The organism is Duganella caerulea (assembly GCF_040362985.1).
Taxonomy (GTDB): Bacteria; Pseudomonadota; Gammaproteobacteria; order Burkholderiales; family Burkholderiaceae_D; genus Rugamonas; species Rugamonas vulcania.
Genome location: NZ_BPWJ01000007.1, coordinates 1 through 53,408 on the forward strand (window position 1 = coordinate 1; position 53,408 = coordinate 53,408).

General features: G+C 63.6%; 62 protein-coding genes and 1 pseudogene (1 of these 63 running past the window's edge). 23 read left to right on the plus strand and 40 right to left on the minus strand.

What is annotated here, in order from left to right:
- The 6 genes from ACUJB0_RS20615 to ftrA all read right to left on the minus strand — a co-directional run.
- A partial coding sequence (locus tag ACUJB0_RS20615) for a two-partner secretion domain-containing protein (RefSeq protein ID WP_444846856.1) occupies positions 1-1,063 on the minus strand: 1,063 nt, incomplete at its 3' end.
- A 40-nt stretch (positions 1,064-1,103) separates the two neighbouring features.
- The gene (locus ACUJB0_RS20620; protein WP_444846857.1) at positions 1,104-1,538 is read right to left on the minus strand and encodes a DUF6916 family protein; all 435 of its coding nucleotides are present in this window, start codon (positions 1,536-1,538) and stop codon (positions 1,104-1,106) included.
- A 46-nt stretch (positions 1,539-1,584) separates the two neighbouring features.
- Complete coding sequence (locus tag ACUJB0_RS20625; RefSeq protein ID WP_444846858.1) at positions 1,585-2,109, minus strand: phage tail protein; 525 nt, start codon at positions 2,107-2,109, stop codon at positions 1,585-1,587.
- A 12-nt stretch (positions 2,110-2,121) separates the two neighbouring features.
- Positions 2,122-2,652 carry a phage tail protein gene (locus ACUJB0_RS20630; RefSeq protein ID WP_444846859.1) on the minus strand — a complete coding sequence of 177 codons (531 nt, stop codon included), beginning with the start codon at positions 2,650-2,652 and terminating at the stop codon, positions 2,122-2,124.
- Positions 2,653-2,660: 8 nt separating this feature from the next.
- Positions 2,661-3,164, minus strand: a complete 504-nt coding sequence (locus tag ACUJB0_RS20635; RefSeq protein WP_444846860.1) for a phage tail protein — start codon at positions 3,162-3,164, stop codon at positions 2,661-2,663.
- Between the two features lie 144 nt (positions 3,165-3,308).
- A complete protein-coding gene (gene ftrA, locus ACUJB0_RS20640; RefSeq protein WP_444846861.1) occupies positions 3,309-4,265 on the minus strand; it encodes a transcriptional regulator FtrA in 957 nt (318 codons plus the stop codon).
- Between the two features lie 97 nt (positions 4,266-4,362).
- Here ftrA and ACUJB0_RS20645 point away from each other — a divergent pair, with 97 nt between their 5' ends.
- On the plus strand, positions 4,363-4,764 hold the full coding sequence (locus ACUJB0_RS20645) for a rhodanese-like domain-containing protein (protein WP_444846862.1): 402 nt from the start codon (positions 4,363-4,365) through the stop codon (positions 4,762-4,764).
- A gap of 2 nt (positions 4,765-4,766) precedes the next feature.
- Here ACUJB0_RS20645 and ACUJB0_RS20650 read toward each other — a convergent pair whose 3' ends face one another.
- Complete coding sequence (locus ACUJB0_RS20650; RefSeq protein WP_444846863.1) at positions 4,767-5,060, minus strand: hypothetical protein; 294 nt, start codon at positions 5,058-5,060, stop codon at positions 4,767-4,769.
- Between the two features lie 145 nt (positions 5,061-5,205).
- Between ACUJB0_RS20650 and ACUJB0_RS20655 the strand changes: the two genes are divergently transcribed.
- Positions 5,206-5,979 (plus strand): substrate-binding periplasmic protein, encoded by a 774-nt coding sequence (locus ACUJB0_RS20655; protein ID WP_444846864.1) that lies wholly within the window; start codon positions 5,206-5,208, stop codon positions 5,977-5,979.
- Between the two features lie 10 nt (positions 5,980-5,989).
- Here ACUJB0_RS20655 and ACUJB0_RS20660 read toward each other — a convergent pair whose 3' ends face one another.
- On the minus strand, positions 5,990-6,592 hold the full coding sequence (locus ACUJB0_RS20660; RefSeq protein ID WP_444846865.1) for a glutathione peroxidase: 603 nt from the start codon (positions 6,590-6,592) through the stop codon (positions 5,990-5,992).
- A gap of 99 nt (positions 6,593-6,691) precedes the next feature.
- Positions 6,692-7,033, minus strand: coding sequence for a hypothetical protein (locus ACUJB0_RS20665; protein ID WP_444846866.1), 342 nt, complete (start codon positions 7,031-7,033; stop codon positions 6,692-6,694).
- 124 nt (positions 7,034-7,157) lie between these two features.
- Between ACUJB0_RS20665 and ACUJB0_RS20670 the strand changes: the two genes are divergently transcribed.
- Entirely contained in the window at positions 7,158-8,204 is a 1,047-nt protein-coding gene (locus tag ACUJB0_RS20670) for an extracellular catalytic domain type 2 short-chain-length polyhydroxyalkanoate depolymerase (protein WP_444846867.1), read from the plus strand.
- Here the strand turns inward: ACUJB0_RS20670 and ACUJB0_RS20675 are convergent.
- The 4 genes from ACUJB0_RS20675 to ACUJB0_RS20690 are packed head-to-tail and all read right to left on the minus strand — an operon-like array spanning position 8,201 to position 13,644.
- Positions 8,201-9,655, minus strand: coding sequence for an NAD-dependent succinate-semialdehyde dehydrogenase (locus ACUJB0_RS20675; protein WP_444846868.1), 1,455 nt, complete (start codon positions 9,653-9,655; stop codon positions 8,201-8,203). The two genes, ACUJB0_RS20670 and ACUJB0_RS20675, sit on opposite strands and share 4 nt — an antisense overlap.
- Before the next feature lie 12 nt (positions 9,656-9,667).
- Positions 9,668-10,510 (minus strand): polyphosphate kinase 2 family protein, encoded by an 843-nt coding sequence (locus tag ACUJB0_RS20680; RefSeq protein WP_444846869.1) that lies wholly within the window; start codon positions 10,508-10,510, stop codon positions 9,668-9,670.
- A gap of 12 nt (positions 10,511-10,522) precedes the next feature.
- Positions 10,523-12,133, minus strand: a complete 1,611-nt coding sequence (locus ACUJB0_RS20685) for an NAD(P)-binding protein (RefSeq protein ID WP_444846870.1) — start codon at positions 12,131-12,133, stop codon at positions 10,523-10,525.
- Complete coding sequence (locus ACUJB0_RS20690) at positions 12,133-13,644, minus strand: polyamine aminopropyltransferase (protein ID WP_444846871.1); 1,512 nt, start codon at positions 13,642-13,644, stop codon at positions 12,133-12,135. The genes ACUJB0_RS20685 and ACUJB0_RS20690 overlap by 1 nt, the downstream gene beginning before the upstream one ends.
- 65 nt (positions 13,645-13,709) lie before the next feature.
- Here ACUJB0_RS20690 and ACUJB0_RS20695 point away from each other — a divergent pair, with 65 nt between their 5' ends.
- Genes ACUJB0_RS20695 through speD form a run of 5 tightly spaced genes read left to right on the plus strand, consistent with a single transcriptional unit; the run spans position 13,710 to position 17,208 of the window.
- Entirely contained in the window at positions 13,710-14,096 is a 387-nt protein-coding gene (locus ACUJB0_RS20695) for a DUF350 domain-containing protein (protein WP_444846872.1), read from the plus strand.
- A gap of 15 nt (positions 14,097-14,111) precedes the next feature.
- Positions 14,112-15,143 (plus strand): SPFH domain-containing protein, encoded by a 1,032-nt coding sequence (locus ACUJB0_RS20700; RefSeq protein ID WP_444846873.1) that lies wholly within the window; start codon positions 14,112-14,114, stop codon positions 15,141-15,143.
- A gap of 9 nt (positions 15,144-15,152) precedes the next feature.
- Positions 15,153-16,631, plus strand: coding sequence for a DUF4178 domain-containing protein (locus tag ACUJB0_RS20705; RefSeq protein WP_444846874.1), 1,479 nt, complete (start codon positions 15,153-15,155; stop codon positions 16,629-16,631).
- Positions 16,628-16,810, plus strand: a complete 183-nt coding sequence (locus tag ACUJB0_RS20710) for a hypothetical protein (protein ID WP_161084255.1) — start codon at positions 16,628-16,630, stop codon at positions 16,808-16,810. Before ACUJB0_RS20705 ends, ACUJB0_RS20710 begins: the two co-directional genes overlap by 4 nt.
- The gene (gene speD / locus ACUJB0_RS20715; RefSeq protein WP_444846875.1) at positions 16,807-17,208 is read left to right on the plus strand and encodes an adenosylmethionine decarboxylase; all 402 of its coding nucleotides are present in this window, start codon (positions 16,807-16,809) and stop codon (positions 17,206-17,208) included. Before ACUJB0_RS20710 ends, speD begins: the two co-directional genes overlap by 4 nt.
- On the opposite strand, the gene ACUJB0_RS20720 is transcribed toward speD, so the two are convergent.
- Together ACUJB0_RS20720 and ACUJB0_RS20725 are read right to left on the minus strand one after the other, a co-directional pair.
- Positions 17,201-17,392 carry a hypothetical protein gene (locus tag ACUJB0_RS20720; RefSeq protein WP_444846876.1) on the minus strand — a complete coding sequence of 64 codons (192 nt, stop codon included), beginning with the start codon at positions 17,390-17,392 and terminating at the stop codon, positions 17,201-17,203. The two genes, speD and ACUJB0_RS20720, sit on opposite strands and share 8 nt — an antisense overlap.
- A 107-nt stretch (positions 17,393-17,499) precedes the next feature.
- A complete protein-coding gene (locus ACUJB0_RS20725; protein WP_444846877.1) occupies positions 17,500-18,126 on the minus strand; it encodes a glutathione S-transferase family protein in 627 nt (208 codons plus the stop codon).
- 81 nt (positions 18,127-18,207) lie between these two features.
- Between ACUJB0_RS20725 and ACUJB0_RS20730 the strand changes: the two genes are divergently transcribed.
- Both ACUJB0_RS20730 and ACUJB0_RS20735 read left to right on the plus strand, forming a co-directional pair.
- Positions 18,208-19,017 (plus strand): AraC family transcriptional regulator, encoded by an 810-nt coding sequence (locus ACUJB0_RS20730; protein WP_444846878.1) that lies wholly within the window; start codon positions 18,208-18,210, stop codon positions 19,015-19,017.
- The gene (locus tag ACUJB0_RS20735; protein ID WP_444846879.1) at positions 19,014-19,859 is read left to right on the plus strand and encodes a PhzF family phenazine biosynthesis protein; all 846 of its coding nucleotides are present in this window, start codon (positions 19,014-19,016) and stop codon (positions 19,857-19,859) included. The genes ACUJB0_RS20730 and ACUJB0_RS20735 overlap by 4 nt, the downstream gene beginning before the upstream one ends.
- 7 nt (positions 19,860-19,866) lie before the next feature.
- Here the strand turns inward: ACUJB0_RS20735 and ACUJB0_RS20740 are convergent, their stop codons facing one another.
- Positions 19,867-20,334, minus strand: coding sequence for a MarR family winged helix-turn-helix transcriptional regulator (locus ACUJB0_RS20740; RefSeq protein ID WP_444846880.1), 468 nt, complete (start codon positions 20,332-20,334; stop codon positions 19,867-19,869).
- Positions 20,335-20,471: 137 nt separating this feature from the next.
- Here ACUJB0_RS20740 and ACUJB0_RS20745 point away from each other — a divergent pair, with 137 nt between their 5' ends.
- The 8 genes from ACUJB0_RS20745 to ACUJB0_RS20780 all read left to right on the plus strand — a co-directional run bounded on the left by ACUJB0_RS20745 (position 20,472) and on the right by ACUJB0_RS20780 (position 26,904).
- Entirely contained in the window at positions 20,472-21,458 is a 987-nt protein-coding gene (locus ACUJB0_RS20745; protein ID WP_444846881.1) for an alpha/beta fold hydrolase, read from the plus strand.
- Positions 21,459-21,472: 14 nt separating this feature from the next.
- Positions 21,473-22,924: an aldehyde dehydrogenase family protein gene (locus ACUJB0_RS20750; RefSeq protein ID WP_444846882.1), complete on the plus strand. Its 1,452-nt coding sequence runs from the start codon at positions 21,473-21,475 to the stop codon at positions 22,922-22,924.
- 165 nt (positions 22,925-23,089) lie between these two features.
- The gene (locus tag ACUJB0_RS20755) at positions 23,090-23,305 is read left to right on the plus strand and encodes a type II toxin-antitoxin system RelE/ParE family toxin (RefSeq protein ID WP_308937306.1); all 216 of its coding nucleotides are present in this window, start codon (positions 23,090-23,092) and stop codon (positions 23,303-23,305) included.
- Positions 23,292-23,621, plus strand: a complete 330-nt coding sequence (locus ACUJB0_RS20760; protein WP_444846883.1) for a helix-turn-helix domain-containing protein — start codon at positions 23,292-23,294, stop codon at positions 23,619-23,621. Before ACUJB0_RS20755 ends, ACUJB0_RS20760 begins: the two co-directional genes overlap by 14 nt.
- Before the next feature lie 239 nt (positions 23,622-23,860).
- The gene (gene rsgA, locus ACUJB0_RS20765; protein ID WP_444846884.1) at positions 23,861-24,913 is read left to right on the plus strand and encodes a ribosome small subunit-dependent GTPase A; all 1,053 of its coding nucleotides are present in this window, start codon (positions 23,861-23,863) and stop codon (positions 24,911-24,913) included.
- A gap of 118 nt (positions 24,914-25,031) precedes the next feature.
- Positions 25,032-25,586: a hypothetical protein gene (locus ACUJB0_RS20770; protein ID WP_444846885.1), complete on the plus strand. Its 555-nt coding sequence runs from the start codon at positions 25,032-25,034 to the stop codon at positions 25,584-25,586.
- A 38-nt stretch (positions 25,587-25,624) separates the two neighbouring features.
- Positions 25,625-26,509 carry a helix-turn-helix transcriptional regulator gene (locus ACUJB0_RS20775; RefSeq protein WP_444846886.1) on the plus strand — a complete coding sequence of 295 codons (885 nt, stop codon included), beginning with the start codon at positions 25,625-25,627 and terminating at the stop codon, positions 26,507-26,509.
- A gap of 20 nt (positions 26,510-26,529) precedes the next feature.
- A complete protein-coding gene (locus ACUJB0_RS20780; RefSeq protein ID WP_444846887.1) occupies positions 26,530-26,904 on the plus strand; it encodes a GFA family protein in 375 nt (124 codons plus the stop codon).
- Positions 26,905-26,933: 29 nt separating this feature from the next.
- Here ACUJB0_RS20780 and tet read toward each other — a convergent pair whose 3' ends face one another.
- The 3 genes from tet to ACUJB0_RS20795 all read right to left on the minus strand — a co-directional run bounded on the left by tet (position 26,934) and on the right by ACUJB0_RS20795 (position 29,391).
- Positions 26,934-28,127, minus strand: a complete 1,194-nt coding sequence (gene tet / locus ACUJB0_RS20785) for a Tet(A)/Tet(B)/Tet(C) family tetracycline efflux MFS transporter (protein WP_444846888.1) — start codon at positions 28,125-28,127, stop codon at positions 26,934-26,936.
- 98 nt (positions 28,128-28,225) lie between these two features.
- Positions 28,226-28,696 (minus strand): cyanase, encoded by a 471-nt coding sequence (gene cynS / locus ACUJB0_RS20790; RefSeq protein ID WP_444846889.1) that lies wholly within the window; start codon positions 28,694-28,696, stop codon positions 28,226-28,228.
- A 32-nt stretch (positions 28,697-28,728) separates the two neighbouring features.
- Positions 28,729-29,391 carry a carbonic anhydrase gene (locus ACUJB0_RS20795; protein WP_444846890.1) on the minus strand — a complete coding sequence of 221 codons (663 nt, stop codon included), beginning with the start codon at positions 29,389-29,391 and terminating at the stop codon, positions 28,729-28,731.
- A 112-nt stretch (positions 29,392-29,503) separates the two neighbouring features.
- Between ACUJB0_RS20795 and cynR the strand changes: the two genes are divergently transcribed.
- The 4 genes and pseudogenes from cynR (at position 29,504) to ACUJB0_RS20815 (ending at position 31,991) form a co-directional block, all read left to right on the plus strand.
- Positions 29,504-30,385, plus strand: coding sequence for a transcriptional regulator CynR (cynR, locus tag ACUJB0_RS20800; RefSeq protein WP_444846891.1), 882 nt, complete (start codon positions 29,504-29,506; stop codon positions 30,383-30,385).
- Between the two features lie 153 nt (positions 30,386-30,538).
- Entirely contained in the window at positions 30,539-31,030 is a 492-nt protein-coding gene (locus ACUJB0_RS20805) for a DUF3304 domain-containing protein (protein ID WP_444846892.1), read from the plus strand.
- Between the two features lie 169 nt (positions 31,031-31,199).
- Positions 31,200-31,487, plus strand: a pseudogene (locus ACUJB0_RS20810) (DUF3304 domain-containing protein); the annotation flags it as partial.
- 27 nt (positions 31,488-31,514) lie between these two features.
- A complete protein-coding gene (locus ACUJB0_RS20815) occupies positions 31,515-31,991 on the plus strand; it encodes a DUF3304 domain-containing protein (protein ID WP_444846893.1) in 477 nt (158 codons plus the stop codon).
- A gap of 103 nt (positions 31,992-32,094) precedes the next feature.
- On the opposite strand, the gene ACUJB0_RS20820 is transcribed toward ACUJB0_RS20815, so the two are convergent.
- From ACUJB0_RS20820 to ACUJB0_RS20885, 14 genes are all read right to left on the minus strand, one after another.
- Positions 32,095-32,517 (minus strand): F0F1 ATP synthase subunit epsilon, encoded by a 423-nt coding sequence (locus ACUJB0_RS20820; protein WP_008443442.1) that lies wholly within the window; start codon positions 32,515-32,517, stop codon positions 32,095-32,097.
- Positions 32,518-32,577: 60 nt separating this feature from the next.
- A complete protein-coding gene (gene atpD, locus ACUJB0_RS20825; RefSeq protein ID WP_117012360.1) occupies positions 32,578-33,978 on the minus strand; it encodes a F0F1 ATP synthase subunit beta in 1,401 nt (466 codons plus the stop codon).
- 30 nt (positions 33,979-34,008) lie between these two features.
- The gene (gene atpG, locus ACUJB0_RS20830) at positions 34,009-34,884 is read right to left on the minus strand and encodes a F0F1 ATP synthase subunit gamma (RefSeq protein ID WP_117012359.1); all 876 of its coding nucleotides are present in this window, start codon (positions 34,882-34,884) and stop codon (positions 34,009-34,011) included.
- Positions 34,885-34,936: 52 nt separating this feature from the next.
- Complete coding sequence (atpA, locus tag ACUJB0_RS20835; protein WP_117012358.1) at positions 34,937-36,478, minus strand: F0F1 ATP synthase subunit alpha; 1,542 nt, start codon at positions 36,476-36,478, stop codon at positions 34,937-34,939.
- Between the two features lie 62 nt (positions 36,479-36,540).
- The gene (locus ACUJB0_RS20840) at positions 36,541-37,086 is read right to left on the minus strand and encodes a F0F1 ATP synthase subunit delta (RefSeq protein WP_161084274.1); all 546 of its coding nucleotides are present in this window, start codon (positions 37,084-37,086) and stop codon (positions 36,541-36,543) included.
- 2 nt (positions 37,087-37,088) lie between these two features.
- Entirely contained in the window at positions 37,089-37,559 is a 471-nt protein-coding gene (locus ACUJB0_RS20845) for a F0F1 ATP synthase subunit B (protein ID WP_117012356.1), read from the minus strand.
- A gap of 42 nt (positions 37,560-37,601) precedes the next feature.
- Positions 37,602-37,877, minus strand: a complete 276-nt coding sequence (gene atpE, locus ACUJB0_RS20850; RefSeq protein WP_008443432.1) for a F0F1 ATP synthase subunit C — start codon at positions 37,875-37,877, stop codon at positions 37,602-37,604.
- Positions 37,878-37,939: 62 nt separating this feature from the next.
- A complete protein-coding gene (gene atpB / locus ACUJB0_RS20855; RefSeq protein WP_444846894.1) occupies positions 37,940-38,740 on the minus strand; it encodes a F0F1 ATP synthase subunit A in 801 nt (266 codons plus the stop codon).
- Positions 38,741-38,761: 21 nt separating this feature from the next.
- Positions 38,762-39,127 (minus strand): ATP synthase subunit I, encoded by a 366-nt coding sequence (locus ACUJB0_RS20860; protein WP_161084276.1) that lies wholly within the window; start codon positions 39,125-39,127, stop codon positions 38,762-38,764.
- A 283-nt stretch (positions 39,128-39,410) separates the two neighbouring features.
- Positions 39,411-40,298 carry a ParB/RepB/Spo0J family partition protein gene (locus ACUJB0_RS20865; RefSeq protein WP_444846895.1) on the minus strand — a complete coding sequence of 296 codons (888 nt, stop codon included), beginning with the start codon at positions 40,296-40,298 and terminating at the stop codon, positions 39,411-39,413.
- Between the two features lie 9 nt (positions 40,299-40,307).
- Positions 40,308-41,078 (minus strand): ParA family protein, encoded by a 771-nt coding sequence (locus ACUJB0_RS20870; RefSeq protein ID WP_117012353.1) that lies wholly within the window; start codon positions 41,076-41,078, stop codon positions 40,308-40,310.
- Between the two features lie 111 nt (positions 41,079-41,189).
- Positions 41,190-41,840 carry a 16S rRNA (guanine(527)-N(7))-methyltransferase RsmG gene (rsmG, locus tag ACUJB0_RS20875; RefSeq protein ID WP_117012352.1) on the minus strand — a complete coding sequence of 217 codons (651 nt, stop codon included), beginning with the start codon at positions 41,838-41,840 and terminating at the stop codon, positions 41,190-41,192.
- Complete coding sequence (gene mnmG, locus ACUJB0_RS20880) at positions 41,837-43,768, minus strand: tRNA uridine-5-carboxymethylaminomethyl(34) synthesis enzyme MnmG (RefSeq protein WP_444846896.1); 1,932 nt, start codon at positions 43,766-43,768, stop codon at positions 41,837-41,839. The genes rsmG and mnmG overlap by 4 nt, the downstream gene beginning before the upstream one ends.
- Before the next feature lie 167 nt (positions 43,769-43,935).
- Positions 43,936-44,700 (minus strand): sulfite exporter TauE/SafE family protein, encoded by a 765-nt coding sequence (locus tag ACUJB0_RS20885; RefSeq protein ID WP_444847141.1) that lies wholly within the window; start codon positions 44,698-44,700, stop codon positions 43,936-43,938.
- Positions 44,701-44,834: 134 nt separating this feature from the next.
- Between ACUJB0_RS20885 and ACUJB0_RS20890 the strand changes: the two genes are divergently transcribed.
- On the plus strand, positions 44,835-46,001 hold the full coding sequence (locus tag ACUJB0_RS20890; protein ID WP_444846897.1) for an iron-containing alcohol dehydrogenase: 1,167 nt from the start codon (positions 44,835-44,837) through the stop codon (positions 45,999-46,001).
- Positions 46,002-46,004: 3 nt separating this feature from the next.
- Here the strand turns inward: ACUJB0_RS20890 and ACUJB0_RS20895 are convergent, their stop codons facing one another.
- From ACUJB0_RS20895 to ACUJB0_RS20925, 7 genes are all read right to left on the minus strand, one after another.
- Positions 46,005-48,065, minus strand: a complete 2,061-nt coding sequence (locus tag ACUJB0_RS20895; RefSeq protein WP_444846898.1) for a 3-hydroxybutyrate oligomer hydrolase family protein — start codon at positions 48,063-48,065, stop codon at positions 46,005-46,007.
- A gap of 121 nt (positions 48,066-48,186) precedes the next feature.
- Positions 48,187-49,170: a branched-chain amino acid ABC transporter permease gene (locus ACUJB0_RS20900; RefSeq protein ID WP_444846899.1), complete on the minus strand. Its 984-nt coding sequence runs from the start codon at positions 49,168-49,170 to the stop codon at positions 48,187-48,189.
- Between the two features lie 10 nt (positions 49,171-49,180).
- Positions 49,181-50,065, minus strand: coding sequence for a branched-chain amino acid ABC transporter permease (locus tag ACUJB0_RS20905; protein WP_444846900.1), 885 nt, complete (start codon positions 50,063-50,065; stop codon positions 49,181-49,183).
- 92 nt (positions 50,066-50,157) lie between these two features.
- A complete protein-coding gene (locus tag ACUJB0_RS20910; protein WP_444846901.1) occupies positions 50,158-51,366 on the minus strand; it encodes an ABC transporter substrate-binding protein in 1,209 nt (402 codons plus the stop codon).
- Positions 51,367-51,418: 52 nt separating this feature from the next.
- Entirely contained in the window at positions 51,419-52,126 is a 708-nt protein-coding gene (locus ACUJB0_RS20915; RefSeq protein ID WP_117012345.1) for an ABC transporter ATP-binding protein, read from the minus strand.
- Positions 52,126-52,896, minus strand: coding sequence for an ABC transporter ATP-binding protein (locus tag ACUJB0_RS20920; RefSeq protein WP_161095175.1), 771 nt, complete (start codon positions 52,894-52,896; stop codon positions 52,126-52,128). Before ACUJB0_RS20920 ends, ACUJB0_RS20915 begins: the two co-directional genes overlap by 1 nt.
- Positions 52,897-53,019: 123 nt before the next feature.
- Positions 53,020-53,408, minus strand: partial view of a GMC family oxidoreductase gene (locus tag ACUJB0_RS20925; protein ID WP_444846902.1) — the 3' end only. Its footprint extends 1,240 nt past the window's final position; only the last 389 of its 1,629 coding nucleotides appear in the window; its start codon lies off the right edge, out of view; the stop codon is at positions 53,020-53,022.

The following is a 53,408-nucleotide window of genomic DNA, read 5'->3' on the forward strand; positions in this document are numbered from 1 at the left end:
CGTCGATGCTGCCGCCGCGCGCGCCGTCGGCGTTGAGCGCGCCGTCGAGCGCGACGAACTGGCCATCGACCGCGATGGCGCCGCCGGCGCCGGCGCGGCTGGAGGCGTCGAGCGCGCCGGCATGCACGTCGCCGTCGCCGACCAGGCGGATGCTGCCGCCGTCGCCCACCAGGCCGCGCGCCTGCACGATGCCGGTGTTGTTGACGGTGGAGCGGGTCAGGGTGTCAGCCGCCGCCGCGCTGAGCACGACGCGGCCGGCGTCGGCGCTGATCACGCCGCTGTTTTCCGCCAGCGCCTTGAGCGCGCCGCGCGTGGTGCGCACGCCGATCAAGCCGTCGCCGCGCAGGTCAACGCTGATCTGCTCGCCGGCCGCCAGCGCCACGCCGCCCTGCGGCGCGCTGATGCTGCCGTGGTTGACCACAGACGGCCCGATCAGCGCCACGTAGCCGCCGGCGGCGGCGCGGATGCTGCCGTCGTTGCGCACGGCGCCGGCGCCGCTGGTGCCGGCAAAGTCGTAGCGGCCGCTCAGGAAGGCGCTGTCCGACAGGTTCAGCGACGAGGCGCTGAGCGCGCCGACGTCGACCTGTGCGCCGGCGCCGAACAGCACGCCCTGCGGGTTGATCAGGAACACGCTGCCGTTGGACGACAGCTTGCCGTAGATCTGCGACGGGTCGCCGCCGATCACGCGGTTCAGCGCCACCGCCGCCGCCGAGGGCTGGTCGAAGCGCACGCCGGCGTTGGCGCCGATGTCGAAGCGCTGCCAGTTGAGGATGGCCTGGTTGCTGCCCTGCGTCACCGTCATCTGGTTGCCGCTGGTGGCGATGGACGCCTGCCCGGCCACCAGCTGCGCGCCGGATGGCAGCGCGTTGACGGCGGGCGGCCCCGCCAGCGCCGCGCCGCCGGCCGTCCCCAGCGCCAGCAGCACGCCCAGGCGGCGCGCCGCGCGGCGGGTCGAGCCGCGCTTGCCCTGTCCGCGCGCGCCCTCGGCGACGGCGACCCAGCAGGCGTGCACATGACTCCAGACGAGTCGGTAGAAGCGGTTGGCTGAGGCGTGTTTATGCATGGGGTGTCCGTACGGGTTCGGGGTGCGGGGGAAGGAGTGCTCAGGCCAGCAGCAGGCTGAATTCGGCGCGGTAGAGGCGCGAGCCGGTGCGCTTTTCGCCGGGGATCAGGTACAGCGCGAAGCGGCCGATCTGGTCGTGGTCCATTTCGTAGTTGCCGGCGGCCAGCGCGCCGCCGGCCGGGCCGGCGAAGTACAGCGTAAATTGCGCGATGGCCGGTGCGGCGGCGGTGGCGCGTGCCGGCACCTCGCGCACAGTCTCCAGTGTCAGCGCGACCGCGCCCTGCGCCGGATCGTTGACCCAGAAGCGCTGGCCGACCAGCGCGCGGGCGCCGTCCGCCGTCCACTGGTAGTCGTTGCCGGCGGCCGCCTCGACACCGGCCGCCGGGCCGCCGGCGCGCGCCGGCGCCATCAGGCCCAGGCCGGCCAGCGCCAGCGAGCCGCCGCCCATTTTCAAGAGTTCGCGGCGTTTCATCATGGTGTTTCTCCGTTGGTGAGGGGGGTGTCCGGCACGCGGCGGCCGATCATGGTTGCGACGGGAAGTTGCCCTGCGTGGCGATGCAGAAGCTCAGCGCCAGATAGGGCGGCATATTGTTGTGCGGCTGGCTGGCGCCGGCCGTGCCGGTCGCGCCGCGCGCCGCCATGCCGCCGGCCGCTCCCGTGTACACCGGCACCGCGCCAGCGTCGGCCAGCAGCGTCGACGGCCCCGGCGCGCTCTGCGTGGCGGCGCCGGTCAGCGCGGTGACGGTGTGGGTATGCGGCGGCAGATGGCTGGGCTGCAGGGTGACGGTGGCTTCGCCGCCCTGCTCGCCCAGCTGATGTTCGCTCAGGTACGGCGAGGGAGAGCCGCCCACATGCAGGGGCATGCGCCCGCCCAGGTTGGGCAGGCAAAACGTGCTGGTGCCATCGCCGCCATAGACCGTGCCCAGCACGGCAAACAGGGCCGTGTACTGGCGTATCGCCAGCCGCTGCCCTTCGCACCGGAGCCAGCCCACGGGCTCGAAGCCATACGTGAACATGCGGATTTCGCCAATAAATTGATCGCTCATGGAATTGTCCTGTCACCCTTGAGACGGGTAGATACCCGTCAGCGCAATGATGAAGTTGAGGCCCAAATACGGCGCCATATTGTTGTGGGGCTGGCCGCTGCCGACCCGCGTGATGGTGTCGGCCCGCAAAGTGGCGGTGCCGCCGCTGCCGCCCAGTCCGTAGACTGGGGCGCCGCCCGTGTTGGCGAAGGCGCCGGCGCCACCCTGGGCGTAGGCCGGCGTGGCGCGGTCCTGGCTGGCCGGCAGCGTGTGGTTGTGGGCGCCCATGGTCTGCGATACCAGCGCCACCGTTTCACTGCCGCCCGGTTGGCCCAGCACAAACGGGCGCGGTCCCGCGCCCTGGTTGGTGTGCAGGGGCACGCGCCCGCGCAGGTCCGGCAGCGCGAAGGTCTGCTGGCCGTCGCCGCCGTACTGCGTCTGGAGCAGGGTAAACAAGGCGTCGTTCTGCGAGATTTGCAGCTCGCTGCCGTCGCAAAATGCCCAGCCCTGCGGGGCAAACTGTCCGGCAAACAGGCGGATTTCGCCGATAAATGGTTCACTCATGGAGTCGCTCAGTTTCGAGGTGGGAAAACGCCGGTCAGCGCAATGGCGAAGGTCAGCGGCAGGTAGGGCTGCATGTTTTCATGCGGCAGGTTGCCGCCGGCGACGCTCAGCGCGGCCGGCGCCAGCGTGGAATTGGCCGGCCCCATCAGGTCGCGGCCCAGGCGGCCCTTGGTCCCCAGCACCGCGTTGGCCGGCGCGCCGGTGACGGCGGGCGCGCCGCTGCCCAGCAGTGTGTGGCTGTGGGCCGGCATTTCAGCGTTGGTCAGCATATGCGTGTCCTCGCCGCCGCTCTGGCCCAGCCAATATGCCGTGCCGCTGGCGTGCAAGGGGATGCGGCCGCGCAGGTCGGGCAGCGCAAAGGTGCGTATGCCGTCGCCCCCGTAGTTCGTCCCCAGCAGGGAAAACAGTGCCGTATTCTGCTGGATGGGGAGTATCTGCCCATCGCACCTCGCCCAGCCACGCGGCACGTAATTGAAGGCCATGATCCTGATTTCGCCCAGGTAGGGGTCCATATCCGGTTCCTAGTAAGGAAAATGTGAAGGGGCCGCCACGGCTTGATTGACAAAAGCGCAGCGTGACTCATTTGACAAGTCAATCTTGTCAATTATAGAGATCGAGTTGCCCAAAAAAAACAGTCCATTTGGACTGTTTGGCGCTCAGGCGGGGTGGGTGAAGCGGCGGCGGTAGGCGGCCGGCGTGGTCGCGGCCAGGCGGCGGAAGTGGTGGCGCAGCGATTCCTCGGAACCGAAACCGGCGCGCTCGGCGATCCGCGCCAGCGGCAGGTCGGGCTCTTCCAGCATGTCCTTGACCAGCGCGATGCGCTCGCGGATCAGCCATTCGACCGGGCCGAAACCGGTGGCTTGCTGGAACTGGCGCTGCAGGGTGCGCGGACTCATCGCGGCGCGTTCGGCCATGCTGTCGACCGTGTGCGGCTGCGCGGGATGGCTGCGCAGCCAGTCCATCAGCCGCGACAGGCGGCCTTGCTCGCCGCGCGCCATCGGCCGCGGCAGGAACTGCGCCTGGCCGCCCTCGCGATGCGGCGCCACCACCAGCCGCCGCGCCACCAAGTTGCCGACCTTGGCGCCGTGATCCCGCCGCACCAGATGCAGCAGCATGTCGAGGCCGGCGGCCGATCCGGCGGCGGTGATGACCTGGCCGTTGTCCACGTACAGGTCGTCGGGCTGGACTTGGATCTGTGGGTAACGTTGCGCCAGGCGGTCGGCGTAGCGCCAGTGGGTGGTGGCGCGCTGGCCGTCCAGCACGCCGGCGGCGGCCAGCACGAACACACCCGAACAGATCGAGCACAGGCGCGCGCCGCGCCGGTGGGCGGCGCGGATCGCCTCCAGCATGGCCGGCGGCGGCGGCTCGTCGGCGTCGCGCCAGCCGGGAATGACGATGGTGTCGGCGCGCTCCAGCAGCTCGGGCGCGTACGGCGCCTGCACTATGATGCCGCCGGCCGCGCGGATCGGGCCGGGCTCGACGGCGCAGACCGCGAAGTCGTACCAGTCCACGTCCAGCTCGGGGCGCTCCAGCGCGAACAGCTCGACCGTGCAGCCGAACTCGAAGGTGCACAAGCGGTCGTAGGCCAGTGCGACAACCAGATGTTTTTTCATGGCGCAATCTTAACGCAGAATGGCTGGTGCGCCACTGCCGGCGATGCGGGCGGGGCGGCACAATGGCGTCACTGTCCACTCAATGAAGGAGATCACGATGTCCGCCAAGTCCCTCGTCGCCGCCATTCCCGCCGCCGCCAGCAGCGACGCGCTGGCCCGCTTTGAAGCGAGCTTCAGCTATGAAACCGACTGCTGGGATGTGCACGACGCGCTGACCAACGGCCCGCGGGATTTCGTCCTGCTGGACGTGCGCGGCACGGAGAAATATGAAGCCGGCCACGTGCCGGGCGCGCTGGACCTGGCGCACCGCAAGATCATCGGCTCCAGGCTGGCCGAGTTCCCGGCCGACACGCTGTTCGTCGTGTACTGCGCCGGCCCGCACTGCAACGGCGCCGCCCGCGCCGCCGTGCGCCTGGCGCGGCTGGGCCGTCCGGTCAAGCTGATGCCGGGCGGAATCACCGGCTGGCTGGATGAGGGCTTTGCCCTGGCGACCGCCTGAGACTATAGGACTTCGATAAACTTCCCGCCTTTGAAATAGCCCTTGGTCGCCCTGCCGTCGAGCTCGCGGACTACCAGTTGGGGATCGAGCGAATCGAGGCTGAAAACGGGCGTGCCGGGTTCGACGTCGATATCGCCTGCGGGCTCGACCAGCATAATGGCGGTCCGCCTGCCTTCGCCGCGCGCCCGCACCAGTTGCCGGGCTGTCGGCATGCTCGGCCGGATGACGATGCCGCCACACGAGATATCGATCGGCCCGCTGGCCACGGCTGCCGCCCTTTTCGCGATACGCACCATAAAGTCTCCCCGCATCAGTGGTTAAGCCGCCGAAGCAGCCATCACTGATAGACCTCTGCCGTACACCGAAGTTCAGCGCTGCTTACTCCGCCAACGCGTTTCGCTATACTGGTGGCTCCATCCGCAGGATATCCGGGAGTACTCGATGCCCCTCAACGCCGGCCGGCTGTCTGCCGCTGCGCTGCTCGCTTGCCTGCTGTCCTCGGCGGGCTCGGCGCAGGCCGGCCCGCTGATCCGGCTGGGCTCGGATGACTGGTGTCCCTACGTGTGCGCGCTCGACGGCAAGCCGCCCACAGGCTACCTGGTGGAACTGGCGACGATGGCGATGGCTGCGGAAGGCTATCGGGTTGAGCCGGTGCTCATGCCGCTCAACCGCGCCATCACGCAAACGGTGCATGGCGATATCGAGGGCGTCTACGCGCCGCCGATCGACCGGCGCCTGCGCCTGAGCGCGCCCGTGGCGCAGTCGCGGGCCTGCTTCTACACGCGGGCCGGCGACGACTGGAATTTTCACTCCATCGCTTCGCTCAAGACACAGGTGGTGGGCGTGATCGACGACTACGGCTACGACGACGGCCCGATGGATGCCTATATCGCCGAAAACCGGCAACAGCATGACCGCATCGCGCTGGCCTTCGGCGCATCGGCCGGCACCACCAATGTGCAAAAGCTGCTGGGCGGACGGTATCGCGTGGTACTGGAACATTCCGCCGTCATGGCGCAACTGAGCAGGCGGCTCGATGTGGCAGGCCGCATCCGCCAGGCGGGCTGCCTCGACAACGCGCTGCCGCTGACCATCGGCTTTGCGACGCAGGATATCCGCGCCGACACCTGGGTCCGCGCGCTGGCCGACGGCGTGCACAAGCTGGACGCTTCCGGCGAGCTCAAGGCCCTGCAGAAGCGCTACAAGCTGGACTAGTCCGGCTGGCTTACATCGCCAGCGCTTTTTCCACCGCGCCCACCAGCTGCTTGTCCGAAGGCGTGACCTTGCTGCCGAAGTTGTCCACCACCTTGCCGTTGCGGTCGATCAGGTATTTGTGGAAGTTCCAGGCCGGCGCCTTGCCGGTGATCTTGATCAGGTTGGCGAACAGCGGATTCGGTTCCTTGCCCGACACTACCGACTTGGCGAACATCGGGAACTTCACGCCGTAGGTGTTGTAGCAGAAGTCGGCGATTTCCTTGCTGCTGCCCGGTTCCTGCTGGCCGAAGTCGTTCGACGGGAAGCCCAGGATCACCAGGCCCTTGCTGCCGTACTTGGCGTACATCGCCTCCAGCCCTTCGTACTGGTTGGTGAAGCCGCAGTAGCTGGCCGTGTTGACCACCAAAATCACCTTGCCGGAATACTGGCAGAGGTCCTGCGGCGATTCGTCCTGCAGGCGCTTGAAGGTCTGCTTGAGGATGGCCGGGCAGCTGGCCGGCGCCGCGGCAGGAGACGCCGCCGGTGCGGCGGCGGGCGCCTGGGCAAATGCGGATGCGCCGACCAGCAAAGTCAGCGAGGACAGCAGGCAGAACTGGGCAAAGGTCTTGGACATGGTGATGGGCCGAAAAGGGGGAAAAAACCATTTTAAGCCAATCCTGACAAGCTTGCTTAAGGAGCCCTATATGCCAACCCGGCCACCCGCAAGGGATGATTAATCACCACCACAAATGAAGTACCCGCTGTTCAATTTTCCGTGCTGTGACTTCTGCCAGAAAAACACGCCCTCTTCGCCTTGGGCGCTGACACGCTTGCCTTGGCACAGCGCGGTTACATTGCCCGGTCCCGTGGGCGGGCGCTCGGCGCAAGCCGCGCGCCAGGTGACGAGCGGCGAGATGCCCTCCGGGCTGATGCCAACGCCACGCGACTTATTCAAGTCCTTTGCCAGGACTTGACAGTTCGTGAGCATCTTTTTTTCGAGATCATTTTCATTCTGCCCGAAGGCGGCAACGCAAACGGTGGCCAACGACAACGCCAAATAAATCCTGACCAACATTTTTTTCTCCCGATAATTCGTCAACTACGCCGGCCGGTTGCCCGCGCACGATTGAGCGAAATTAAGCAAAATGCGCCCTGCTGCTCCACACTGCATGCCAGACCTGAGCTCACGCGAGGATGCCATGATGAAGCTGCTCTGCCTGCTGTGCCTGTTCTTGGCCGGCGCCGCCCCGGCGCAAACGGTCACGCTGCCCAACATGACGGCCACCCAGGTCACCGTGTCCGGCCTGTCGTCCGGCGCCTACATGGCGGTGCAGTTCGAGGTGGCCTTCTCGCAGACGGTGCAGGGCGCCGGCATCGTCGCCGGCGGGCCGTACTTCTGCTCGCAGGGCAGCGCGCTTATCGCCACCATCAGCTGCAGCTGCACCAGCGAGCTGTTCCCGTGCCGCGTGCGCCCCGGCGGTACCCGCATCAATGAACTGATCGCCTTCACCGACTGGTTCGCCGGCGCCGGCGGCATCGACCCGCCCGCCGCCCTGGCCGGCCACCACATCTGGATGTTCTCCGGCAGCGCCGATACGGTCGTGCCGCAGCCGGTGATGAACGACCTGTACTTCTACTATCGCCACTACATCGACGCCGACCACATCTCCTACACCCGCAACCTGCCGGCCGAGCACGCGATGCCGACCGACCAGTTCGGCAACAGCTGCGCCACGCTGGGCACGCCCTACATCAACAACTGCGGCTACGACGCGGCGGGCGAACTGCTGCGCTGGATCTACGGACCGCTCACGCCGCGCAACAACGGCGCGCTCAGTGGCCGCTTCATCGCCTTCGACCAGGCGGAATTTTTGCCGCTGCCGGGCTGGCACGGCATGGCGGAAACCGGCTACCTGTACGTGCCCAAGGCCTGTGACGCCAGCAGCGGCGCGGGTTGCCGCTTGCATGTGGCCTTCCACGGCTGCCAGCAGGACCTGGACGACATCGGCACCACCTTCGTCGAGCGCGCCGGCTACAACGCCTGGGCCGACAGCAACAAGATCGTGGTACTGTATCCGCAGGCCTCGGCGATCTACCCGTACACCAATCCCAAGGCGTGCTGGGACTGGTTCGCCTACGACGACCCGCGCTATGCGCAAAAGTCCGGCAACCAGATGGCGGCCGTCAAGCGCATGGTGGACCGGCTGACCGGCGTGGCGCCGGCCGCCGTGCTGGTGCAGCGTTAGATCCCGCCCATGCAGATGTATTTGATGACCAAGAAATCGTCCAGCCCGTAGTGCGAACCTTCGCGCCCCAGGCCCGATTGCTTGACGCCGCCGAACGGCGCAACCTCGTTGGAGATCAGGCCGGTGTTGACGCCGACCATGCCGCTCTCCAGCCCTTCGGCCACGCGCCAGATGCGGCCGATGTCGCGCGAGTAGAAGTAGCTGGCCAGCCCGAACTCGGTGCTGTTGGCCAGTTCCACCGCCTGCTCGTCGGTGGTGAAGCGGAACAGCGGCGCCAACGGGCCGAAGGTTTCCTCGCTGGCGACGATCATGTCGCTGGTGACGTCGGCGATCACGGTCGGCTGGAAGAAGCTGTGGCCCAGCGCATGGCGCTTGCCGCCGGCCAGCAGGCGGCCGCCCTTGGCCAGCGCGTCGGCCACGTGCTGCTCGACCTTCTGCACCGCCTTGTCGTCGATCAGCGGGCCTTGCGTAACGCCCTCCTCCGCGCCGTTGCCAACCTTGAGCTTGGCGACGGCGGCCACCAGCTTCTCGGCGAACTGCTCGTACACGCCGTCCTGCACGTAGATGCGGTTGGCGCAGACGCAGGTCTGGCCGGCGTTGCGGTACTTGGAGGCCAGCGCGCCCTCCACCGCCGCATCGAGGTCCGCGTCGTCGAACACGATGAAGGGCGCGTTGCCGCCCAACTCCAGCGACAGTTTCTTGATGGTCGGCGCGCACTGCTCCATCAGCAGGCGGCCCACCGCGGTGGAGCCGGTGAAGGTCAGCTTGCGCACGGTGGGGTTGGAAGTCATCTCGCCACCGATCTCCTTCGGCGTGCCCGTCACCACGCTGAACACGCCGGCCGGCACGCCCGCGCGCTCGGCCAGCACGGCCAGCGCCAGCGCGCAATACGGCGTCGATTCGGCCGGCTTGAGCACCATCGGGCAGCCGGCGGCCAGCGCCGGGCCGACTTTGCGGGTGATCATCGCGATCGGGAAGTTCCAAGGCGTGATGGCGGCGCACACGCCGATCGGCTCCTTGGTCACCAGCAGGCGGCGGTCCGCCCATGGCGATGCCAAGGTCTCGCCGGCCACGCGCTTGGCTTCCTCGCCGAACCATTCGATGAAGGAGGCGCCATATGCCACCTCGCCGCGCGACTCGGCCAGCGGCTTGCCCTGTTCGGCCGTCATCATCTGCGCCAGGTCTTCGGTGTTCGCCAGGATCAGGTCATTCCACTTGCGCAGGATGGCGGCGCGCTCCTTGGCGCTCTTCTTGCGCCAGGCCGGCCAGGCCGCGTTGGCGGCGGCGATGGCGCGGCGCGTTTCGGCGGCGCCCATCAGCGGCACGGTGCCGAGCTGCTCGCCGGTGGCGGGGTTGGTCACGGCCAGCGTGGCGCCGTTGTCGGCGTCGCTCCAGGCGCCGTCGATGTAGGCCTGCTGGCGCAGCAGGGTGGGATCTTTAAGCTGCAACATGGGTAAGCTCCTTTACTCCACGGTGAACGAGGATAAGTCGGGATGCGGTTCTGGATAGGCCAGGTCCATCGCTTCCAAAGTCTCCAGCAGCAGGCTGGCGACCACCAGGTTGCGGTGGGTCTTGGAATTGGCCGGCACCACGTACCACGGCGCGTGCGGCGCGTTGGTCTCGCGGATGGCGCGTTCGTAGGCGCGCTGGTACTCGTCCCATTTGCTGCGCTGGTCGATGTCGGACGGGTTGAATTTCCACTGCTTGTCGGGATCGTCCAGCCGCTCCTGCAGGCGCTCGCGCTGTTCTTCCTTCGAGATGTGCAGGAACACCTTGACGATCACCGTGCCAGTCTCCGTCAGCATGCGTTCGAAATCACGGATCTGCGCGTAGCGGCGCTTGCACTCGGCGCCGTCGATCATGCCCTGCACCTTGGTGATCAACACGTCTTCGTAGTGGCTGCGGTTGAAGATCGCGATCTCGCCCTTGACCGGCACTTGCTGGTGCACGCGCCACAGGTAATCGTGGGCCAGTTCGTTGTCGGTCGGCTTCTTGAAGGCGGCGGCGCGCACGCCCATCGGGCTGATGCCGCTGAACATGGCGCGTATCGTGCCGTCCTTGCCGGCGGTGTCCATGCCCTGCAGGATCAACAGCACCTTCCGATCGTGTTCGGCGTACAGCTTGTCCTGCAAGGCGTCGATGCGGGCGATCAGCGCGGCGGTGCGCTTCAGGTCCAGCGCCTTGGCCTTGGACTTGCTCAGTTCCGGGTTGGCGGAGCGGCTGGAAAAAACCGCGTCGTCTGCGTCGCTTTCACGCAGTTTCAGTTTGGCGGAGGCGCCGAAGCGCTGGCGGGCGTTATGTGTCATGGGATTAGCTTATCACTTTGCGGCAAGTGTGGCGGCACGGCAGCCCCACCACGCGGCTTCCTCGAATACCGAGAAGCCCGACAGGTCGGCGTGCGCGAACAGGATGGGGCCATCGGCCTCGCGCAGCGCCTTCATGCCGGCGTTGCTGCGGAAGTTGGGGCCCGGCGAGGCCATGGCGTGGCCGCGCAACGTGATGTCGACCCGCTCGACGCAGGAGGCGAACTGCGATCCGTAGGCTTCCTTCAAATCGGTGCTGGCCAGCGCCAGCAGCTCCTCCGGCGTGGCGGCTTCCATCCAGCGGCGCGCGGCGCCTGGCTTGCGGTCCGACAGCGCGACGTAGGCGCTGAACACGGTCTTTTCCGGCGGCTGCACGCGGATGTCCTGGTGGGTGGAGACGACGAAGCCCAGTCCCGGCTCGGTGTACACCACGTTATCCCAGGACAGCGGCTGGCTGGGACGCTCGTCCGGGAAGCGCTTGAGCAGGAAGTTCGCCACCATCCACGGCGCGTACTGCGGCACGTGTTGGGACGGGTCGAAACCGTAGGCGGCGATGTTCTCCACCACCCGCGCCGCCACGTAGGTCGGCATCGCGCAGATGGCCTTGCGGGCGCGGACGATGTAGCTCGACGGCTGGCCGTTTTCCAGCTTGAAGCACAGCGCTTCGACGCCGTCCGCCGTCTTCTTCAGCGATACCGCGGTGCCGGCCATGCGCTGCACACCGGATGCGCGCTCGATGCCGGAAGCCAGCGGCTGCAAGCCTCCCGGCCAGGTGAGCCAGGCGCCGTTGCCGGCGTTGGCGGCTTGGCCCCAGCGGCTGCAGTAGTAGTGCAGCCCGGCCCAGGCCGAAACCTGGTCGTAGCGCGTGCCGTAGTCGTCGCGACAGCAGTAGTTCAGGTACCAGTGCAGGGTCGGCGACTTGTAGCCGTTCTGCTCCAGCCACTGCTTGAGCGTGATGCGGTCCAGCGCCTGCCACTGCGGATCTTCCGACGACAGCACGGTGGGGAACACGAACACGCGGCGGCCGTCCGCGCCATGCGTCTGGCGCAGCCGCGTCACCTCGGCGAAGAAACGCGTGTGTTCGTCGCGCTCCCATTGCGGCACGCCGTCGGTGGGGATGAAGCCGTCCTGCCAGTGGCCGTTGAACAGCAGCCGCTCCTCCGGCCCGTGCAGGATGTAGCGCTCGTCGTAATAGGGCTTCTCCGCCATCGGATCTTTTTGAATGATGCCCAGGTCGGCCAGGATCTCGCGCACGTGCACCGATTCCGGCGACGGCAACGGCAGGTAGTGCGCACCGGTCGGATATTCCAGGTCGCCGAAGGCGCCGCCGGCCGCGTTGCCATGCGGCTGCGGGCCGTCGATCATCAGCACATCGGTCTTGCCGAGTTTTTTCAGCTTCCACGCGGCGGTCAGGCCGGCCACGCCGGAGCCGAGGATGGCGACATCGGTGTGGATAACTTTGGACGGCGGCGGCAAGGGCCGGCGCTCGCGCAGGAAGTGGCCCTCGGCGCGGCCCGGATAATGCACCGCTGGCGTGATCTCCTGCCAGCGATGAAATCCCGCCACGCTGCCCGCCGCCACCACGCCGCTGGCGCCGGCCCATACCAGGAAGGAACGGCGCAGCATCAGCGTATCACCCGGCGCCAGTCCTGCTCGAACTCGTGCACCAGCGATTGCGTGTTGAGGCGGTTCGGCTCCATCGGCAAGGCCTTCATGTCCGGCGGGAAGACGAACATCTCGCGCGTGGTGTCGGCGTTCAGGTAGCGCATCGGCAGGCGGTACTCGGTGGGCGGCTTGTAGTCCGCCTGGGGCGTGGCGAGAATGAAGCCCCATTCGCCGAACGACGGCACGTAGGCGTGGTACGGGTAGGTCTTCAGGCCGACCTCGCGCAGCGTGGCGTCGATGGTCCAGTAGGCGTGCGGCGCGAAGAACGGCGACGTCGATTGCACCACCATCAAGCCATTGGCGGCCAGGTGCTTCTTCACCATGCCGTAGAACGGCACCGAATACAGCTTGCCCAGCGCGAAACTGGACGGATCGGGGAAATCGACGATGACGGCGTCGAACATGTCGTCGTTGTGCTGCAGCCAGATGGCCGCGTCGGCGTTGATGACGCGCACCCGCTTGTCGCTGAACGAGCCGTGATTGAGCTTGACCAGTTCCTCGCGCTTGGTGAAGGCGCCGGTCATGGCGGGATCGAGGTCCACCAGCGTGACCTGCTGGATGTTCGGATAGCGCAGGATTTCGCGCAGCGCCAGGCCGTCGCCGCCGCCCAGCACCAGCACGCGCCGCGCCCAGGGCAGCGGTTGCAGCACCGGGTGCACCAGCGCCTCGTGGTAGCGGTACTCGTCGCGCGAGGAGAATTGCAGGTTGCCGTTGATGTACAGGCGCAGGTCGTCCTTCCAGCGCGTGATCACCAGCCGCTGGTAGGGCGTGGTGGTGGCGAACACGATCTCGTCGCCGAACAGGCCATGCTCTCCCCAGTAGGTCATCTTGTCGGCGAAGGCGAAGCCGAACACCAGCACGCACATCACGCTGGCGGCGCGCAGCATGCGGCCGGTGACGTTCTTCAGCTCTGTGCGAAACGCCGTAATTGTCCACAGGGCGACGCCCACGTTCAGCATCCCGAACAAGAAGCCGGTGCGCACCAGCCCCAGATACGGCGCCAGCACCAGCGGAAACAGCAGCGACACCGCCAGCGCGCCGAGGTAGTCGAAGGTCAGCACGCGGCTGACCAGCTCATTGAATTCGGTCTTGCGCTCGTTCAGCGCGCGCATCACCAGCGGCACCTCCATGCCGACGAAGGCGCCGATCAGGAACACCATCACGTACAGCAGCGTGCGGAACGGCGCCGCCATCCACGAGAAGGTCAGGAACAGCACGGCCGCCGACAGGCCGCCCACCAGGCCGACCGCCAGTTCGATGTCCACAAAGCGCGCCAGCACATCCTCATCCCTGACATACTTGGAAAAGTGCGCGCCCACGCCCATGGCGAACAGGTAGCAGCCGATAATGGTGGAAAATTGCAGGATCGAGTCGCCCAGCAGGTAGCTGGACAAGGCGCCGGCGATCAATTCGTAGGCAAGGCCGCAGGAAGCGACGACGAAGACGGACAGGATGAGAATCTTTTTGGTCATTTAGCTATTTTTGCACTAATATGTTTGAGCGTTAGCAAGTTAACCACTTTAACCCAAGGTGCGCCGTGCCCGCCATTCAAAACTACCTTATTCATCTTTTACTGGCTGCAGTGCTGCTGGCAATTTTTTTCAAAGCCTACACGTGGATGACGCCTTTCGACGAGGTGCTGCTGATACGGCAGGGGAATTTCGCCGCAGCGCTATCGCTGGGCGGGGCCTTGATAGGTTTTTCCGTCACCATCGCCTCGGCGCTGGTGCATACTGCCGATTACCGCGAGTTCTCCGCCTGGTCGCTCGGCGCGATGGTGGTGCAGATGCTGGCCTATGCCATCACCACGCGCGCGCTGAACATGGCGAAGGACCAGATCGAGGGTAACAACGCGGCCTTCGGCGGCTTGCTGGGCGCGATCTCCATTTCCATCGGCGCCATCAACGGCGCCTGCATTTCCTAATTAGCGAGGACCATCATGGGCTTAGGCAGCTTTATCAAGAAGCAGTTTATCGACGTACTGCAGTGGAACGAGGAAGTCGACGGCGTCCTCGCATGGCGCTATCCGATGCAGGACCAGGAGATCCAGAATGGCGGCGTGCTGGTGGTGCGCGAATCGCAGATGGCGGTGTTCGTCAACGAGGGCCAGATCGCCGACGTGTTCGGCCCCGGCACCCACAAGCTGACCACGCAAACCCTGCCGGTGCTGACCAACCTGAAAAACTGGGACAAGCTGTTCGATTCGCCGTTCAAGTCGGATGTCTATTATTTCAGCACCCGCGTGCAGACCGGCCGCAAATGGGGCACGCCGCAACCGATCACCATCCGCGACAAGGACTTCGACATGGTGCGCGTGCGCGCCTTCGGCATGTACTCGTACCGCGTGGCCGATCCGCGTTTGTTCTTCAAGGAGATCAGCGGCACCCGCGAGGCCTACACCCGCGACGAGGTGGAAGAACAGCTGCGCGGCATCCTGATGGCGACCATGGCCAGCTCGCTGGGCAGCGCGCAAGTGCCGTTCCTGGACATGGCGGCCAACCAGGCGCTGATGGCGCAGCAGGTCAAGGGCGACCTGGCCACGGCGTTCGGCCGCTACGGCATCGGCCTCGATGAATTCAACGTCGCCAGCGTCAGCCTGCCGGAGGAACTGCAGGCCGCGCTGGACGAGCGTATCTCCGCCGGCATGAAGGGCGGCATGAGCGCCGACAAGATGGCCGGCTTCACCAAGTACCAGGCCGCCACCGCGATCCCGCTGGCGGCGCAGAACGAGGGCGGCATGGCCGGCATCGGCGTCGGCCTGGGCGCGGGCGTGCAGCTGGGCCAGGTGATGGGCCAGGCGCTCGGCGCGTCGCTGGCGCCGGGTGCTCCAGCACCGGCTCCCGCGGCAGCGGCCGAGGACTCGATCGAGGCGCGGCTGGAAAAACTTAAGGGTCTGCTCGACAAGGGCTTGATCTCGGCTACCGACTACGACAGCACCAAGGCCGAACTGCTGAAAAAACTGCTCGGTTAAGCGCACTACATGCAAATCGTCTCCTGTCCCAGCTGCGGCGCGGAAGTCAAATTCCGCTCGCATGCCTCGGTTATGGCTGTCTGCGAGTATTGCAGCACCAGCGTGCTCAAAGACGCCGACTCGGTCAAGGACCTGGGCAAGATGTCGTCCGTGCTGGAGGACTACTCGCCGATCCAGATCGGCACCTCCGGTGTGCTGGGCAAGCGCCAGTTCACGGTGGTCGGCCGCATCCAGCTGCGCTACTCGGCCGGCATGTGGAACGAGTGGTACCTGCTGTTCGACGACGGCGTGACCTCGTGGCTGGGCGATTCGTCCGGCATGTACACGGTCACCGCCGAATTCAAGATCGATCCCGTGGCCGCGACGCAGCTGCCGGTGTTCGAGCAGCTGCAGCCCGGGCAGAATTTCCCGATCAACGGCGCGCTGTACACCGCCGCCGAGATCCGCACCGCCGATTGCATCGGCGGCCAGGGCGAGCTGCCGTTCAAGGTGGGCGAAGGCTATCAGGCCAAGGTGGCGGACTTCCGCCGTGGCGCCGAATTCATCACGCTCGATTATTCGGATTCGCCGCGCCCGGTGGTCTACACCGGCCTGGCCGTCACGCTGGAGAGCATGAAGTGCCAGCTGCTGCGCGACGACGACACCATCCAGCGCGCGGCCGGACGCTATCGCGGCAAGCTCGACGCGCTCGACTGCCCGTCCTGCGGCAGCGGCATCAAGTACATCCCCGGCGTGACGGCCACGCTGGTGTGCCCGGCCTGCCACGCGCAGATTGACGCCGCCAGCCCGAAGGCCGAAGTGCTGGCCGCCGGCGAACGCGTGGCCGCCGTGCCGATGACGATAGAACTGGGCGCGACCGCCAAAATCAACAACCAGGACTTCACCATCATCGGCATGATGCGCCGCGCCGACGATGAAGGCACGCAGTGGAACGAGTACCTGATGTATGGCACCCGCGCCGGCTTCTCGTGGCTGGTGGAGACGGATGAAGGCTGGTCCGGCGCGAACGTGATGGCCGAGTGGCCGGTGGCGTACGCGCCCGGCGCGCCGGAGGTGACGGTGGACCGGTCGCGGTTTTCGCGTCTGTACGACTACGGCTCGGTGGTGACCTTCGCCGCCGGCGCCTTCAACTGGCGCGTGGCGGCGGGCGACCGCACGCGGGTGGCGGAGTTTGCCGCCGGCCAGATCCGCCTGGCGGCCGAGACCACGGAGCAGGAGATGACGTGGTCACGCTCGTCGCCGGTATCGGCCGACCAGCTCAAGGCCTGGTTCGGCGACAAGTTCAAGGGCCGCGTGGGCGCGCCGGCGGCGGCCAAGGGCGGCAAGCGCCGCTACCGCGACACCGCCAAGTACATCATCTGGTTCATGCTGGCGATTAATGCGATCCCGCTGCTGATGAATTTCTCCGGCACCTGGTTCCTCAGCCTGCTCGGCGCGGCGGCGATCTACCTGCCCGCCTGGTTTATGGATAACGAAGACAAATCATGAGCAAATTCTTCATCTACGCGGTCATCGTTTCCGTGGTCACCTCGGGCAGCAGCTGGATGCGCGCCATGAGCGGCAGCAGCAACTACAGCAGCGGCTACCGGGGCAGCACATGGAGCTCGAACACCGGCGGCGGCGGCGGCAGTTACGGCGGCGGCTCCGGCGGCGGAGGCCACAAGTGAAACGCGAGGCGCTCCCGGACCGGGCGGCCGTCGCGGCCGTGCATCAGCCGGCCGGCACGCATCTGCTGGCGGACCTGAGCGGCATCGCCGCCGAAAAATTGAGCGATTGCGCGGAGCTGGAGGCGTTGCTGCGCGCGGCCGCCGGGGCCGCGCACGCGCGTGTGCTGTTCAGCCATTTCCACGGTTTCGGGGAAGGATTGGGCGTGACCGGCGTGGTGCTGCTGGCGGAATCGCACATCTCGATCCACACCTGGCCCGAATGCGGCTTTGCCGCCGCCGACATCTTCATGTGCGGCAGCGCGCAGCCTGATGTGGCGCTCGCCATCATCGAGGCGGCCCTGCAGCCGGCCGCCTGCCAGGTCAGCACGGTGCGGCGCGCGCCTCCCGCGATCAGTTGACCCTGGCGGCGCTCTGGCTGGGCGACATCAGCTTGAGCGGCACATCGACGACCGGTTCGTTGACACCCACGGCGGGCGCGGCCAGCGGCTGCGTCATCGTTGCCAGCGGTTGCGCTTTCTCCGCCACCACCGATGCGCAACCGGTCATCGCCACGACGGCCAACAGCACGAGCATTGTCTTCATGTATTTCCCCTCTGGGTGGCCTAAGTGCCAACCAAATTATCACTCAGGAAATAGACGATGACAATATGCAACGCTATTGTGCGCGGCATGTTTGTTGCGCCGTGTACTCAGGCGGCTTGGGCGGCGGCCAGTTCGCCATCCTTGGCGTTGGCCGCGGCAAACGCGGGCCGGCTGGTGACGCGCGCCACGTACTGCTCGATCACGGGCAGCTTGGGCAGCAGGTCGAAGGCGCCCATCCAGCCCAGCGACGTGGCCCACAGCACATCGACCGCGCTGAACTGTTCGCCCAGCAGGTACGGCCCCTTGGACAGCTGTTCGATGAAGGTGTTGAACATGGTGTCGAAATCGCCGTAGTGGCAGGACGACTTGTCGGCCGGCGTGTTCTTCATCCACTTGTCGACGATGGCCGGCTCGAAGCAGCTGCCGTAGAAGGCCATCCAGCGCAGGTACGGCCCGCGCAGCGGATCGCCCGGCGGCGGCGCCAGTTTGGCGTCCGGGAACAGGTCGGCCAGGTACAGGTAGATCGCGACCTGCTCGGTGACGATGGCGTCGCCGTGGCGGATCGCCGGCACCTTGCCCATCGGGTTGACGGCCAGGTAGGCGGCTTCGCGGTTCTCGCCCTTCTTCATGTTCATCACATGCAGCGCGTACGGCGCGTGCAGCGCTTCCAGCAAGGTCATCACGCCGGTGGAGCGCGAATACGGGCAATGGTACAAGGTCAGTTGAGGTGCCATGGTGTTTCTCCTGTCGATGGTGAAGAAACGCCACGTTATCTCTTGCTATGATGACGGTCTTGTAAAAACGCGAACCCGATCATGCAAACCGTGACGAGCCGGCCCAAAGGCGTGATCAATCCCGCCGCGGCCGAGAAAGCCTTCCGCCTTGAACGCTACCTGCCGCCGCCGGACCTGGCGCCGTTTGTCGAGTATTTCTGGCTGATCGCGTACTCCTTGCCGGACGGAGTGGTCCACGTGCAGCGCACCCTGCCCTCGCCCTGCATCCACCTGGTGTTCGACGCCGGCCGCACGGCGGTGTTCGGCGTGATGACGGGAGCTTTCGAATACATGCTCAAGGGGAGCGGCCGCATCCTCGGCGTGCGCTTTCTGCCGGGGGCGTTCCGCAGTTTCCTGAAGCAGCCGGTGCAGTCCGCGACCAACCGAGAGTTGCCGCTGTCGGCGCTGTTCAATTGCGACGATGACGAGGCCGAGCGCAGCGTGCTGGCGGCGCCCGACGACGCCGGCATGGTGGAAGCGGCCAGCGCCATCCTGCGCCGCGCCCTGCCCGCGCCCGATCCGCAGACCGCGCGCATCGCGCAGATACTGGAGGCGGTGCAGCGGCATCCCGACATCACACAAGTGCAGCAATTGGCCGATCACATCGGCATTGGCGTGCGCAGCCTGCAGATCCTGTTCAAGGAATACGTGGGCGCCACGCCGAAATGGGTGATACGCCGCAACCGCCTGCTGGACGCGGCCGACCAGCTGGCGCACGGCAGCGAAGTCGACCTGGCCGCGCTGGCGCAGGCGCTGGGCTATTACGACCAGGCCCACTTCACCACCGATTTCGAAAAACTGGTCGGCAAGCCGCCGGCCGACTACCGCCGCAGTTGCAGGGAGCAAGCATGAGTCGTCGTTTCAAGCAGGTCGATGTCTTCACCACCACGCCGTTCATGGGCAATCCGCTGGCGGTGATCCTGGATGCGGAAGGACTCAGCGGCGAGCAGATGCAAGCGATCGCCCGCTGGACCAATTTATCCGAGACCGCCTTTGTGCTGCCGCCCACCGATCCGGCCGCCGATTACCGGGTACGCATCTTCACCACGGCAGAGGAGTTTCCGTTCGCCGGCCATCCCACGCTGGGCACGGCCCACGCGCTGCTGGAGGCGGGACTGCGGCCGAAAACGGCGGGCATGCTGGTGCAGGAATGCGGCGTCGGCCTGGTGCCGGTGCGCATCGGCGACGGCGGCAGCCTGGCGTTCCGCGCGCCGCCGGCCACGCTCGCCGCGCTGGACGCCGGCCTGATGCCGCTGCTACTCACCGTGCTTGGCGACGCGGCGCTGGTCGCGGACCAGCAGCCGCTCGTGGTGGACATGGGCATACGCTGGCTGGTGGTCCGGCTCGGCGGCGCGGCCGATTGCATGGCGGTGACCTTCGAAGCCGCCACGCTGGTCGACCTGGCGCGGCGCGCCAACGTCGATGGGCTGGCGGTCTACAGCCCGCATCCGTCAGGCGGCCCGGCGGACTACGAGGTGCGCGCGGTGTGCGTGGAGAATGGTGTGCTGATCGAAGACCCGGTCACCGGCAGCGCCAACGCCTGCATCGCCCGCGTGCTGGCCGGCCGGGACTACACCGTGCGCCAGGGCACGGCGCTGGGCCGCGACGGCCGCGTGACCGTCACCTGCCGCGATGGCGAACCGTGGATAGGCGGCAAAACGGTCACCATCGTCGACGGCGTCATGCGCGCTTGAGGGCGGATCACGATGCCGGGTCGGCCGCATCCATCAGGTTGGTGCGTAAGTTGACCACCGCCTTCTGCAAAGCCTTGAAGTCTTCGGGCGCCAGGCCGGCCGCCTTGGCCGTGATCTCCCGGTAATCGAACGCTTTTTCGCGCAGCGCGCGCCCGGCGTCGGTCAGCGACACGCGCACGCTGCGCTCGTCTTCGGTGTCGCGTTCGCGGCGCACATAGCCCATGGCTTCCAGACGCTTGAGCATCGGCGTGAGCGTGCTGGGCTCCAGGAACAACTTTTCACTGAGCCCCTTGACCGTCTGCCGGTCCTCCTCCCACAGGCAAATGATGGTGACGTACTGCGTGTAAGTCAGGCCAAGCTGCTCGAGCACGGGCTTGTAGACGCGCGAGTAGGCCAGGTTGGTCGAATAAATCGCAAAGCACATGAAATCGCCCAGTTTCGCGACGTTCTTGCGGGCATTGTGGTCGTTGCTCATATGAACTCCAAAATTTATTTATCGAGATAATCATTATCGTACTTGAAAAGTGCGGAATACCGGTATATATTTACGTTCATAATGATTATCGCGATAAGTAATTCATCCCAAACGATCCGCCAACCCAGGAGTGAACCATGAAGAACATCCGCATCCTCGCAATCGCCACCGCCGCCGCCATCGCCACGCAATTTGCCCTGCCAGCCATGGCCCAGGAGCAGCAGCCGTTCGCAACGATCAAGCAGGTCGACGCCGGCGTGCTCAACGTGGGCTACGTGGATGCGGGGCCGGCCAACGGCCCGGTCGTGATCCTGCTGCACGGCTGGCCGTACGACATCCACAGCTACGTCGACGTCGTGCCCCTGCTGACCAAGGCCGGCTACCGCGTGATCGTGCCGCACCTTCGTGGCTACGGCAGCACGCGCTTCCTGGATGCCAAGGCGGTCCGCAACGGCGAGCCAGCCGCGCTGGCCGCCGACGTAGTGGCGCTGATGGATGCCCTGAAGATCGACAAGGCCGTGCTGGCGGGCTACGACTGGGGCGCCCGCACCGCCGACATCGTGGCGGCGCTGTGGCCGCAGCGGGTCAAGGGGCTGGTGTCGGTGAGCGGCTACCTGATCGGCAGCCAGGAGGCCGGCAAGCAGCCGCTGCCGCCAAGCGCCGAGCTGCAATGGTGGTACCAGTTCTACTTCGCCACCGAACGCGGCCAAGCCGGCTACGAAAAGAACCGCCACGATTTCGCCAAGCTGATCTGGCAAACCGCCTCGCCGCAATGGCGCTTCGACAACGCCACCTTCGACCGCAGCGCCGCCTCGCTGGAGAACCCGGACCACGTGGCCATCACGGTGCACAACTACCGCTGGCGGCTGGGCCTGGTGTCCGGCGAAGCGCAGTACGCCGGCCTGGAAGCGCGCCTCGCGCAAGCGCCCGCCATCACGGTGCCCACCATCACGCTGGAGGGCGACGCCAACGGCGCGCCGCACCCCGAGCCGGCCGCGTATGCCAAGCGCTTCACCGGCAAGTACAAGCATGAAACGATCTCCGGCGGCATCGGCCACAACCTGCCGCAGGAAGCGCCGCGCGCCTTTGCCCAGGCCGTGATCGACGTCGACCACCTGCAATGATACGAGGCCTCCCAATGAGCAATCAGCCAACTCCGGCGTGGAACATCCGCCACGCCTATATCGACGGCGCCTTCGTGCCGGTGCACGGCGAGCGCGTGGTGGAAAGCGTGAACCCGGCCACCGGGCAGGTCATCGGCACCGCCCTGCTGGCCAGCCGCGACGACGCGCGGCGCGCCATCGCCGCAGCCAAGCGGGCGCAGGAGGGATTGCGGCACGCCAGCAAAGACGAGCGCATCGCCATGCTGCGGCGCCTGCAGGCGGCCGTGCTGGCGCACACAGACCGCATCCGCGATGTGACGATCGAGGAATATGGCGGCCCGTTGGCGCGCGCCCGCTGGATCAGCCAGTATGCATCGCAGTGCTTCGCCACGGCGGCCGACGCGCTGACCCAGCATGAACCGGTCAGGCGCATCGGCGAGGCGACCGTGCTGATGCAGCCGGTCGGCGTGGCCGCGCTGATCGCGCCGTGGAACAGCGCGGCCGGATCGATCTGCAGCAAACTCGCTTCCGCGCTCGCGGCGGGATGCGCCTCCGTGATCAAGCCCAGCGAACTGGGACCGATCCAGGCGCAGGTGGTGGCCGAGGCGCTGCATGCGGCGGAGCTGCCGCCCGGCGTCTTCAACATCCTGCTCGGCTCGGGCAGCGACGTGGGCGATGAACTCAGCAGGCATCCCGACATCGCCAAGATTTCCTTCACCGGCTCGACCGCAACCGGCAAGCTGATCGCGCGCGCCGGCATCGACACCATGAAGCGGGTCAGCCTGGCGCTGACCGGCAAGTCCGCCTCCATCCTGCTGGACGACGCCGACCTGGCGCACGCGTTGCCGCAGGCGGTCAACGCGGCGTTCATGAACAACGGCCAGGCCTGCGTGGCCGGCAGCCGCCTGCTGGTGCCGCGCGCCCGCATGGACGAAATCGCCGAACGCGTGGGCGCCATCGTGGCCGGCATGCGCGTCGGCGATCCACGCGACCCGGACACGCACATCGGCCCCCTGGCCAGCCGCGCCCAGTACGAGCGCATACAGCACTACATCGGACGCGGCCTGGCACAGGGCGCCACGCTGATCGCCGGCGGAGAGGGCAAGCCGGCTGGCCTGGACGCGGGCTTCTTCGTCAGGCCCACCGTGTTCGCCAACGTGCGCAACGACATGGACATCGCGCGGGAAGAGATTTTCGGCCCGGTGCTGTCGATGATCGGCTACGACGACGAGGAGGAAGCGATCCGCATCGCCAACGACTCCGACTACGGCTTGCAAGCCTACGTGTTCACATCGCAGCCGGAGCGCGCGCAACGGATCGCCGGACGCCTCGAGGCAGGCACCGTGCTGATCAACCGCATCGTGCCCGAACTGCTGGCGCCATTCGGCGGCGTCAAGCAATCGGGGATCGGCCGGGAATTCGGGGTGTTCGGACTGGAAGCGTTCCTGGAACCTAAAACCATCGTGGAAGGCAGCACGACCAGCTAGCCAACGCACGAAGAGCTACTGCCTTTGACGCTACGCCAAATCGACTATACTTCCTGAAGGTACAGTCGTTTCATGTACACCGTCATTGAAACGCCGTTGTTCCAAAGCCGCTGGCCTCTCTATTGGAGCGAGGACGAACGGGGGGCTTTTGCAGCCTACATCTCAATGCATCCGTCGGCAGGTGACGTGATACCGGGTACGGGAGGCGTTCGCAAGGTCCGTTGGCGCCGCGCAGGATCGGGAAAATCAGCGGGAGTGCGGGTAATTTACTTCACCCGTAACTCCGCAAATGAGATTGTTTTGTTGACGCTATACGCAAAGGCAGATACCGCAAATCTGTCCAGCGCAGCATTGAGGGAAATTCGCCGTGTCTACGAATAGTAAATTGCCTCTCAGCGATGCAGAGCTTGAAGCATTTGAAGCGACCCGCGACCTGGCTGCCGAGTTATTGCAAGCCGGCGAGCAAATGCGCGCGGGGCTTGGGCGCGTGGTCTATTCCCCTTTGATCGCTGCACGGAAAAATACCGGCCTGACTCCGGAGCAATTCGCCGCTTTGCTCGGAATTTCCGTCGACACCCTGGAAAGCTGGGAGCAAGACCGCAATCCGCCGACCGGTGCGGTACGGACCCTGATAGCCATCGCGCTCCGCCACCCCGAAGCGCTAGTCGCAATCGCCAATCAGCCTCTGGAAGTGTGAAGACAATTGACGGCGCCATCGTCCGATGAGACACTGTGCGCCTTACCCACCCCACAGGAGACCATAAAATGCGCCAAGTAGATACTGCCCTCCTGTCGGCTGCCTGATTACGTCGGGACTCCCCTCTGTAGTGTGCTGATCCGCGCGTTCTCGCGCAGCTGACTTCCCGTATTCGCCACCCATTCGCCCAATCGCGAAGGGTATTGCTCGTCTTACCGGAATCAGGAAACACACACACCATGATCGACATCGATTTTGAATCGCTGCGCCTTATCGGCTTAACGCAAACCATCGCCGGCCAGCTTTATCTTTTACACGACGCGCCGGCCAACGCCCAGCTGGTGCGCATCACCGAAATCCAGCGCGACTGGCTCACCGTCCACGACGGCCACGACGAGTTCCGCGCGCGCGTGCTGCCGGCGCTGCACGACGCCGCGCTGGCCGTCGGCGACTGGGTGCTCAGCACCACACTGGCCCACGACGAGCGCTGGCTCAGCGCGCTGCTGCCGCCCACCACCCACATCGCCCGGCGCGGCAACGACGGCCGCCATCACAGCCTGGTCAGCAACGTCGACACGGCGCTGCTGGTGATGGGCCTGGACCACGACTTCAATCCGCGCCGGCTGGAGCGCTACCTCGCCATCGTCAAGACGGCCGGCGTGGAGCCGGTGGTGGTGATGAGCAAGGCCGACATCGGCGACGAGGTGGACCAGCGCATGGAGCTGCTGCGCCAGCGCCTGCCCGCCAACATTCCGCTGCTGGCCGTGAACACGCTCAGCGACGACGCCGCGACACAGCTAGCTCCATGGCTGGGCGCGGGCCAGACGCTGGTGTTGCTGGGCTCCTCGGGCGCCGGCAAGTCCACGCTGACCAACACGCTGACGCAGGCCGGCCAGCAGACCGGCGGCGTGCGCAAGGGGGATGGACGTGGCCGGCACACGACCACGTCGCGCTCGCTGCACCGCTGCGCCGGCGGCGCCTGCATCATTGACACGCCGGGCCTGCGCAGCTGGCAGCCCGACGCCGACGAGGCCAGCCTGACGGCCGCCTTCGACGACATCGACGCGCTGGCGGCGCAATGCCAGTTCCGCGACTGCCGCCACGCGGGCGAGCCCGGCTGCGCGGTGCGCGGCGCGGTGGACGAGGACCGCCTGCTGAACTACCACAAGCTCCTGCGCGAAGCCCGCCGCAGCCAGCAGACGCCGCTGGACCGCATCGCCGAAGTCGCCAAGTGGAAAGTGATGCAACGCGCCGCCGTGGCCCGCTCGAAGGACAAGTTCGGCAAGCGATAACGCCCACTTTCCGAGGCAGCAATTTCGGAATAGTTCCAACAACTCCTGAACAGCAAGGAAGCCTGGCTAACGTGAAAATCTTCGCGCAAGCCAAACTTCCACCACGTCAGGAGCCAGCATGGAACACAAGCCCTTCGCCATCATCCTGCTGCACCGTGGCCCGCCACGGTTGCAGCCCTGTCGCGACGGCGCCGCGTACGGCTGCTTCACGGAGGCCGGCCGACGCGGCAATCATCTTTCGCTGCGGGCTTATCCCAGCATGAAGGGCGCGCGCGCAGCGCAGGCGGCAACGCCGCTAACAGAATACTCGATGCTGTTGAAGGCACCCGATCCAATGCATGCCCTCCCGCTTCTGCCCCCCGCCGATCCGCTGCGAGAACCTCGCCGCAGGCGCGGCGTGGTGCTGGTCCACCTGTTCCACGGCGCCTGCTTCGAACGCGTCGACGAGCTCGTGGGCCGCTACCGCGGCGTCGGCGTGGTGGAGGCGGCCCTGCTGGAGGCCGTCGATACCGATTGCGTGGTCTGGATAGCCATCGTGCAAGACATGCAGGCGCTGGCCGCCCTGCACCCTGCCCTGCGCGCGACCGAGGCCGCGCTCGATACCCACGCCGAGTTGCTGCTGCTGGAACCATGTGCCATGTCACGCATGCGCTGGATCGGTCTAAAGCAGTGATATCCTTACAAGGTTGTCGCCAATGGAGATATCAAGCCATGCTGGACCGCAGCGCCATGCAGGAGATGAATCGCGTACTCGATGTCGCGCCGCGCCTGCGTCCCGACGTGTGCGGCCATGGCGCCTGCATCACCGAGCGTTGGGCCCACAGTGGCTTCACATCCCATGTCGAGCCGATGGCGGACCATGTGGTCATGACCTACTACGGCGCGCCGCAACGAATCGAGTGGCGCGACGGCCACCGCTACCAGCAAGGCGTCACGCGGCAGAAGTCGGTCACGCTGATCCCCAGCGGCCACGAGGCGGCCTGGATGATCGCCGGCGCGATCGAGGTTTCGCATGTTTATTTTTCGGACGCGCGCCTGCAGACCTGCGCCGAGGCGACCGGCCATCGAGGCCCGGCGGTACAGCTGCTGGACCGGGTGGCGCTGCCCGATCCCACCGCCAGCGCCTTACTGGAAATTCTTGCTTCCGAAGCCTGCCGCGACGATGCCGGCAACGGTCTGTTTGTCGAGCAGGCGGTCGACCTGCTGTGCATGCAACTGGTGCGCGCCCACTCGACCGCCTGCCGCGACGAGGCCAAGCGAGCCAGCGGCTGCCTGGCGAACTGGCAGGTGCGCCGCGTGACGGACTATCTGCGGGAGCGGCTCGATGAGGAAGTCCGGCTGGATGATCTGGCGAAGCTGGCCGGCTTGTCCCGCTTCTACTTCTGCGCCGCCTTCCGCCGCAGCACCGGCCTGACGCCGCACCAATGGCTGCTGAGCCAGCGCATGGCGCGCGCCCGCGCACTGATGGCCGATCCTTCGATACCGCTGACCCAGGTCGCGCTGGCGATCGGCTACCAGACCCCGTCCGCCTTCGCCGCCGCGTTCCGGCGCACCGAGGGGATGAGCCCCACGGAATACCGGTCGCGCTCCACCTAACCCAGACCAGGGAGAACCTTATGCCGATCACAGGAAGTTGCCACTGCGGGAAGACCACGTTTCGTGTCGACATCGACATGCCCGCCACACTGACCCGTTGCACATGCTCGTTCTGCGCCAAGCGCGGCGCCTTGCTGGCATATTGCGAGCCAGACCAGTTTCACGTGACTTCGGCGGCGCCCGACGATGCGGTGTATCGCTGGCAGACCAAGCTGGTGGCCCACCATTTTTGCGCCAACTGCGGATGCGCGACCTATTCCGACAGCCCGGCGTTCGAGCCCGACGGCAATTGGGACCAGCACACCCGCCGCATCGGCGTCAACGCCCGTCTTTTCGATAACTTCGACGCCGCCGCGGCCCACATCGTGGTCATCGACGGCAAGAACCTCTGGTAGCGCCAGCCTCCGGTTGGCCGTGCCGCCGGCTACGATGCCTCGGACGGCATGTCGGGCTTGTGCATCAACACCGGCAGGCACAGCCCATACAGGCCCGCGCCGATCAGCCACACCAGGCCGGGGAAGCTGCCGCGCGACATGAAGTAGATCGTGCTGATCGCCACCGGGCCGATCACGGTCGCCAGGCTGGCGGTGCTGGCCAGCACGCCTTGCAGCTTGCCCTGCTGGTCCGGGCCGACGCTGGCCGACACCAGCGATTGCAAAGCCGGCGCGCCGATGCCGCCCAAGCAGAACAAGGGCATCAGCGCGAACGCCATCCAGCCCTGGTTGGCCAGCGCGATCAGGACATAGGCGCAGGTGTCGGCCGCGATGCCCACCATCAGCGCGCGGCGTTCGCCCCAGCGTTCCGCCAGCGGCCCCACGATGAACGCTTGCGCCAGCGCGTGAAACGCGCCGAAGCAGGCCAGCGAGATGCCGATGGTCAGCGAGTCCCACGCGAACTTGTCCTCGCCATACAGCACCCACACGGTGCCGCCGATTTCACCAATCACCACCAGCAGGCCGGACGCGCCGATCAGCGGCAATAACGATTTGAAGCTGGCCGCCCAGCGCAGGTTGGCCAGTGGATTGAAGGACATGCGCCCCTTGGCCCCAACGTCGCTACCGCGCGCCGTGTGCGATTCGCTCACCACCAGCAAGGTCAGCACCAGGTTGACCGCGTTCATCGCCGCGGCCGCCAGGAAAGGCGCCCTCACCCACCACTCGCCCAGCAGGCCGCCGATCACCGGGCCGATGATGAAGCCGATGCCGAAGCAGGCGCCCAGCTGGCCGTAGCGGCGCGAGCGCTGGTCTTCCGGCGTGACGTCGGCGATGTAGGCCGACGTCACGGCCATGCTGGCGCCGGTGATGCCGGCGATCGCGCGGCCCACGAACAGCAAGACCAGCGTCGGCGCCATCGCCATGAACAGATAGTCGACCACGGTGCCGGCCAGCGACAGCAGCAGCACCGGCCGTCGGCCGATGCGGTCGCTCAGCACGCCGAGGATGGGCGAGAAGATGAACTGCATCAGCGCATACAGTCCGGTGAAGGCGCCGAAGCGCCAGCCCAGCTCGGACGTATGGCCGACATCGCGCATCAGTTGCGGAATGATAGGCATGGTCAGCCCGATGCCGACGGCGCTCAGGACAACGGTGGCAAGGATGGTCAGCAGTGCTCGGTTCATCAGGCTCTTTTCACAAAGTAGCCGCCGATCATAGGATGATCAGAACTGCGCTGATGTGCCCACTGTCACATTTGTCAATCTTTCTTCCCGGCGCTGCCTCAGTACGGCTTGTTCGGCAGGAACTTGCCGTTCAGCGTGATCACGGCGCGCTTGCCGCCTTCCGGATCGTCTTCCGTTTTGAAATCCAGCTTGAAGTTGATCGCGCTGATGATGCCGTCGCCGAGCTCCTCGTGCACCAGCGCCTTCAGGGTCGTGCCATAGATCTGCACCATTTCGTAGAAACGATAAATCGTCGGATCAGTGGGAATGCCGCCGGGGACGCTGCCACGCAGAGGAATGGCTTGCAGTTGCGCGGCGTCGGCCTGGTCCAGGCCCAGGCGCTGGCACACCAGCTCGGCCGCTTCCTTGTTCAGCGTGTGCTGGCCCAGCAGCGCGGCGGTCACGTACGGGACGCTCAGGCCGCTGCCGGCGGCGATCTCTTTCCAGGACAGGTCCTTGAGCGCCTTGGCGGCCAGCACGCGATAGGTGACTTCGAGGCGGGGATCTTGAAATACGTTCGATTGTTGCATGGTGTTTTCCTTTATCAACGGGGGAATGATGGTTAAGCGACCAGGGCGCTATGCTTGGCTTGCGTCGCGCGGGTTTGTGGATAGTCGGCCAGCGGGACGAAGCTGCTGGTCTCGCCGTCCAGCGCCACGATGGAACCGGATTCGATGTCGTAGACCCAGCCGTGCAGGTTCAGGCGGCCCTGCTCCAGCGCCAGCGCCACCGACGGATGGGTACGGAGGTTGACCAACTGCGCGATGACGTTTTCACGCACCATGGCGTTGAGCCGCGCGGCCGGCGACACATGGGTGCGGGCGGCGTTGACGACCTTGGCCGAATCCGCGTGGCGCAGCCAGCTGGCCACGGCCGGCAAATGATCCAGGCACTTGCAGCTGGAGATGGCGGTCATCGCGCCGCAGTCCGAGTGGCCGCAGACGACGATGTCGGTCACGCCCAGCACCGCGACTGCGTACTCGACCGTGGCGGTCACGCCGCCGGGTTCGGAGCTGTAGGAAGGCACGATATTGCCGGCGTTGCGGATGACGAAGATGTCGCCGGGATCCTGCTGGGTCAGCAGTTCGGGCACGACGCGGCTGTCCGAACAGGTGATGAACAACGCGGTCGGGCTTTGGGTGGTGGCCAGCTCCTTGAACAGCGACGACAGCGCCGGGAAGGCATGCTGCTGAAATTTGATCACTCCGTCGACGATGGACTTCATGGCGTTTCTCCTTGTGTGATGAGGCAGTGACATCATGATGAGGCGGCGGAGCTATTGCGTCCAAGACTCATATACAATCAAGTCCATAAGCAATGCCTATAGTTAGAAGACCATGCAACTGCGCCATATCCGCTACCTGCTCGCCGTCGTGGAGCACAAGAATTTCACCCGCGCCGCCGAGGTGCTGCATGTATCGCAGCCGACGCTGTCGCAGCAGATCCGCCAGCTGGAAGACACGCTGGGCGCCCAGCTGCTGGACCGGAGCGGACGCACGGTGCGGCCGACCGACGCCGGAACGGCATATGTCGAATACGCGCGCAAGGCATTGAGGGAACTTCAAGCGGGACAGCGCGCCATCCACGACGTGCGTGACCTGTCGCGCGGTTCGCTGCGCCTGGCCATGACGCCGACCTTCACCGCCTATCTGGTGGGGCCGGCGATCGAGCGCTTCAACGCCCGCTATCCCGGCATCGCCATCAACATCCGCGAGATGGCGCTGGACGCCATCGAATCCGCGCTGGCGGAGGACGAGGTCGACCTCGCCATCGCCTTCAGCGCGGTGCGATCGGCGGAGCTCGATTGCCGTGCGCTATTTGTCGAGCAGCTCAGCGTGGTGGTGGGCGCCGGCCATCCGTTCGCCGCGCGAGCGGACGGCATCGCCCCGGCCGACCTGGCGGCCGTACCGCTGGCGTTGCTCACCGCCGACTTCGCCACCCGCGTGCATGTGGACGCGTACTTCCAGGCGCAGGGCGTGCGCCCGAGGATAGCTGTCGAGGCCAACACGATCAGCGGGATAGTCGAGATCATCCGGCGAGGAAGCATCGCGACCATACTGCCGGAGGCGATCGCGCGCGAACACGAGGGGCTGCGGGCCATCGGCCTGACGCCGACCTTCGCACACCGCGGCGTTGCGCTGCTGAGCCGGAAAGGCGCTTACCAAAGCGCGGCGGCCACCGCCTTCGCCGAACTGCTGGCGGACATGGTCGCGCTATGAAAAATCACGATCAATCGAATCACTCTTGTGTCCGCCTGGACTTGTCGGTTCTAATGCAAGTTGTTTAAAAAATAATCACCTCATGTCGCCACGAGTGGAGCGGCGTCTGCGGGCGGCCATCGCCGCGCCAGCGCAACAGGTTGGACTTAAAAAATGAAACGATTTATACACTTATTCGCGCTGGCCTCGGCGATGGCTATCTCGGGATGTGCATTGCATCAATCGCGGGAGCAGTCGAGCGACAGGGCCACTGCTCAGATCGGGATCGTCAACCATACCGGTAACTACATTGATTCGGCCACATTAGACGGCGCCGGCGGCGGAAATATGGATAGTTGGGGAAAGGGCATCGCCAATATTTGTTGCACTTCCATTCCGCGTGCATGGTATCCAGGTATGAAAGTTTTGGTCCGATGGGATATGCCCGAGGGGCATAAGCACATCGTGAAAGAGAAAATAGTCGAAGTGGAGAAATATGAAGAAACAGGCAGCATCTACATGCACTTTTTCCCGAACGACGAAGTCCGTGTAGTGGTTAGTCCGGTTATACCGGGTAGTCCCGAATATCCGATTCGTCATCTTGGCAATCCTGACGCGCGCCCGCTTCAAGACGACCACAGGCTGAGTGAAGAAATCACAAAATGAAACGATTTATACACTTATTCACCGTCGCCTCGGCGGTAGCTATCTCGGGATGCGCGCTGCATCGATCGCAGGAGCAACCAAGCGATAGGGCCACTGCTCAGATAGGCATTGTTAATCATACAGGGAATTACATTGATTCGGCCTCGGTAGATGGTGCTGGGGGCGGGAATATGGGACGTTGGGGAGTGGGGGGGCCGAAATTTGCTGCACTTCTATCCCATTGGTGTGGTATCCGGGTATGAAGGTTTTGGTCCGATGGGATATGCCTGAGGGGCATCAGCACATCGTGAAAGAGAAAATAGTCGAAGTGGAGAAATATGAAGAGACAGGCAGCATCTACATGCACTTTTTCCCTAACGACGAGGTCCGTGTCGTGGTCAGTCGATTTGCACCGAGCAGCTCCGAGCACCCAATTCACCACCTTGGCAACCCTGACGCGCCTCCGACTTCGAACTGACCACAGGCTGAGTGAAGAAATCACGAAATGAAACGATTTATACACTTATTCGCCATCGCCTCGACGGTAGCCATCTCGGGGTGCGCGTTGCATCAATCACGGGCGCAGCCGAGTGATCGAGCCAATGCTCAGATCGGAATTGTTAACCACACCGGCAATTACATTGATTCCGCATCGGTTGATGGTGCCGGTGGCGGGAATATGGCGCGCTGGGGGGAAGGCTTCGCCAATATCTGCTGCACTTCCATCCCGGAGGTGTGGCATCCAGGGATGAAGGTATTGGTGCGTTGGGATATGCCTGTGGGACACCAGCACATCGTGAAGGAAAAAGTTGTAGAAGTCGAAAAATACGAGAGGCTCGGTGACATCTATATGGTCTTTTTCCCGAACGATGAAGTGCGTGTTGTCGTCAGCCAGAACGGTCCTCGCGCTTCAGACTTCCCAATTCGCGATATTGGCGACCGTGACGCGCACGCTGCTTCAGGCTCGCTACCGGCCGAGTGAAGTCTTGGCAACCCTGACCCATCCGCCTGCTGCGAACTGACCCGCGCCGCGCAATAAAAAAGGCAGCCGAAGCTGCCTTTTTGCTGTGATGCTGATGCGTTGCTTAGTGCTTGGCGCGCAGTTTGGCGATCGCTGCCAGCTGGCCGATGGCCGCTGCCAGTTCGGCTTGCGCTTTCGCGTAGTCGATCCCGGAGGTGTTGTTCGCCAGCGCTTCTTCGGCGCGTTTCTTGGCCGCTGCCGCTTTGGCTTCGTCCAGATCCTTGCCGCGAATCGCGGTATCCGCCAGCACCGTCACGGCGCCCGGCTGCACTTCCAGCAGGCCGCCCGCGACGAAGACAAATTCTTCCTCGGCTTGACCTGGTACCTGGATGCGCACCGCGCCCGGACGGATGCGGGTGATCAGCGGCGTGTGCTTGGGATAGATCCCCAGCTCGCCCTGCTCGCCCGGCAACGCGACGAATTCGGCTTCGCCCGAGTAGATCAACTCCTCGGCGGAAACCACGTCAACGTGAATAGTGTTTGCCATGTGTGTCCTGTCGGTGTGATGCGGCCCCGCTTGCACAGGGCCGCGCTCAAAGCTCAACGATTAGTTGAGTTTCTTGGCTTTTTCGATTGCTTCGTCGATCGTGCCAACCATGTAGAACGCTTGTTCTGGCAGGTGATCGAGTTCGCCGGAAGCGATCATTTTGAAGCCCTTGATCGTGTCTTTCAGCGAAACGTATTTACCTGGCGAACCGGTAAACACTTCAGCAACGTGGAACGGCTGCGACAGGAAACGCTGCATCTTACGTGCGCGCGATACCAGCAGCTTGTCTTCCGGCGCCAGTTCGTCCATGCCCAGAATCGCGATGATGTCACGCAGTTCCTTGTAGCGCTGCAGGGTGCCCTGAACGGCGCGCGCGGTGTCGTAGTGCTCTTGGCCGACGACCAGCGGATCCAGCTGACGCGAGGTCGAATCCAGTGGGTCCACCGCAGGGTAGATACCCAGCGAGGCGATGTCACGCGACAGAACGACGGTCGAATCCAGGTGACCGAAGGTGGTCGCTGGCGATGGGTCGGTCAAGTCATCCGCTGGAACATAGACGGCCTGGATCGAGGTGATCGAACCGGTCTTGGTCGAGGTGATGCGCTCTTGCAGACGGCCCATTTCTTCGGCCAGGGTAGGCTGGTAACCCACTGCGGAAGGCATACGGCCCAGCAGTGCGGATACTTCGGTACCGGCCAAGGTGAAGCGGTAGATGTTATCGACGAAGAACAGAACGTCCTTGCCTTCGTCACGGAACGCTTCCGCCATGGTCAGGCCGGTCAGCGCGACGCGCAGACGGTTACCAGGTGGTTCGTTCATCTGACCGTAGACCATCGCCACTTTCGAGTTGGCCGGGTTTTCCAGGTCAACCACTTTAGCGTCAGCCATTTCGTGGTAGAAGTCGTTACCTTCGCGGGTACGCTCACCAACGCCGGCGAACACGGACAGACCCGAGTGCGCTTTAGCGATGTTGTTGATCAGTTCCATCATGTTCACGGTCTTGCCCACACCTGCACCGCCGAACAGACCGACCTTACCGCCTTTTGCGAACGGGCAGACCAGGTCAATAACTTTAATGCCGGTTTCCAGCAGGTCCTGCGACGGCGACAGTTCGTCGTATGCAGGAGGAGTGCGGTGGATCGAGGCGATCTGGTCGTGAGCGACCGGGCCGCATTCGTCGATCGGGTTGCCCAGCACGTCCATGATGCGACCCAGGGTAGCTTTACCCACTGGCACCATGATCGGCTTGCCGGTGTTCTGGATCATCATGCCGCGGCGCAGGCCGTCGGACGAACCCAGAGCAATGGTACGGACCACGCCGTCGCCCAGCTGTTGTTGTACTTCCAGGGTCAGCTCGGAGCCAGCCATCTTCAAGGCATCAAATACCTTAGGCATCGCGTTGCGTGGAAACTCTACGTCCACCACAGCGCCGATACACTGAACGATTTTGCCATCAGCCATGTTCGTTCCTTCAAATATAGTTAAATTCGTTTAAACCGCAGCCGCACCGGCGACGATTTCGGAGAGTTCTTTGGTAATCGCAGCTTGACGGGTCTTGTTGTAAATCAGCTTCAATTCGCCGATCACGTTACCGGCGTTGTCGCTTGCCGATTTCATCGCCACCATGCGCGCCGATTGCTCGGACGCCAGGTTTTCCGCCACCGACTGGTACACCAGCGCTTCCACATAGCGCTCCAGCAGCTCATCAATCACGGTCGCCGCGTCTGGCTCGTAGATGTAATCCCAGTTGTGATTACCCGCGTCAGCCTGCGTCTTGGCCGCTGGCAGTGGCAGCAACTGCTCCACGACCGGCTCTTGCTTCATCGTGTTAATGAACTTGGTGTAGCACAGGTAGACTGCGTCGATCTCGCCATTCTGGAACTTTTCCAGCATGACCTTGACCGGTCCGATCAGTTTTTCCAGGTGCGGCGTGTCGCCGATCTGCGTTACTTGCGCAACGACAGGGATGCCCACGCGATTCAAAAAACCCAAACCTTTGTTACCGATAGCTACCGCGGCAATCTTGTTGCCGGCTGTTTCCAGCTCACGGGTTTTCGCCGTCACCATGCGCAGGATGTTGGTGTTCATGCCGCCGCACAGACCTTTGTCGGTGGTGACGATCACGAAGCCAACTGCCTTCGCCGTGTCCTTTTGCTCTTCAGCCAGGAACGGGTGGGTGTATTCCGGATTTGCGGTAGCCAGATTAGCGGCGATATTGCGAATCTTTTCACTGTAGGGACGGGCGGCGCGCATGCGATCCTGCGCTTTGCGCATTTTCGATGCGGCGACCATTTCCATCGCCTTGGTGATCTTCTTCGTATTCTCTACGCTCTTGATCTTGCCACGTATCTCTTTGCCTACTGCCATGAGTCCTTACTCCTTCTGCGCTGAAGGCGGCTCCGGGGAGCCGCCGTGCCGATTAATATGCGCCGGATTTCTTGAAGTCAGCAATGGCGGCCGACAGCGTTGCTTCGCCGTCTTTGTCCAGTTGCTTCGACGATTCAATCTTGGACATCAGGTCAGCTTGCTTGGTCTTCAGGTAGGCGTGCAGGCCAGCTTCGAACGGCAGAACTTTCTTGACTGGCACGTCGTCCAGGTAGCCCTTGTTCACTGCGAACAGCGAAGCGGCCATCATGGAGATCGACAGTGGCGAGTACTGAGCCTGCTTCAGCAGTTCGGTCACGCGGGCGCCGCGGTCCAGCTGCTTGCGGGTCGACTCGTCCAGGTCGGAAGCGAACTGCGCGAACGCAGCCAGTTCACGGTACTGTGCCAAGTCGGTACGGATACCGCCGGACAGGTTTTTGATGACCTTGGTCTGGGCGGCGCCACCAACGCGCGACACCGAGATACCGGCGTTAATCGCAGGACGGATACCCGAGTTGAACAGCGAGGTTTCCAGGAAGATCTGACCGTCGGTAATCGAAATCACGTTGGTTGGAACGAACGCCGAAACGTCGCCAGCCTGGGTTTCAATGATCGGCAGTGCGGTCAGCGAGCCGGTCTTGCCTTTGACTGCGCCGCCGGTGAAGGCTTCGACGTAGTCGGCGTTGACGCGTGCTGCGCGTTCCAGCAGACGGGAGTGCAGGTAGAACACGTCGCCTGGGTAGGCTTCGCGGCCTGGTGGGCGGCGCAGCAGCAGGGAGATCTGACGGTAGGCCACGGCTTGCTTGGACAGGTCATCGTACACGATCAGCGCGTCTTCGCCGCGGTCGCGGAAGTATTCGCCCATGGTGCAGCCCGAGTAGGCCGAGATGTACTGCATCGCTGCCGATTCGGCTGCCGATGCGGCCACAACGATGGTGTACTCCATCGCGCCGTGCTGTTCCAGCGAACGCACGATGTTCTTGATCGTCGAGGCTTTCTGACCGATCGCCACGTAGATGCAGGTCATGCCCTGGCCTTTTTGGTTGATGATCGCATCAACCGCAACGGCGGACTTACCGGTTTGACGGTCGCCAATGATCAGCTCGCGCTGGCCACGGCCGATTGGTACCATCGCGTCGATCGACTTCAGGCCGGTCTGCATCGGCTGCGAGACGGACTCACGGGCGATAACGCCTGGCGCGATCTTTTCGATTGGTGCGGTCAGCTTGGCATCGACAGCGCCTTTGCCGTCGATCGGCTGGCCCAGGGCGTTGACCACGCGGCCACGCAGTTCAGGACCGACCGGCACTTCCAGAATGCGGCCGGTGCACTTGACCGTGTCGCCTTCGGAGATGTGCTCGTAAGCACCCAGAATCACGGCGCCGACGGAGTCACGCTCCAGGTTCATCGCCAGACCAAAGGTGTTACCAGGGAATTCCAGCATTTCGCCCTGCATCACGTCCGACAGGCCGTGGATGCGGACGATACCGTCGGCCACGGAAATAACCGTGCCTTGGTTGCGTACTTCAGCGCCGCCATCAAGGCCTTGGATACGGCTCTTGATCAGCTCGCTGATTTCAGATGGGTTGAGTTGCATACTAACTCCTAAAAGTGTTTCTCTCAGCTTGCGCGAGATGAAGAATCTGTTCTAAGCGGCGCTTACGCGACCAGCGCAACACGCATTTGCTGCAACTTGGCGCGGACCGACGTGTCCAGCACCTGGTCGCCAACGACGACGCGCACACCACCGATCAACGCGGGATCCACGGTCACGACCGGGTTCAGCTTGCGGCTGAATTTCTTCTCCAGCGTGGCGACCAGCTCGCTCACTTGAGCCGAGCTCAGGTCGAAGGCGCTGGTGATGTCGGCGTCTGCCGCACCTTCCACGGCGTTTTTCAACGCCTGGAATTGCGCGCCGATTTCCGGCAGCAGACTGATGCGGCCGTTTTCGACCAGCATCGCCAGGAAGTTTTTCGCTTCCGTGTTGAGCGGCGACTTGACCAGTGCCGTGATGGCGGCGCTCACATCGCTAGCCGAAGCTTTCGGGTTGCGGGCGAATGCTTGCACCTCGGGGTGGGCACCGATCTGGGCCAGTTCGGCCACCAGTTCGGACCACGCCGCGAGGTTGAACGATTCCTTACCTGCTTGGGCTACGCGGAACAAAGCTTCCGCGTAGGGACGGGCGACGGTTGCGTTTTCTGCCATGATTACAGCTCGACAGACAGGCGCGACAACAGATCGGCGTGGGCCGAGGCGTTGACTTCGCGCTTGAGGATTTGCTCGGCGCCCTTCACAGCCAGGTCAGCCACCTGAGCGCGCAGCGCTTCGCGCGCCTTGGCCAGTTGCTGATCGGCGTCGGCCTTGGCTTGCGCAATGATGCGGTCCGCTTCGGCTTGTGCATTAGCTTTGATTTCTTCTGCCACCAGTTGCGCGCGCTTTTCAGCGTCGGCAACGCGTTGCGAAGCTTCTTCGCGTGCACCTGCCAGCGCTTCGCTGGCGCGCTTCTCAGCCACTACCATCGCTTGCTGGCCTTGGTCGGCCGCAGCCAGACCGTCAGCGATACGCTTGGCACGCTCATCCAACGCTGCATTCAGCGATGGAAATACGAACTTCATCGAAACCCAGACCAACACCGCGAAGGTGATCATCTGACCGATGAGAGACATATTGATGTCCATACCTTTGCTCCTAACTAAAAGTTTCTCCTAGAAGGGAGCGAATTAATGTGCTGCCAGAACAGCTGCCAGGAATGGGTTGCTGAAGGTGTACAGCAGAGCAACGCCGACGCCGATCATCGAGATCGCATCCAGCAGACCGGCGATAACGAACAGTTTGGTTTGCAGTTGTGGCATCAGTTCTGGTTGACGAGCCGAAGCTTCCAGGAATTTGCCGCCCAGAATTGCGAAACCGAGTGCGGTGCCGATAGCGGCCAGACCGATGATGATTGCTGCGGCCAGAACGGTCATGCTTTGTACTTGTGCGATCAGAGCTTGCATTGAATTTCTCCTAAGATTTTAAAAAAGACTACGATACTGAAAAGTTAAAAACGATTTGTTGCTTAATGTTTCTCAACCGCAAGGCTCAGATACACAACAGTCAACGCCATAAACACAAACGCTTGCAGGGTCACCACCAGGATGTGGAAGATAACCCAAGGACCACCCAGCAGCCACTGCGCCCACCATGGCAGCAGAGCGATCAGAATGAACAGCAGCTCGCCGGCATACATATTGCCGAAGAGTCGCAGCGACAGCGACAGTGGCTTGGCCAGCAACTCGATCATCTGGAAGACGAAGTTGACCGGGGCCAGCACGACAGCCATGAAGCCATGGGCGTGGAACGGCGCGGTCAGCAACTCTTTACCCCAGCCGCCGAGACCTTTGGCTTTGATCGAGAAACCAATAATGCACAGCATGACGCCGAACGACATGCCGAAAGTGTGGTTGACGTCCGCGGTCGGCACGACTCGCAGCTTGTGGACGCCAAAGTAGCCAAGAATCTTAGGCAGCAGATCGACCGGCAGGAAGTCCATCGCGTTCATCAGCCAAACCCAGCAGAAGATCGTGATGGCCAGCGGCGCGATAACCTTGCTCTTGGCGTGGAATGCGGAATTGACCACTTCGTTCACCAGCTCCATGATGGCTTCGACGAAGTTTTGCAGCTTGCCCGGCACACCGGCGGTCGCACGGCGCGAAGCCATGTAGAACACGCCGAGGAAAATCATGCCCAGAACGGCCGAAACCCAGAACGTATCCAGGTTGAAGGTGGCGTCAGCATTCTTGAGATGGCTCAGGTGATGCTGGATGTACTCAATGGAGGTGGGCGCTTCGTGTGCCCCTACAGCGTTTTCTGTGGTCATAAAAGTATTAGATTTTGGTGATTAAATTGCGAGCAGTGAAAACCAATAGGCTAAGGTTGCCACCGCGAAACCCAAGATCAGCCATAACCAAGAGGCCGACTGAAACAGCGCCAGTGCCAAAATAAACAGCACTACCGTGATAAATATTTTTACAACTTCGGCGCGTACATGCGACCGGAAAGCTTTTTTGGCGTCATTTGTTCCGCCCGCAACAATCATCGCGTACATCAGACTCCCGATGACTGCGATTGCTCCGCCATAGGCGGCCGACCAAGCTTTGAGTACTCCGCCCAAGTTCCAGGCGAGCAAGGCGAACCCAGTGGCGATAGCCAACTGGAGGGCGACGACTTTAAAAATCGGCTTTGAAATACTCGTCGAATCACTCATCTGGCGAGCTCCAAAAAAAGCCGATAAAACCCAAAGACACGGGATTATATGTGTCTTTACTGTATCACGTCAAACATTGCTGCACCGCAGCAGAGCAATTGGTGCACGAAAGCGACGCTTTTATAAACAATTCCGCACCGGTTGCACCAAGTTGGAACCAGTTAAGCGTTTTCGTTTTTTCAGAGCATTTTGGGGTCAAGTCTGACATTCGGACACGACCTCAGCCGTAACGACGGTCTACGGCGCAGTTCGTGTCCGAATGTCAGACTTGACCCCAATTTTGTCAGGCGCGCAGGCGGGCGAGGACGCCGTCGAGGATGTCCAGGTCGGCGAAGTCGATGATCATTTGGCCGCGGCCCTTGCTGCCCATCTTGAAGACGACCGGGGTGGCCAGCTTGTCCGACAATTCTTCTTCCAGGCGGACGATATCGCCGGATTTCTCTTTTTGACGCGCTTCGGCCGGCGGCGCTTTTTGATCTTCCAGCGTTTTTGCCACCAACTTTTCAGTTTCACGCACGGATAACCGTTTGGCGATGACCATGTTGGCAAGGTTGATCTGGGTCGCGGCGTCCACCGACAGCAGGGCGCGGGCGTGGCCCATGTCAATATCGCCGGCCATCAGCATGGTCTGGACCGCATTGGCCAGGTTCATCAGGCGCAGCAGGTTGGACACGGCGCTGCGCGAACGGCCCACCGCGTTGGCCGCCTGCTCGTGCGTGAAACTGAAGTCGGTGATCAGGCGGTGGATGCCCTGCGCTTCTTCCAGCGGATTCAGATCCTCGCGCTGCATGTTTTCGATCAGGGCCATCGCGGCGGCGGCCTGGTCGTCGACGTCACGCACCAAAACAGGGAGCACTTCCAGGCCGGCGATTTGCGCGGCGCGGAAACGGCGTTCGCCGGCGATGATCTCGTACTTGGTGGCGCCGGTCAGCTTGTCGGTGCCGACCGGACGGACCAGGATCGGTTGCATGATGCCCTGGGTCTTGATCGATGCGGCCAGCTCCTGCAGGCCGCCCTCGTCCATGCGCGTGCGCGGCTGGTACTTACCGGCCTGCATTTGCGTGACCGGCAGTTCGGATGGCGTGTTCGCGTCCGGGGTGGTGATGTCGCCGTCGCCGCCGAGCAGCGCTTCCAGGCCGCGACCCAGGCCTTTGAGTTTTTTGGTTGCCATGTGATTGCCTTACATTTTCTTGATGCGCTTGACCATCTCGGCGCCGAAGGCGATGTACGCCTGCGCTCCCTTGGAGGATGGGTCGAAGGTGACGCCCGGCAGGCCGTAGGATGGCGCTTCGGCCAGCCGCACGTTGCGAGGGATGATGGTTTTGAAGACCTTGTCGCCGAAGTGCTGCTCCAGCTGGGCCGATACTTGCTGCGACAGCGTCATGCGCGGATCGAACATCACGCGCAGCAGGCCGATGATCTTCAGGTCCGGGTTCAGGTTGGCATGCACCTTCTTGATGGTGTTGACCAGGTCGGACAGCCCTTCCAGCGCGTAGTACTCGCACTGCATCGGGATGATGACGCCGTGCGCGGCGCACAGGCCGTTCAGGGTCAGCATCGACAGCGCGGGCGGGCAGTCGATCAGGATGAAGTCGTACTCCTTGTCGACCACGGCCAGCGCATCCTTCAGGCGGCGCTCGCGATTGTCCAGCGAGACCATCTCGACTTCGGCGCCGGCCAGCTCGCGGTTGGAGGGCAGGACGTCGAACTGTCCCGGCTCCGAACGCTGGCGCGCGGTGGCCACGTCGGACTCGCCCAGCATCACCTCATAGGTCGACGCGGGCAGGCCCGCCTTGTTGATGCCCGCGCCCATCGTCGCGTTGCCTTGCGGGTCCAGGTCGACCAGCAATACCCGCTGGCCCAGCTTTGCCAATCCGGCGGCCAGGTTTACCGTCGTGGTGGTTTTCCCCACACCACCCTTTTGATTCGCTACGCAAAAAATTTTCGCCATGTATTTCTTTGTGTTGTGCTTCTTAATTATTTATACTATTAAAACGATATAAACGATTTATACTGTTTATACAGAATAAACTGTATAAACCGTTTATATCGTATAAATCATTTACTTGGTTTCTGCCTGGATGAATACCAGGTGGCGCTCCGCGTCCAGCCCCGGCACTTCCAAAGGTTCCAGTTTCTGCACTTTCCATGGCTCTGGCAGCCGCTCGCGCTCCTCTGCCGGCGCCGTCCCTTTCAGGGCAATGAACCGCCCGCCCTCTTGCAGCAGGTGCCCGGACCAGTTGACGAAGTCGGACAGGTCGGCAAACGCCCGCGAGGTGATGACGTCGAACTTGGTCTTCACTTCCAGCTGCTCCACACGCTTGGTGTACACCGTCACGTTGGCCAGGCCCAGCTCCGCCTTCACCTGGTTCAGGAAGGCGGTCTTCTTGTGCACCGTGTCGATCATCGACACCTTCATGTCCGGACGGCTGATCGCCAGCACCATGCCCGGCAAACCGCCCCCTGCTCCCACGTCCAGCACGTTGCTCGCGCCGGCGAAGGCGGGCACCGCAGCCAGCGAGTCCAGCACGTGCAGCGTGACCATCTGCATCGGATCGCGCACCGAGGTCAGGTTGTACACCGCATTCCACTTGTTCAGCAGCGCCAGGTAGTCCAGCAATTTCTCCACCTGGTCGTCGCCGAGGTCCAGCTTCAGACTGTTGATGCCTTGTTTTAAAACATCCGCGAGTACCGCACGGTCAAACACCTTCATTGAACAGCCTCATCTTTTTGATTCACAAAACCGCCGAAACCGGCCTTCTTCAGGTGCACCAGCAGCAGCGAAATCGCGGCCGGTGTCACGCCGGAGATCCGCGATGCCTGGCCCAGCGTTTCCGGACGCTGCGCGTGCAGCTTCTGGCGCACTTCCACCGACAGCGCGGTGATGTCCAGGTAGCTGAAACCTTCCGGCAATTTCAGGTTTTCGTAGTGCTCGTGGCGCTCGACTTCCTTGGTCTGGCGGTCGATATAGCCCGAATATTTGAGCTGGATTTCCACCTGTTCGCGCACCGCGTCGTCGCTGACGCCGGGGCCGGCGAGGTCGCGGCCGTCGATGCCGGACAGGCTCATCAGCTTGTCGTAGTCGACGCCGGGACGGGCCAACAGGTTGGCCAGCGAGTACTCGCGCTCGATCGCCTGGCCAATGACGCGCTCGGATTCGGCCGCTTCCAGGATGCGTGGATTCACCCACGTGGAACGCAGACGCTCCAGCTCGCGCGCGACGGCTTCACGTTTGGTCTCGAAGGCTTCCCACTGCGCATCGCCGACGCAGCCCAGCTTGCGGCCGATCTCGGTCAGGCGCATGTCGGCGTTGTCTTCGCGCAGGCTCAGGCGGTACTCGGCGCGGCTGGTGAACATGCGGTACGGTTCCATCACGCCCTGCGTGACCAGGTCGTCAACCATCACGCCCAGGTAGGCTTCGGAACGGGCCGGCGTCCAGGCTTCGCGGCCCTGGGTTTGCAGCGCGGCGTTGATGCCGGCCAGCATGCCCTGCGCTGCCGCTTCCTCGTAGCCGGTGGTGCCGTTGATCTGGCCGGCGAAGTAGAGGCCGTTGATGGCCTTGGTTTCCAGCGACGCCTTGAGGCCGCGCGGGTCGAAATAATCGTATTCGATGGCGTAGCCGGGACGCAAAATGTGGGCGTTTTCCATGCCCTTCATCGAGCGCACCAGGTTGATTTGCACGTCGAATGGCAGGCTGGTGGAGATGCCGTTTGGATAGAATTCGTTGGTGGTCAGGCCTTCCGGTTCCAGGAAAATCTGGTGCGATTCCTTGGCCGAGAAGCGGTGGATCTTGTCTTCGATCGACGGGCAGTAGCGCGGGCCGACGCCTTCGATGACGCCGGTGTACATTGGGCTGCGGTCCAGGCCGGCGCGGATGATGTCGTGGGTCTGGGTGTTGGTGTGCGTGACCCAGCACGGCATTTGCTCGGGGTGCATGGCGGCATTCCCCATCACCGAGAACACCGGCACCGGATCCAGGTCGCCGGGCTGTTCGGTCATCAGCGAGAAGTCGATGCTGCGGCCGTCGATGCGCGGCGGCGTGCCGGTCTTCAGGCGGCCTTGCGGCAGCTTCAGTTCCTTCAGGCGGGCCGACAGCGAGATCGCCGGAGGATCGCCGGCGCGGCCGGCCGAGTAGTTCTGCAGGCCGACGTGGATCTTACCGTCGAGGAAAGTGCCGGCGGTCAGCACCACGGCGGGCGCCAGGAACTGCAGGCCGATCTGGGTGACGGCGCCAATGACGCGCTCGCCCTCCACCATCAGGTCGTCCACGGCCTGCTGGAACAGCCACAGGTTGGGCTGGTTTTCCAGGCGCGAACGGATGGCTTGCTTGTACAGGATGCGGTCGGCCTGGGCGCGGGTGGCGCGCACGGCTGGGCCTTTGGACGAATTCAGGATACGGAACTGGATGCCCGACTCATCGGTGGCGATGGCCATGGCGCCGCCCATGGCGTCGACTTCCTTGACCAGATGGCCTTTGCCGATACCGCCGATGGAGGGATTGCACGACATCTGGCCCAGCGTCTCAATGTTATGCGTGAGCAGCAGAGTCTTCTGGCCCATGCGGGCCGAAGCGAGGGCGGCCTCGGTGCCGGCGTGACCACCACCGACGACGATGACGTCGAATTTTGTAGGAAATAGCATGTTGGAATTGGTTAAAGCGAAGGGATCAAGCTCAGATTATAGAGTCTTTTTGCTGCTGCGACTTTTTTAAGCAAAAAAATATCGCTCGATTGTTCCACGTGAAACATTGAAAAAGGGCGCTTATCGTTCCCAATAAGCGCCCTTCTTTTGTTCCACGTGAAACAGTGTCACCACCGCAACCATGCATCGTAGCCAGTTTTTATGATCAGAACGACGACCACGACCAGGAACAATTTGCGCACGAAGCCGCTGCCGTGCTTCATCGCCATGCGCGAGCCGATGATGGAACCGGCGATCTGCGCCACCGCCATGGTCGCGCCCAGTTGCCAGATCAGGTGGCCGCTGTAGCCGAACCAGACCAGCGCGGCGAAGTTGCAAGCAACGTTGACGATCTTGGCCACGGCCGACGCGCCGAGGAAGTCGAAGCCGAAGATGCGTACGAACAGGAACACCAGGAAGCTGCCGGTACCGGGACCGAAGAAGCCGTCGTAGAAGCCAATGCCGGCGCCGATCACCAGCGCCAGCGTCTGCTCCCTGGCGCCCGAGTGCACGGGCGCGTGGACGCTGCCGAAGTCCTTCTTGGCGAAGGTGTAAATGGCGACCGCGACCAGCACCACCGGCAGCAGCAGCCGCATGAAGTCCGCCGAGACCTTGGTCACGGTGTACGCGCCGAGGAAGGCGAAGATCAGCGCGGCCAAGGCGGCCGGCGTGGCCACCGACCAGGCGATGGCGACACGGCGCGCGTAGCTGACCGCCGCGACACTGGTGCCGAAGATGCTGGCCAGCTTGTTGGTGCCGATCAGCGTGGCGGGCGCCATGTTGGGAAACACCGAGAACATGGCCGGGAGTTGTATCAGTCCCCCGCCCCCGACCACCGCATCCACCAGACCCGCACCGAACGCTGCCACACCCAACACCAGATAATCGACCATCGCCTTGCCATCCTCAACCATGTAAAGGCTATATTGTACGGAAGAAATTCAATGCGGCTTATGCGCATCCTGCATGGCCCGGGCGGGCGCAAATCAGGTAAGCTTCACGTGAAATCCACCACCTTGGAACCGCCATGACCGACTTCCCAGCGTTCTCGTTCAGCACCGTCGCCCACATCGTTTCCGAGCTTGGCGCCGCCGGCCGGTTGGGCGAGCACATCATCCAACGCTTCCCGGCGGCCACGCGCGCCCTCCTCGTCACCGATCCCGGTTTCCTGAAAACCGGCCTGGTCGATGCACCGGCCGCCAGCCTGCGTGCGGCGGGATTGGCGGTGGCGATCTATTCCAACGTGGTGGCGGACCCGCCCGAGGCGGTGGTGCTGGAAGCGGTGGCAGCCGCCCGCGAGCACCGGGCCGACATCGTCATCGGGCTGGGCGGCGGGAGCTCGATGGACGTCGCCAAGCTGATCGCCGTGCTGGCCGGTAGCGACCAGCCGATCAGCGCGATCTACGGTATCGGCAATGTGAAGGGTGCGCGGCTGCCGCTGGTACAGATTCCGACCACCGCAGGCACCGGTTCGGAGGTGACCAACATCGCCATCGTCACCACCGGGGCTACCACAAAAATGGGCGTCGTCGCGCCGCAACTCTATGCCGATCTTGCATTGCTGGACGCCGAGCTGACGCTTGGCCTGCCGCCCATGGTCACCGCCGCGACCGGCATCGATGCGATGGTGCATGCGATCGAGGCCTACACCAGCCGCCACAAAAAGAATCCGCTGTCCGATATCTTTGCGCGCAAGGCGCTCAGTCTGCTGTCGGCCAACCTGATCCGCGCTTGTGAAAACGGCGGGGACCTGGCGGCGCGCCAGGCCATGCTGCTGGGTGCGATGCTGGCCGGGCAGGCGTTCTCGAACGCGCCGGTGGCGGCGGTGCACGCGCTGGCGTATCCGATAGGCGGCATCTTCCACGTGCCGCATGGGCTGTCGAACTCGCTGGTGCTGCCGCACGTGCTGCGCTTCAATGCGCCCGAGGCGGCCGCGCTGTATGCGGAACTGGCGGAGATCGTCGTGCCTCAGGCCAGCGGCAGCGTCGAGGCGAGGGCGGAGGCGTTGGTTGTTGCGATGCAGCAAATAGCCATCATCACCGGGATAGAGCGGACGTTGCAGCAGGTGGGGATCAGAGAAACGGATCTGGACCGGCTGGCGGATGACGCCATGCTCCAGACCCGCTTGTTGGGGAATAACCCCCGCACCGTCACGCGCGACGATGCGAGGGCGATCTACGCGGCGGCGTTGTAGACCTTAGTTGGGCACATCGACCGTGGTGCCGCTGACCGTGATCGCGTTGGTGCCGGGCGTGGCGGCGATGGGCGGCACGTTGGCGACGGTGATCGGCGTGGTGTTGTCGGCCCGCGGCACCGTGCGCACCACCTGCGACGCTGGCAGCGGCGTTGCCGAGCTGCGCAAGTTGGCCAGCATCGCATCCAGCGCGCGGAACAGGTAGACGTGCAACGGCACGATGTTGGCCGGCAGCGCGTTGGTGAAGGAATCGAAGTGGTTGGCGTTGGTCACCTCGATGTAGCGCAGCTTGCTAGCAGCACCTTCCACCGACGCGTTCAAGCCCACGTACGAGCGTGACGCGAAGTTCACCGGGATCAGCGTATCGCTGCGGCCCTGCACGATGATGGCAGGCTTGCCGTGCAGATTGCCGGTCGCCGCCACCTCGGCCATGCCCGCCTTCACGCGCGCGCTCTGCGCCGCCAGCGTGCCGCTCAGCGCGCCGCCGGTGACGGGATCGACGCCCGTCGCCAGCGAACGCAGGCACAGGAAACCGTCCAGCGACTGGTCCGCCAGGTTGCTGCTTGGCGACACGCCAAAGTTGTAGGCCTTGGCGCCGCCCACCGAATCCTCGTAGAGCACGCTGCCGATGATACCGTTCTGGGTCGCGAAGCTGGTGGCCTTTTGCGCGGCGGTGAACGCCACCGGCGAGCCGGTCGCGTCGGTCGGGGCGAACGAGAATCCGCACACCTTGTCCGTCACCGAGAACTTGCCGTAGGCATTCGCATACGTTACCGCCACCAGGATGTTGGTGCCGGCGTGCGCCGCCTGCAGGATGTCGGAATCGGCGAGCCAGCCGTAGGCCTTCAGGCGCGCCTTGGCGTCCGCCTGTTGCGATGGCAGGTCGGTGCCGGTCAACAAGCCTTTGGCTGCCAGCGCCGTGCAGCGGCCCGGCGCGGCGGCTGTCGAGGCGATGCAGGGCTGGTACAGCGCCGCAAACGTCGAATAGTCAAACAGCGCCTTGCCCTGCCCTGTCACGTTGACGCCGCCCTGGCGCACCGTGTAGCCGGTGGCGGCCTTGGGCTGGACCTGCGGCTCGGTGGCCGCCACGCCGCCGATCAGGCCCTTGGTGTCCTGTTCCGCAGCCAGCAGGGCCGAGCCGGCGCCGTTGGAAATGCTGGAGGCGATCGTTACCGTGTTCTTCGGCGTCAGGCGCACGATGTGGCTTTTGTTGTCCTTGGCCAGCACGCCGTACTTTTCGTTGAGCACGTAGAAGGCGAATTCCAGCGATTGCAGGGTGAACTTGCCCCAGTCCTTTTCCGGGTTTTGCTGCGAGTGCGCGTGCTTGAAGGCGATGCGTCCAGGCGATGACGAGGCGAAGGCGGCGCGGTCGGCGTCGCTCAGGGCCGGCGCGAACATGGCGTTCTTGCCGGCCGCGGCGCGGGTGGAGCGCACGCCGCTTTGCAGGTTCACGCTGTCGTCGTCGAAGGTGTAGAGACCGGTGCCGCTGCCCTTGTCGGCGTACGCCACCGCGCAGTTGTTCTTCAGGCCCCACTCGCCAGCGCTGCCGATGGCGCCGTACACGCCGCGCGATCCGCTCGACGTGCCGGTGACGATGCAGGGATTGTTGACGTCGAAGCCGTTCGGGATCTGTACCATCAAGGTCACGTTCTGGTTGCCGGTGCCGTCGTCGGAGTAGGCGATGTACTCGGTGCCGGCGATCATGCCCTGCCCCGTTCCGATCGCGCCCCTGGCATCCACGTTCGGGCCGTACAGCGTGCCGTAGCCGCTGTTGATGTTGATGTCGAGCACGGCTCGGTAGTTGGCGTAGATGGCGTTGCGCCGCAGCTCGGCAGCCGTGGGATTGGACGGATCGGCATACGCCGGCGCGGTGGGCGCTGCCAGGCCGGTGGCGCCCAGGCCGGCGGTCAGCAGGTCGTCGGTGGTGCCGTCGTAGGTCTTGCTGGTGATGGTGCCCAGATACGCCGGCAGCACGTTTAAATCCTCGGCCGCGTCGTGCTCGTTGGCGCCACAGGCGGTCAGCGCAATGCCGGCCAGCGCCAGCGTGATTTTCTTGATGTGCATGTCATCCTCTATGTCGATAAAAAGTTACGGACGGACTACTCCCACTCCGGCCTGCGGCCAGACGAAATGTACTACCGGTGAAATAAAAACGCCGGACAGAACGTCCGGCGTGTGTGCTGCATCAAGCTGCTTTTTTGGCGCCGCCGAGGCCGAACTTGGCGACGATCTCGCCGACTATGCCACGCCGGAACAACAGCACGCAAACGATGAAGATAAAACCGATCACCATGTTGACCGCTTCGCCGATGGTGTTGAACCATTCGATGCCGGTGTGCGAGACCATGAAGATGCCGAAATCGCCCAGCTTGTTCTCCAGCGCGATGATGAGGATGGCGCCCAGCATTGGGCCAGCCAGCGTGCCCATGCCACCCACCAGCGTCATCAGGATCACCAGGCCGGACATGCTCCAGTGGACGTCGGTCAGCGTTTCAAAGCCCTGCACCAGCATGTTGGACGCGCCCGCCAGGCCGGCCAGCGCGGCCGACAGCACGAAGGCCAGCAGCTTGTACTTGTCCACATCGTAGCCCAGCGAGATCGCGCGCGGCTCGCTTTCCTTGATCGCCTTCAACACCTGGCCGAACGGCGAATGCACGGTGCGAACGATCAGCATGAAGGCCAGCACGGCGATGCCCAGCACGAAGAAGTACAGCGCGGTGTCGTTGGTCAGGTCGACCATGCCCAGCAGTTTTCCACGTGGAACGCCCTGCAGGCCGTCCTCGCCACCAGTGAACTCGCCGGCGCGCAGCGCGCCGAAGTACACCATCTGCGCCAGCGCCAGCGTGATCATCGAGAAATAAATGCCCTGGCGGCGGATCGCCAGCGCGCCCATCACCAGGCCGATGAAGGCGCCGGCCGCGACGCCGGCCAGCAGGCCCAGCTCGACCGGCCAGCCCCACACCTTCATGGCGTTGCCGGCCACATAGCCGGCGGCGCCGAAGAAGGCCGCGTGGCCGAACGACAGCAAACCGGTGAAGCCGATCAGCAGGTTGAAGGCGCTGGCGAACAGCGCAAAGCACAGCAGCTTGGCCAGGAACACCGGATAACCGACAAACGGCGCCGCCAGCGCGATCGCGAAGGCGACGAGATAACCTAGGTTTTTATTCATCTGCGGCCTCTTATTTTTCTTTGCCGAACAAGCCGGCTGGACGGATCAACAACACAACGACCATCACCAGGAACACCACCGTCGACGAAAACTCGGGGTAGAACACCTTGGTCAGGCCCTCGATCACGCCCAGGCCGAGGCCGGTCACGATGGAGCCCATGATCGAACCCATGCCACCGATCACTACAACGGCGAATACGACGATAATCAGGTTCTGACCCATCAGGGGCTGCACCTGGATCACGGGAGCCGCCAGCACCCCTGCAAAGCCCGCCAAAGCGACGCCGAAGCCGTAGGTGAGCGTGACCATCAGCGGAACGTTGATACCGAACGCTTCAACCAGCTTGGGATTCTCGGTGCCGGCGCGCAAGTAGGCGCCCAGTTTGGTCTTTTCGATGACGAACCAGGTCGCCAGGCACACCGCCAGCGAGGCCACCACCACCCAGGCGCGGTAGTTCGGCAGCACCATGAAGCCGAGGTCGGTCGCCCCGGCCAGCGCCTCAGGCACCTGGAAAGGCTGGCCGGACACGCCGTAGAACGAGCGGAACACGCCTTCCACCAGCAGCGTGATGCCGAAGGTCAGCAGCAGGCCGTAGAGATGGTCCAGCTTGTAGAGCCAGCGCAGCATGGTTTTTTCGATGACGATGCCGAACACGCCGACGATCAGCGGCGCCAGTACCAGCATCACCCAGTAGTTCAGGCCGAGGTAGGCCATGCCCATCCAAGCGACGAACGCGCCCATCATGTAGAGCGCGCCGTGCGAGAAATTAATCACGTTCAGCAGGCCGAAAATCACCGCCAGGCCGAGCGACAGCATGGCATAGAAGGAGCCGTTGACCAGGCCCAGCATCAGCTGGCTCATAATCATGGGCAAAGGGTAGCCGAATATTTCCATGAGATCACAATATAAAGGTCACCGTCCCGGACGGGACGGCGCGACACCAGAAAAAGGCCGGGCAAGGGCGCCCGGCCTGTGTGCAACTCAGCTTATTTCCACAGGGAGCATTTGGTTTCCGCCTTGGTGGCGTAAGCCTGGTCGCCCGGAATGGTGGCGACGACCTTGTAGTAGTCCCATGGATATTTCGATTCCGATGGCTTCTTCACTTCCATCAGGTACATATCGTGGACCATGCGGCCGTCCGGACGGATCACGCCGTTCTTGGCGAACATGTCGTTGATCTTGTTCGCTTTCAGGTAGGCCATGACCTTGTCGGTGTCGTCGCTGCCGACGGCCTTGACCGCCTTCAGGTAGTTGGCGGCCGCCGAGTAGTCGGCCGCCTGCAGCATCGACGGCTCCTTCTTCATTTTGGCGAAGTAGCGCTTCGACCAGGCGCGGGTGTCGGCATTCGCGTCCCAGTACCAGCCGTCGGTCAGGTACATGCCCTGGGTCAGGTTCAGGCCCAGCGAGTGGACATCGTTGATGAAGATCAGCAAGCCCGCCAGTTTCATCTTCTTGGTGATGCCGAATTCGTTGGCGGCCTTGATCGAGTTGATCGCGTCGCCGCCGGCGTTGGCCAGGCCGAGGATCTGCGCGCCCGACGATTGCGCCTGCAGCAGGAAGGAGGAGAAGTCCGACGCCGACAGCGGATGCTTGACCGAACCCAGCACCTTGCCGCCGTTGGCTTTCACCACGTCCGCGGTATCTTTTTCCAGCGACTGGCCGAAGGCGTAGTCGGCGGTCAGGAAGTACCAGCTCTTGCCGCCCTGCTTGACGATGGCGCCACCGGTGCCGCGCGCCAGCGCGATGGTGTCGTAGGCGTAATGGACCGTGTATGGCGTGCATTCCTCGTTGGTCAAACGGGCCGAGCCCGCGCCGATCGAGATGAAGATTTTTTTCTTCTCGGCCGCGACCTTGGCCATGGCCAGGTTGGCGCCGGAGTTGGTGCCGCCGATCAGCATATCGACGCCCTGCTGGTCGAACCATTCGCGCGCCTTGGACGCAGCGATGTCAGCCTTGTTCTGGTGGTCGGCGGAGATGAACTCGACCTTTTTACCGGCGATGACCACGCCAGCGTCGGCAATCGCCATCTTGATTGCTTCGGCACCGCCGGCGCCGTCGATGTCCGTGTAAAGGCCGGACATGTCGGTGATCATGCCGATCTTGATGGTGTCGCCGGAAACCTGGGCTTGGGCAGCAAAGGACAGGCCGAGTGCGCACACGGCGGTGGCTGCGATGGTGATGGCTTTGAGTTTCATTTTGTCTCCGTTCGTTCAAGAAGTAGTGCTGGTCTATTTTTTGTACACTTACTCAGACGCCCAAAAGCTCGGTCAGGACCGGCATCTTGGCGCTCAATTCCGATGCAACAAAGGTCTCGACGATCTGACCATGTTCCATCACATAAAACCGGTCCGCCAGCGGGGCGGCAAACCGGAAATTCTGTTCCACCATGACGATGGTGTAACCCTTGGCCTTGAGCGTGGTGATCATCCGCGCCAGGCCCTGCACGATGACCGGCGCCAGGCCCTCGGAGATTTCATCGAGCAGCAGCAGGCGCGCGCCGGTGCGCAGGATGCGCGCCACCGCCAGCATCTGCTGCTCGCCGCCGGACAGCCGCGTGCCCTGGCTGTGCTTGCGCTCTTCCAGGTTGGGGAACATCGCGTAGATTTCCTCGACCGACATACCCTTCTCGCCGGTGGCCAGTTGCGGCGGCAGCATCAGGTTTTCCTCGGTCGACAGCGACGAGAAAATGCCGCGCTCTTCCGGGCAATAGCCGATGCCGAGGTGGGCGATTTTGTGCGTCGGGAAACCGATCGCTTCCACGCCGTTGACCTTGATCGAACCCTTGCGTGCGCCGGTCAGGCCCATGATCGCGCGCAGCGTGGTGGTGCGGCCGGCGCCGTTGCGGCCCAGCAGCGTCACCACTTCGCCCGGCTGCACCGTCAGGTTCACGTCGTGCAAAATATGCGATTCGCCGTACCAGGTTTGCAGGTTGGAGATTTCCAGAGCGGCAGCCATCAGTGGGCTCCTTCCAGCACTGCGGCTTCGGTACCCATATAGGCTTCCATCACTTGTGGATTACTTGAAACTTCGGCGTAGGTGCCTTCCGCCAGCATCGCGCCGCGCTGCAAAACGGAGATCTTGTCGCAGATGCCGGACACCACTTTCATATTGTGTTCAACCATCAGGATGGTGCGGCCTGCCGACACTTTCTTGATCAGCTCCGTCACGCGGTGCACGTCTTCGTGGCCCATGCCCTGGGTCGGTTCGTCCAGCAGCATCAGCTCCGGCTCCATCGCCAGCGTGGTGGCGATTTCCAAAGCGCGCTTGCGGCCATAAGGCATATCGACGGTGACGGTGTCGGCGAACTCGGTCAGGTCGACCTCCGCCAGCAGCTGCATCGCGCGGTCGTTGAGCTTGTTCAGCGACCGTTCGCTCTGCCAGAAATTGAAGCTGGTGCCGAGCTGGCGCTGCAATCCGATGCGGACATTTTGCAGCACCGTCAGGTGCGGAAAGACTGCGGAAATCTGGAAGGAACGGATCACGCCCATGCGGGCGATCTGCGCCGGCTTGGCGAAGGTGATGTCCTTGTCGTTGAAAAGAATCTGGCCCGAGGTGGGCACCAGAAACTTGGTGAGCAAATTGAAGCATGTGGTTTTACCGGCGCCATTGGGGCCGATCAGCGCATGGATGTGGCCGCGCTGCACTTTCAAATTCACATCATTGACCGCGGTAAAACCTTTGAATTCCTTGGTCAAGTGCTTTGTTTCCAAGATAACGCCGGACATCCTGTCTCCTAGTTATTCTTTTCAAACTACTAAATTTTTTTAAATCATACACAGTAACAAATTGGCTAACAATACAGTATAACTACGGTCTACTTTTGATCTAGACCTAGCGAATACAGGGTTTCATTTCCACTCTGAACGAATCAGTTCTGAAGCTTTCTCCGCGATCATAATCGTCGGTGAATTGGTATTTCCCGAGGTGATAAACGGCATGACGGAAGCGTCAACGACGCGCAATCCTTGTATGCCAATTACACGCAAGGCGCTGTCGACGACGGCGCTCCGGTCATCGACGCGGCCCATTTTGCAGGTGCCCACCGGATGGAAAATCGTGGTGCCGATCGCGCCCGCCGCCGCCGCCAATTCTTCCTCGGTGCGGTAGTGAACGCCTGGCTTGTATTCTTCCGGCGCATAGGGTTTCAACGCCGGCGCGGCGACGATCTGGCGCGTCAAAGTCAACGCGTCGGCGGCCACTTTGCGGTCCTCCGGCGTGCTCAAATACATCGGCGAAA

Excerpts from the sequence above, each read along its gene's own strand:
- ACUJB0_RS20910 (WP_444846901.1), bottom strand. The coding sequence starts at position 51,366 with ATGAAACTCAAAGCCATCACCATCGCAGCCACCGCCGTGTGCGCACTC.
- rsmG (WP_117012352.1), bottom strand. The coding sequence starts at position 41,840 with ATGAAGGTGTTTGACCGTGCGGTACTCGCGGATGTTTTAAAACAAGGC.
- ACUJB0_RS20620 (WP_444846857.1), bottom strand. The coding sequence starts at position 1,538 with ATGATGAAACGCCGCGAACTCTTGAAAATGGGCGGCGGCTCGCTGGCG.
- atpG (WP_117012359.1), bottom strand. The coding sequence starts at position 34,884 with ATGGCAGTAGGCAAAGAGATACGTGGCAAGATCAAGAGCGTAGAGAAT.
- ACUJB0_RS20865 (WP_444846895.1), bottom strand. The coding sequence starts at position 40,298 with ATGGCAACCAAAAAACTCAAAGGCCTGGGTCGCGGCCTGGAAGCGCTG.
- ACUJB0_RS20645 (WP_444846862.1), top strand. The coding sequence starts at position 4,363 with ATGTCCGCCAAGTCCCTCGTCGCCGCCATTCCCGCCGCCGCCAGCAGC.
- ACUJB0_RS20750 (WP_444846882.1), top strand. The coding sequence starts at position 21,473 with ATGAGCAATCAGCCAACTCCGGCGTGGAACATCCGCCACGCCTATATC.
- ACUJB0_RS20840 (WP_161084274.1), bottom strand. The coding sequence starts at position 37,086 with ATGGCAGAAAACGCAACCGTCGCCCGTCCCTACGCGGAAGCTTTGTTC.
- atpA (WP_117012358.1), bottom strand. The coding sequence starts at position 36,478 with ATGCAACTCAACCCATCTGAAATCAGCGAGCTGATCAAGAGCCGTATC.
- ACUJB0_RS20660 (WP_444846865.1), bottom strand. The coding sequence starts at position 6,592 with ATGTCCAAGACCTTTGCCCAGTTCTGCCTGCTGTCCTCGCTGACTTTG.
- tet (WP_444846888.1), bottom strand. The coding sequence starts at position 28,127 with ATGAACCGAGCACTGCTGACCATCCTTGCCACCGTTGTCCTGAGCGCC.
- ACUJB0_RS20815 (WP_444846893.1), top strand. The coding sequence starts at position 31,515 with ATGAAACGATTTATACACTTATTCGCCATCGCCTCGACGGTAGCCATC.
- ACUJB0_RS20685 (WP_444846870.1), bottom strand. The coding sequence starts at position 12,133 with ATGCTGCGCCGTTCCTTCCTGGTATGGGCCGGCGCCAGCGGCGTGGTG.
- atpE (WP_008443432.1), bottom strand. The coding sequence starts at position 37,877 with ATGCAAGCTCTGATCGCACAAGTACAAAGCATGACCGTTCTGGCCGCA.
- ACUJB0_RS20920 (WP_161095175.1), bottom strand. The coding sequence starts at position 52,896 with ATGTCCGGCGTTATCTTGGAAACAAAGCACTTGACCAAGGAATTCAAA.
- ACUJB0_RS20650 (WP_444846863.1), bottom strand. The coding sequence starts at position 5,060 with ATGGTGCGTATCGCGAAAAGGGCGGCAGCCGTGGCCAGCGGGCCGATC.
- ACUJB0_RS20795 (WP_444846890.1), bottom strand. The coding sequence starts at position 29,391 with ATGAAGTCCATCGTCGACGGAGTGATCAAATTTCAGCAGCATGCCTTC.
- ACUJB0_RS20720 (WP_444846876.1), bottom strand. The coding sequence starts at position 17,392 with ATGAAGACAATGCTCGTGCTGTTGGCCGTCGTGGCGATGACCGGTTGC.
- rsgA (WP_444846884.1), top strand. The coding sequence starts at position 23,861 with ATGATCGACATCGATTTTGAATCGCTGCGCCTTATCGGCTTAACGCAA.
- ACUJB0_RS20755 (WP_308937306.1), top strand. The coding sequence starts at position 23,090 with ATGCATCCGTCGGCAGGTGACGTGATACCGGGTACGGGAGGCGTTCGC.
- ACUJB0_RS20690 (WP_444846871.1), bottom strand. The coding sequence starts at position 13,644 with ATGACCAAAAAGATTCTCATCCTGTCCGTCTTCGTCGTCGCTTCCTGC.
- cynR (WP_444846891.1), top strand. The coding sequence starts at position 29,504 with ATGCAACTGCGCCATATCCGCTACCTGCTCGCCGTCGTGGAGCACAAG.
- ACUJB0_RS20665 (WP_444846866.1), bottom strand. The coding sequence starts at position 7,033 with ATGTTGGTCAGGATTTATTTGGCGTTGTCGTTGGCCACCGTTTGCGTT.
- cynS (WP_444846889.1), bottom strand. The coding sequence starts at position 28,696 with ATGCAACAATCGAACGTATTTCAAGATCCCCGCCTCGAAGTCACCTAT.
- ACUJB0_RS20745 (WP_444846881.1), top strand. The coding sequence starts at position 20,472 with ATGAAGAACATCCGCATCCTCGCAATCGCCACCGCCGCCGCCATCGCC.
- ACUJB0_RS20905 (WP_444846900.1), bottom strand. The coding sequence starts at position 50,065 with ATGGAAATATTCGGCTACCCTTTGCCCATGATTATGAGCCAGCTGATG.
- ACUJB0_RS20670 (WP_444846867.1), top strand. The coding sequence starts at position 7,158 with ATGATGAAGCTGCTCTGCCTGCTGTGCCTGTTCTTGGCCGGCGCCGCC.
- ACUJB0_RS20635 (WP_444846860.1), bottom strand. The coding sequence starts at position 3,164 with ATGGACCCCTACCTGGGCGAAATCAGGATCATGGCCTTCAATTACGTG.
- ftrA (WP_444846861.1), bottom strand. The coding sequence starts at position 4,265 with ATGAAAAAACATCTGGTTGTCGCACTGGCCTACGACCGCTTGTGCACC.
- ACUJB0_RS20885 (WP_444847141.1), bottom strand. The coding sequence starts at position 44,700 with ATGGTCGATTATCTGGTGTTGGGTGTGGCAGCGTTCGGTGCGGGTCTG.
- ACUJB0_RS20740 (WP_444846880.1), bottom strand. The coding sequence starts at position 20,334 with ATGAGCAACGACCACAATGCCCGCAAGAACGTCGCGAAACTGGGCGAT.
- ACUJB0_RS20710 (WP_161084255.1), top strand. The coding sequence starts at position 16,628 with ATGAGCAAATTCTTCATCTACGCGGTCATCGTTTCCGTGGTCACCTCG.
- ACUJB0_RS20845 (WP_117012356.1), bottom strand. The coding sequence starts at position 37,559 with ATGGACATCAATATGTCTCTCATCGGTCAGATGATCACCTTCGCGGTG.
- ACUJB0_RS20895 (WP_444846898.1), bottom strand. The coding sequence starts at position 48,065 with ATGCACATCAAGAAAATCACGCTGGCGCTGGCCGGCATTGCGCTGACC.
- ACUJB0_RS20870 (WP_117012353.1), bottom strand. The coding sequence starts at position 41,078 with ATGGCGAAAATTTTTTGCGTAGCGAATCAAAAGGGTGGTGTGGGGAAA.
- mnmG (WP_444846896.1), bottom strand. The coding sequence starts at position 43,768 with ATGCTATTTCCTACAAAATTCGACGTCATCGTCGTCGGTGGTGGTCAC.
- atpB (WP_444846894.1), bottom strand. The coding sequence starts at position 38,740 with ATGACCACAGAAAACGCTGTAGGGGCACACGAAGCGCCCACCTCCATT.
- ACUJB0_RS20705 (WP_444846874.1), top strand. The coding sequence starts at position 15,153 with ATGCAAATCGTCTCCTGTCCCAGCTGCGGCGCGGAAGTCAAATTCCGC.
- atpD (WP_117012360.1), bottom strand. The coding sequence starts at position 33,978 with ATGGCTGATGGCAAAATCGTTCAGTGTATCGGCGCTGTGGTGGACGTA.
- ACUJB0_RS20680 (WP_444846869.1), bottom strand. The coding sequence starts at position 10,510 with ATGACACATAACGCCCGCCAGCGCTTCGGCGCCTCCGCCAAACTGAAA.
- ACUJB0_RS20770 (WP_444846885.1), top strand. The coding sequence starts at position 25,032 with ATGGAACACAAGCCCTTCGCCATCATCCTGCTGCACCGTGGCCCGCCA.
- ACUJB0_RS20725 (WP_444846877.1), bottom strand. The coding sequence starts at position 18,126 with ATGGCACCTCAACTGACCTTGTACCATTGCCCGTATTCGCGCTCCACC.
- ACUJB0_RS20625 (WP_444846858.1), bottom strand. The coding sequence starts at position 2,109 with ATGAGCGATCAATTTATTGGCGAAATCCGCATGTTCACGTATGGCTTC.
- ACUJB0_RS20820 (WP_008443442.1), bottom strand. The coding sequence starts at position 32,517 with ATGGCAAACACTATTCACGTTGACGTGGTTTCCGCCGAGGAGTTGATC.
- ACUJB0_RS20655 (WP_444846864.1), top strand. The coding sequence starts at position 5,206 with ATGCCCCTCAACGCCGGCCGGCTGTCTGCCGCTGCGCTGCTCGCTTGC.
- ACUJB0_RS20805 (WP_444846892.1), top strand. The coding sequence starts at position 30,539 with ATGAAACGATTTATACACTTATTCGCGCTGGCCTCGGCGATGGCTATC.
- ACUJB0_RS20900 (WP_444846899.1), bottom strand. The coding sequence starts at position 49,170 with ATGAATAAAAACCTAGGTTATCTCGTCGCCTTCGCGATCGCGCTGGCG.
- ACUJB0_RS20775 (WP_444846886.1), top strand. The coding sequence starts at position 25,625 with ATGCTGGACCGCAGCGCCATGCAGGAGATGAATCGCGTACTCGATGTC.
- ACUJB0_RS20915 (WP_117012345.1), bottom strand. The coding sequence starts at position 52,126 with ATGGCTGCCGCTCTGGAAATCTCCAACCTGCAAACCTGGTACGGCGAA.
- ACUJB0_RS20630 (WP_444846859.1), bottom strand. The coding sequence starts at position 2,652 with ATGAGTGAACCATTTATCGGCGAAATCCGCCTGTTTGCCGGACAGTTT.
- ACUJB0_RS20675 (WP_444846868.1), bottom strand. The coding sequence starts at position 9,655 with ATGTTGCAGCTTAAAGATCCCACCCTGCTGCGCCAGCAGGCCTACATC.
- ACUJB0_RS20735 (WP_444846879.1), top strand. The coding sequence starts at position 19,014 with ATGAGTCGTCGTTTCAAGCAGGTCGATGTCTTCACCACCACGCCGTTC.
- ACUJB0_RS20890 (WP_444846897.1), top strand. The coding sequence starts at position 44,835 with ATGACCGACTTCCCAGCGTTCTCGTTCAGCACCGTCGCCCACATCGTT.
- ACUJB0_RS20780 (WP_444846887.1), top strand. The coding sequence starts at position 26,530 with ATGCCGATCACAGGAAGTTGCCACTGCGGGAAGACCACGTTTCGTGTC.
- ACUJB0_RS20700 (WP_444846873.1), top strand. The coding sequence starts at position 14,112 with ATGGGCTTAGGCAGCTTTATCAAGAAGCAGTTTATCGACGTACTGCAG.
- ACUJB0_RS20730 (WP_444846878.1), top strand. The coding sequence starts at position 18,208 with ATGCAAACCGTGACGAGCCGGCCCAAAGGCGTGATCAATCCCGCCGCG.
- ACUJB0_RS20860 (WP_161084276.1), bottom strand. The coding sequence starts at position 39,127 with ATGAGTGATTCGACGAGTATTTCAAAGCCGATTTTTAAAGTCGTCGCC.